A 54,680-nucleotide genomic window follows, 5' to 3' on the forward strand; every position below is an offset into this window, starting at 1 on the left:
CTTGCCCGCCAGCGGCAAGCGATACTTCGCGATCTGACCGATCCCGATGTTCCGGTATTCCGGCCTTGGTTTTTTTAATGCTTCAGCCACATTAGACCCCTTCCCAAACTGATTGACGATTCGCGCGCCGTCGACGATCGACACGGGCGCGACCCGCCCTGCCGATTCGCTTTGACGAGCAACCGGCAACGTATTCGGGGATAGTTCTAGCCCGCGCACTGCGCGATAGCGGTATTTTGTCGCGCGATTGATATACTGTCCAATATCTATCTCGTCTTTCTGAAATAGCTTTTTCATATATCGCATGGAATTGCGACATCTCCGCTACTTTCTGGCCGTCGCCGAGGAACGCAATGTGACGCGCGCTGCCGAGCGGCTCGGCATCGGACAGCCGCCGCTCAGTCAGCAGATTCACGCGCTCGAAGACGAACTCGGCGTGCGGCTCTTTCGCCGCACGGGGCACGGCGTCGTGCTGACGGAAGCCGGCGAGGCGTTCGCCGCCGACGCGAAGCGTCTCGTCGACGACGCGCGTCTCGCCGTCGAGAAAGCGCAGAGCGCGGGGCGCGGCGAGATCGGGCAGCTCAATATCGGCTTCACGGGATCGGCGGCGTTCAATCCGGTCGTGTCGAAGCTCATACGGTCGTATCGGCAGGCTTATCCGAACGTCATGCTGACGCTGACCGAAGGCAATACCGCGCAACTGCTCGCGCATCTCGACGCCGGCCGCGTCGATGTCGCGTTCGTCCGTCTCGGCAGCCAGTCGCCCGCGGGCGTGCAGATCAATCACATCGCGATCGAGCCGATGAAAATCGTGCTGCCCGCCACGCACAAGCTCGCGAAAAAGCGCAAGGTGCCGTTGGCGACGCTGGCGGAGGATCCTTTCGTGATGCTTCCGCGCGAGGCAAGTCCGACATTGCACGACGTCATCATCGGTGCGTGCCGTGAAGCGGGATTCGAGCCGGTCGCCGGCCAGCAGGCGCCGCAGCTATCATCGGTCGTCAATCTGGTCGCGGCGGAATTCGGCGTGTCGCTGGTGCCGGCGTCGGTGTGCCAGATTCAGGTCGATGGCGTCGCCTACACCGATGCGCTCGGCAGCGCGATCACGATTCGTCTGGCGCTTGCATCGCGCATCGATGCGACAGCCGCCAAGACCGCCAACTTTCTCGATATCGCGCGGCAGATCGTTACGTCATCGACCTGACATTGTCATCAGAACAAGCGTGCATTGCATTCGACGATTTTTCGTCCAACACTTCATGTCGCAAAGAGCGTTGAAGAAGGCCGATTCCCGTCAGGTCGAGGAGCAAGGTCATGCGCGAAGATCTGAAGCATCCGCTGCAATGCACGCCCGCGTGCCGCCGGAGCTTTCTCAAATCAGTTGCGTCTGCAACTATCGCCGGGCTCGCGGTTCCGCCGCTCCTCATGACATCCGCTCACGCCGACGCGTTGACGCACGCGCAGCGCGACGCGATGTCGCCCGAGCAGATTCTCGATGCGATGAAGCGCGGCAACGAGCGTTTCCGCAGAGGCGAACGCAAGGCGCGCAACTACCTTGCCGAACAAAAGACGAGCGCAAAGGGACAATATCCCGCGGCCGTGCTGCTCAGTTGCATCGATTCGCGCGCGCCCGCCGAGGTAATCATGGATCTGGGCATCGGCGATATCTTCAACTGCCGCGTCGCGGGGAACATCGAAAACGACGACATTCTCGGCAGCATGGAATTCGCGTGCAAGCTGATGGGCGCGAAAGTCGTGCTGGTGATGGGACATACGTCTTGCGGCGCGATCAAAGGCGCGATCGCCAATGCCGAACTAGGTCATCTCACGGCGTTGCTCGCGCGCATCAAACCCGCCGTGGAAGCCACGAAGTACGACGGCGAGCGCACGGCGACCAATTACACGTTCGTCGACATGGTGGCGCGCAAGAACGTCGAGTCGACCATCGCGCAGATTCGCCAGGAAAGCGCCGTGCTGAGCGACATGGAGAAGCAGCACGCCATCAAGATAGCCGGCGCGATGTACAACCTCGGCACCGGCGCGGTGGACTTCTTCGGCTCTTAACTTTCGACGCGCTCGCGAAGTTCTTCCGTTTGCCTGACGACACCGCGCTTCGCGGACCAATACTCGGTTCGCACGCCGATGTCCTCCGACACGAACGGTCCGCCGCGCGTCGAGCGGTAGTGCGCGAGCGCCTTGTACACGAGACGTTGCCCGATCAGCAGAATCGGCACGTTGAGCAGCACCATCACGATGTTCATCAGATCGGAAAGCGCCCACAGGTTAGGCAATTCGAGTCCCGCAAGCACGGTGAGCGCGCCGAACGGCACGAACACGAGCGAGCCGACGACGCGAATGCCGATGATGAAACCTCTGCTTCGTGAAATGAAGTTGGCCGAGATTTCGGCGAACGAAATCATGCCGAGCAACGTCGTGAACGCAAAGAGGCCGTAGCACACGCACATCACGATCTTGACGACATGCGCGACCGAAACCGGCACGAGCGTTTCGACCGATGCGAGATAGACCGTGATCTTCGATGCCCTGACCGACTCCCACGCCTGACCGTCCACCGTGCCGGTCCATACGTGCGCCATCACGACGATGAAGCCGGTCATCGTGCAGATGACCATCGTGTCGAAGAACACGCCGAGGCTCTGCACGAAGCCCTGTTCGCAAGGGTGATCGTTATCGGCGATCGCCGCGGCCATCGTGATGGTGCCCTGCCCCGCTTCGTTCGACATCAGCCCGCGCTTGACGCCTTGAGCGAGCGCCGTGCCGATCGCGCCGCCGAAGAGCGCATGCGGCGCGAATGCACCGACGATCACCTCATGAAAGAAGTAGGGAATCAGCGGCAGATTGATGACGATGATGACGAGCGACATCAGACAGAAGAGCGTCGCCTTGATCGGCACGAGCACATCGGTATAAGCGGTCACGCGGCGAATGCCGCCCATGATGATGAACGAGCACGCTGCGATGAGCACCGCCGCGATGACGTAATACACCGTCGACTGACGCCCGAGATGCGTGCCGGTCACCGTATCGGCGATGGTGCCGATCGCGGTGAACACGTTGAACGTTTGCGGCGGCACATTGAAAAGCGCATAGACGATGAATACGAGCGACAGCAACGTGCCGACGAAGCGCTTGTCGCCGAGAATGCGCCGCCCATAGAACGGCAAGCCGCCGACGAACTCGTCGTGCTTTTTCTCCTTGAAGAGCTGCGCGAGCGTCGATTCCATGAACGCGGTCGCCATGCCGAAGAACGCGGCCACCCACATCCAGAACAACGCGCCCGGTCCGCCGACGGAAATCGCGCCCGTAATGCCGACGATATTGCCGGGCCCGGCACGCATCGCGAGCCCGAGCATGAACGACGCAAGCGCGCTGACGCCGGTTTTCGACGACTGCCTGCGCAGCATCATGCGAACGATCTTGCCGACGTTCATCGTCTGGATGAAGCGCGTGCGGATCGTGAAGTGAATGCCCACGCCGACAAGCAAAAGGATCGCGAACGAAAACTGCCCGAGCACGGGGATTTGTGAATAAGCCTTGAAATTCGTGGGGAAATCCCACAAGAAATCCGAGACGGGCGCAATGCAGGCAAACAATGCATTCACGGATTGGAAGAGACTTTCCACGCTTGGGCGTTCCTTTCTTGCTTCGGCCTGTCTGAGACAGGGGTTCGGGATGTTGATAAACGAGTCGTCGCGCGTGCCGCAATGGACGCGCAAACGTGTGCGAGGCCGCGATTATACGGGTCGGCGTCGTACATTCATCCGACGATCGTTTCGTGCAGAAAGGCGCTGGCGCAACGAGACAGTTAGTTGCAGCGAGAAATCAAGCTCATCTCATTCTTCTCTTGCACAATCACGTTCCCAACGCTGCTGGAGAATGAAGATGAAGATTGCCGAACGCCTCGCGAAACTTCTCGTCGTGGCTTCGATGGCCCTGCTCGCGTCGCTCGTCAGCTTTGGCAATCTGACGGACTACGGCAGCAACCTGCAGTTCGTCGAGCACGTCATGCGAATGGACACGACGTTTCCCGGCAACGCGAACATGTATCGCGCGATCACGTCGCCGGTGCTTCAGCATCTCGGCTATGACGCGATCATTTTTCTCGAAACGCTCACCGCGCTTCTTTGCTGGACAGGCGTAATCGCGATGGCCCGCGCACTGCGCCAGGAGAGCGCGGCCTTCGCGCGAGCCAAACGCTGGGCGATCGCGGGCCTCACGCTCGGCTATCTCACCTGGCAAGTCTGCTTCATGTCGATCGGCGGCGAATGGTTCGGCATGTGGCAATCGCAGCAATGGAACGGCACCGAAAGCGCGTTTCGCTTCTTCATCACGTTTCTTCTGATATTGATCTTCGTGACGCGTAGCGAATCAGGTTGAACGCCGATCAGTTCAACGCGACCGCAGCCGCCGCGCCAACGGGCGTGCCTTCGATCGCCACCGACTTCTGCCCGTCCGGCCCCACGGGCACATCGCCGACGAGCGTCGTGCGATACAACTGGCGATCGAAGTCGAGATCGAAGATATCCGTCGGCGCGAGATGCGCGGTCGTGCGGTTGTCCCAGAACGCGATGCTGCCCGGCTCCCACTTGAATCTCACCGTGAATTCCGGCCGCGTCACATGCTCCCATAGCAGTTCGAGCAACACCTGACTTTCGCGCGGCGCGAGCCCCGCGATGTGCTTGAGAAAACCCGGACTGACATACAGCGCGCGTTCGCCGGTCTCGGGATGCACGCGCACCAACGGATGCTCGGCGACGAGCGTGTGATCCGTCACGGCCTTCGTGAACGCATCGGTGCCGCTTGCGCCTTGCGGCGGCGCGAAACGATGCACGCCGCGCAGCCCATCGACGAACGCGCGCAGCGGCGCAGACAGCTTCTCGTATGCGATCACGAGATTGGTCCATTGCGTATCGCCGCCATAGGGCGGAATCGTGACGCCGCGCAGGATCGATGCGAACGGCGGATTCACCGCGGCAGTCACATCCGTATGCCAGCCCGTCCACGGACGCAGCACCGATTGCCCTTCGAAGCGCGTGGCCTTGCGAAACTTCGAAATCGAGTAAATCTCCGGATGCCCGTCGACGTGGCCGAACACCGGATGCCCCACCGTGAGCTCGCCGAAGTGCGCCGAGAACGCGATGTGTTGTTCGTGACTCAGGAACTGCTCGCGGAAGAAGACCACGCGCCATTTGAGCAACGCGGCGCGAATTGCTTCGACCTGTGCGGAAGACAAGGGACGCGTAAGGTCGACGCCGCCGATCTCCGCGCCGATATGCGCCGACAGCGGGCTGACAGTCACTTCCGTTTCATTCCCGATGGCCACTGCATTCATTTCGGATTCCTTTCGATAATGGATAAATGAAAGACGTGTCAACTGCCTTGCGCGCTCGAATCGTCAGCGAAGAAATAGTCGCGCCATGATTTCGGCTCGTGACGAATCACGCCGACCTTATGCAGGAATGTGCCCAGTTGGAGCGTGTTTTGCGGCGTCGTCGCGAAGCTCGCTTCCTTGTCGCTGAGAATGCGCTCGACGAACGCAGGCGAGAGCTTCGACCCGTCCTGACGAATATAGATGGCCGCCGCTTGAGCCTTGTCATTCTCGACGAGCTTCGCCGCATCGTCGAGCGCCGCGCGCACGGCGGCGTAGGTCTTCGGATTGTCCTTGCGCCATTTGTCGGAAGTCACGACAACACTGCCCGTCGACGGTCCGCCGAGGATTTCGGTGGAACTCGTGACCTTGTGGATCTTCGGATCTTCGAGTTCCTGATACTGATAGGGCGCGTTGGAGAAATGCAGATTGACGACCGAGTTGCCCGATAACATCGCGGTCGTCGCATCGGCGTGCGGCATGTTGACTTCGAAACGGTCGAGCCGCGCATACTCGGCATCGCCGAACGCCCTGGCCGACGCCATTTGCAGCAGACGTCCCTGCTGCGACACTGCGACGGACACCACCGCGATGCGATCCTTCTCGCCAATATCCCTGATGCTGCGAATGCGCGGATCGTTCGTCACGAGATACACCGGCACCGCGCTTTGCGCCGCAATGGCCCGAAAATCCTGATGCCCGCGCGTGCGATCCCAGATCGTCATCAACGGCCCGATGCCGATAGTCGCGATATCCGCCGCGCCCGAGAGCAGCGCTTCGTTCACGGCCGCGCCGCCGGAAAGCGTGTTCCACTGCACGTCGATATCGAGGCCCGCGCGCGCGCCGGCCTTCTCGATGAGCTTCTGGTCCTTCGCGACCTTGAGCAGCAACGAGCCGATGCCATATTGATCGACGATCTTCACCTTGCCTTCGGCGTGCGCGCGATGCATCGGTAAAGCACATGCCGCCATCAACGCGAGCATGGCGAAGAGGCGATGCAATGAAGTCGTCGGGATCATGCGGGGATATCGTGGATGAGCGGCGAGCGATCAATGTACTAGCCGCTTCCTCACACGCGAACGAAGAAATCCCGATACGGATAGCTTCGTTCGCGATAAGCGCCAGGGCGGCGCTCACGACGATTCGATGCACTGCGCCGTTCGAAAGACGCAGTGCGGTGCAACATGCTTACCAGTGATAGTTCATGCCGGCGAACACCTGACGTCCGTAACCGAACGCACACCAGCTGCCGTAGTAACACGACGCGACGTATTCCTTGTTGAACAGGTTCTGCGCGTTCACATACAGCTCGACGCCCTTGAACTGCGGCATGGCGCGGCCGAGATCGTAGTTCAGCGTGGCATCGACGAGGAAGAAGCTCGACACCTTGAAGCTGTTGTCGCTGCTATACGTCGTGCCGGTGTAGCGTCCGCCCGCGCCCATCGAGAGACCGGCGAGCGGTCCGCGATTGACCGTGTAATACGCCCACAACGAAGCCTGATTCTGCGGAATCGCGGGCAGGAACTTGCCTTCGAGACCGCTGTTGTCCTTCGTGTACTTCGTGCTGAGATACGTGTAGCTCGCCGTGACGTTCAACGAATCCGTGAGGCTCGCCTTCGCTTCGAGTTCGACGCCGAGCGAGCGCGCTTCGCCGACCGCCGACTGGAAGTTCGGGTTGTCCGCATTGACCGTCAGCAGATTCTTGCGCGTCAGGTCGAACAGCGCGGCCGAGAAGAACGCGTTGTAGCCCTTCGGCTGGAACTTCACGCCGACTTCATACTGACGTCCCTTCTCCGGCGAAAACTGCTGACCGTTGATGTCCGTGCCCGCTTGCGGCGTGAACGATTCGGTGTAGCTGACATACGGCGCGATGCCGTTATCGAACACATACGTGAGGCCCGCGCGACCCGTGAACGCGCGATCGAACTGATGCGACACGACGCCGTACGTCGTGTTGTTCGAATCGCTGCTCGCCCAGTCCTCGCGCCCGCCGAGCGTGAGAATCACGTTGCCCCAGCGCGCCTGATCCTGCGCATACACGCCGTATTGCGTGCCGCTCAGGATCTGGTGATAGCGGTCCGGCGGCGTGATCGCCTGGTTGTAGTTCGGCGCGAACATGTCGAGCGACGGCGCGGTGCCGAAGCCCGCATCGAAGTTGCTCGCATAGTGCTGGTAATCGAAGCCGAACAGCAGCGTATGGTCGATCGGGCCGGTCGAGACGTTGCCTTCGAGCTGATTGTCGAGCTGAATCGTGTTCAGGTTGTCCTTCGACGCAGCCGTGCCGCGATCGAGCGTGCGCAAGTCGTCTTCGAGCGCGCTCGCATAGACGCTCTTGTAGTCCTGCGCGAGATGCAGCAGACGTCCGTTCGAGCGGAACGACCACGCGTTGTTGAGCTTGCGGTCGAACTTGTAGCCGATCGCTTCCTGCACGCGATTGAAGCTCTCGAAGTTGTGATCGCCGTCGTAGAAGTCGCTCGGCAGCTTGCCGTTCGGGTTGTAGAGCACCGTGCCTTGCGGCGGCACGCTGCCGTAGGACGTGCTGTCCGGATCGTGCTGATAGAGGCCGTACAGCGTGAGCGAAGTCTTGTTGTCCGGACGCCACGTGAACGACGGCGCGATCGCGATGCGCTTGTTGTACGTCGATTGCACTTGCCCGTCTTCCGAACGCGCGATGCCGGTGATGCGGTACAGATAGCGATCGTCGCCCGCGATCGGCCCGGAGAAATCGAACTTGGCCGACTTGTGCGCGTAGTTGCCGAACTCGATGCCCACTTCATGCAGCGGCACGACCGTCGGCATCTTGCTTTCCTGATCCAGCAGGCCGCCCGCCGCCGCCTGACCGTACAGCACCGAGACCGGGCCCTTCAACACTTCGACGCGCTCCATCAAATACGGATCGATCTGCGGCACCGCGTACCAGCCGTTGTCGAGCAGCTTGAGACCGTTCCAGTACTTGTCGGCGTCGAAGCCGCGCACTTTCAGCATGTCGTAACGCGTCGCGATGCCGCCGCGCGTTTCGGGCGTGACACCCGACACATAGCGCACGGCCGCATTGAGCGTCTGCGCGTTCTGCTGATCCATCTGCTCGCGCGTGACGACCGAGACGGACTGCGGCGTCTCGAGGAGCGACGTGCCCGTCTTGAGCGCCGTCGATTCTTTCGCGACGTAGCCTTTCGTCGGACCATACGGTTCATCGACGTTCTGCGCCGTGACCTTCACCGCGGGCAGCGTGCTTTCGGCCGGCGCGTTCGACGCCGCAGCCGCCGATGCACCCGACGGCGCATCCGCGGACTGTGCGTGGGCGAGCGGCGCTGCCGCGAACAGCAGCAAGGCGGCCAGTTTCAAAGGCCGCATCGCGACCGGGCTCGTCGTTCCTGTCTTCATGCTCATTTCTTTTGGAGGTCCATTGCGTGTGAATGCGAATCGTTATTATTTGCGTCCGCATTGTGACAAGATGTTTTGTCCTTGTAAAGAATCAATTGGAAATCTTTAGTCTAAAAACGACAGTCTCGATCTGCCCGAGCCGCGCCAGGCACGCATGGCCTGGACTGGATTCGTTAATGCGGATGCGGTCGACATCGCCGCCTTCATCGGCGCATGGACGCGCGCAGGTCAACGAGCCGCTTTCTTCTTCGCTTTCGTCTGATTCAACGAGATCGCCGCGCGCACGAGATTCTTAAGCGCGTGTGCATCGATCTTGTCGCCTTCGAAAAAATCGATTGCACGCCGCGCGTTGCCTTCGAGGCTCGCGTTGAAGAGTTTGTCGGGGTCCGGCAGGCTCGCTCCGTGCGCGAAGGTGAGCTTCACTTTGTCCTTGTGCGCGTTGCCCACCGCGATCATGCCGTCGCGATACCAGACCGGGCTGCCCATGTACTTCCACTCCTCGACGATCCCTTCGTCCGCTGCGAGGATGATCTTGCGCACATTGGCGAAGGTCTCGCCGCGCCAATCCGCGATGCCCGCGATCAGTTCGTCGATACGTTCCGATGCATTCATGCATTTCTCCTGTTTTTATTCGTGAGCGACATCAGCGGACGAGGCCCGGACTGCCTATGGTGAATTGCAGCCTTTGCGCCTGATCGAGATGAAAGATGAATGAAGGACGCGAGCGGATCAGCAAGGTTCGCGCGTCCGCGCTGCGCGCCGTGCGGATATAGCCTTCGACGGTACGCACCAGCTTCTGCAACGAGACGATCTCGTGTTCGAGATACGCTTCGTCGAAATCGTAGGTGCTGGTTTCATCGAGCTCGGCAATCTCGCTGTTGCTTTGCTTCGTCAATGCGTCGCTCGTCGCGCTGCGTTGCGGCTCCGTGCCGAAGCGCTGCGTCAGCGTCATGATCTCCTGATTGACCTGCGCGTGTTCCGACACGATCCGTTTCGCGTAGACCTGCAGGCTGTTGGAGCGCGTCTTGCGCAACGCGAGATTGGCCGCCGCGATCTCGGCCTGATTGGCGACGAAGACGACGCCGAGCATCTGTTCATCCGTAAGCGAAGGCTCTTGCGCGTACACACGAGCCGTCCAAAAGAGCAACACGAGCAACGCCGCGACGATGCGCTTGCCGTTCATGCGCGCCTCCCGATCATGTCGACGGCGATGACTTTACCTTGAAACATGTGCTTCACCTGTCCGAAACGGTGGCCTTTCGTGTTCGATATGCGAGCCTTCAGGTCGCCCACTCCTCGCAAAGCAGCGTCCAGTATGGAGTGCAGGCCGATGCGTGGACTAAGATGTAGCCTTTGATCCAAGACAAGCTCCTGCCGCTTCTCACGAAGACGGCGGCACATCAACTTTCCCTTCAACTCTATGAACGCCGAAACGGTTTGGCCCGAGCAATCCTTCGACTGTGAAGGCTGGCGCGGCGAGATGGCTTCGCGCATCGCCAGCTTCGACTGGTCGGACACGGCCATGGGCCCGATCGGTCGATGGTCGAAGAGTCTGCGGGCAGCCGTGCAACTTCTGCTTGCTTCGCCTGTGCCGCTCGTCATGCTCTGGGGCCGGCGCGGCACGATGATCTACAACGACGCCTATGCGGGCTTCGCCGGTGGACGTCATCCGTTTCTGCTCGGCAAGCCTGTCGAAGACGGCTGGCCCGAGATCGCCGCGTTCAATCGCAATGTCGTGGACACCTGTTTGTCCGGCGCAACGCTGTCCTACGCCGACAAGCGTCTCACGCTGCATCGCAATGGCCGGCCCGAAGACGTGTGGATGGATCTGCACTACAGTCCTGTCGCAGAAGACGACGGTCATCCGGCAGGCGTGATTGCCGTCGTCGTCGAAACGACTCGCAAGGTGCTTGCCGAAGACAAGCTGCTCAAGCTCATGCAGACGCTGGAAGAACGCGTCGCGGAAGCGGTCACGGCGCGCGTCGAGGCCGAGGAGCGGTTTCGTCAGGTGCAGAAGCTGGAAGCCATCGGCAATCTGACGGGCGGCGTCGCGCACGACTTCAACAACGTCTTGCAGATCATCTCCGCGAACCTGCAGTTGATCGAACTCGCGACGCGCGACAAACCCGATCTCACACGCAGGCTGCGCGTGATGAGCGAAGCCGTCGCGCGCGGCGGCAAGCTCGCCTCGCAGATGCTCGCCTTCGCGCGACGTCAGCCGCTCAATCCCGCCGTCGTCGATCCGGCGAAGCTCGTCGCGGACATGTGCGAGTTCCTGCAACGCGCGCTGCCCGAATCGATCAAGCTGAAGACCACGGTATCGTGCGATGCCTGGAATCTCTTCGTCGATCGCCATCAACTGGAAAACGCGCTGCTCAATCTCGTCATCAATTCGCGGGACGCGATTCATGAAGGCGGCAACATCCAGCTCGAAGTCTCGAACGCGACTCTCGGCGATCAGATGACGACCGGTCTCGCGTTGCCCGCGGGCGATTACGTGAAGCTCGTTGTTACCGACGACGGCGATGGCATGCCCGACAGCGTAAAAGCACGCATGTTCGAGCCTTTCTATTCGACGAAAGCCGAAGGCCAAGGCACCGGCCTCGGCCTGAGCATGGTGTTCGGCTTCGTGTCGCAAAGCGCGGGCTGCGTGGATGTCGAAACGCAGGTGGGCGAAGGCACATCCGTCGCGTTGTACTTCCCACGCTGCACGCAAGTCGAATCGACGAATGCGCACGGCGCGCGCCCGCGTGCATCGAGCGGCGGCGAAGTGGTGCTCGTCGTCGAGGACGATGCCGACGTGCGCCTCGCGACCATCGACATGGTTGCGCAGCTCGGCTACAAGGTGCTGTCGGCGCCGAGCGCGGAATCGGCGCTTGCCGTCCTGCAGAAGCATGGCCACGTCGATCTTCTTTTCAGCGATGTCGTGATGCCCGGCACGCTGCGCGCGAACGAGCTCGCGAAGATCGCGAGCGCGCCGCCGTATAACGCGACCGTGGTGTTCGCATCGGGCTATACGCGCGACATCATCTTTCACGAAGGGCGGCTCGACAAAGGCGTCGTGCTGCTGAAAAAGCCCTTCACGTTCGATGACCTCGCACGCACGATCCGCCATGCGCTCGATGCGCGGCGCTGAACGTCAACGCGACACGCGCGCCTTCGCCCAGTCGGCCTTCTTCGCAAGCGCGATGAACGCCGCGAGATATTCGACGCTGACATCGGCTTCGCGCGTGCCGAGATAAATCTTCTTCGCAATGCCCTTCCTCCCTAGCTTGAGCACGGCGAGCGGCATGCGGTCCGCGTATTCTTCCGCGAGCCAGCGTGGCAGCGCCGCGACGCCACGCGCACTCGCGACCATCTGCATCATGATGTCGGTCGTCTCGATCGTCTTGTGCCTTCTCGGCACGACATTCGCGGGCGTGAGGAACTGGGTGTAGATATCGAGGCGATCGGTTTCGACCGGATACGTGATCAGCACTTCCTGCGCGACCTGCTCCGGCGTGACATGAGCGGCATCGGCGAGCGTGTGCGCTTCGGGAACGACGAGCACCTGCTCGTAATCGAAGACGGGCGTGAAGCGCAAGCCCGGTTTCTTCAGCGGATCGGGTGTCACGAGCACGTCGATGTCGTAACCGAACAGCGCGCCGATGCCGCCGAACTGAAAGCGCTGCTTCACGTCTACATCGACATCGGGCCAGCGCGCGAGATACGGCGACACGACCTTGAGCAGCCACTGATAGCACGGATGACACTCCATGCCGATGCGCAAGGTGCCGCGCTCGCCTTCGGCATATTGCCTCATGCGCGCTTCGGCGAGTTCGAACTGCGGCAGCATGCGATTGGCGAGGCCAAGCAGATACTGGCCCGCCTGCGTGAGCCGCATGCTGCGCCCTTCGCGCGTCCACACCGCCGTGCCCAACTGCTGCTCCAGCTTCTTCACCGTATGGCTCAGCGCGGATTGCGTGAGGTTGAGCACGGCGGCGGCGGCGGTCAGCGAGCCTTGGCGCTCGACTTCTCGCACGACCATCAGATGCGCGCGTTCGAGCATAGGCGTCTCCATGAACGAATTTAATCGATGCATGAAATTAAACCATTTTTATTCATGCGTAGGAAATTCTATCATCGTCGCCATTCACTCTCTTTCCGACGAGAACACGCAACGATGGCCACGACACACAACCTCGGTTTCCCGCGCATCGGCGCAAACCGCGAGCTGAAGTTCGCGCTCGAAAAGTACTGGAAAAAAGAGTCATCGCGCGACGAGTTGAAGGCGGTCGGCGCTCACTTGCGCGAGCGCCACTGGAAGCATCAGTCGCGTCTCGATCTCGTGGCGGCCGGCGATTTCGCGTTCTACGATCAGGTGCTCGACATGAGCTTCACGCTCGGCAATCTGCCCGAACGCGTGCGCGGCTTTCACGGCGATGCGCTCGACAACGCCTTCCGCGTCGCTCGCGGACGCTCTTCCGAAAGCGCTGAGGAACATGCAGCGTGCTGCGAGGGCGTGGCTGCGGGTGAGATGACGAAATGGTTCGATACCAACTATCACTACATCGTCCCCGAGTTCGATGCGGCGACGCAGTTCACGCTCGATACGTCGCGTCTCGTCGAGCAGCTCGGCGAAGCGCGCGCGCTCGGCGTGAACGCGAAGCCCGTCATCATCGGGCCGGTGACGTATCTCTGGCTCGGCAAGGCGAAGGACGACTCCGACAAGCTCGCGCTTCTCCCGCGCCTGCTGCCCGTCTATGCAGCGCTGCTCGATCACTTCGCGGCGCTCGGTATCGAATGGGTGCAGATCGATGAACCCGCGCTCGTCACCGAACTCGATAAGCAATGGCGCGACGCTTTCGTCACCGCTTACGATGCGCTCTCACAACGACGCGTGCGCCTTCTGCTTGCGACCTACTTCGGCCAGTTGCAGGAGAATCTCGATCTCGCGTGCAAGCTGCCGATCGACGGCCTGCATATCGATGCGATCAACGCGCGCGATGACGTCGGCGCCGCTGCATCGCTGTTGCCGGATTCGTCGGTGCTATCGGTCGGCGCGATCAATGGCCGCAACATCTGGAAAACCGATCTGAACGCCACGCTCGACTGGCTCGAACCGCTGCATGCATCGCTCGGCGACAGGCTGTGGATCGCGCCATCGTGCTCGCTGTTGCATACGCCCGTCGATCTTGCGAGCGAAATGAAGCTCGATGCCGAAATCAGATCGTGGCTCGCATTCGCGCTACAAAAGCTCGATGAACTCGATGTGCTCGCACGCGCCTTGAACGACGGTCGCGCCAGCGTCGCCGATGCGCTCGCGTGCAACGCGGCCGCGATCGCGAGCCGCCGCGCATCATCGCGCGTGCATAACCCGGCGGTGAAAGAAGCGCTCACAAAGATCGACGCGACGCTCGGCCAGCGCGCGAGCGCATACGAAACGCGCGCGCAGAAGCAGGCCGCGATGCTCGCGCTGCCCGCCTATCCGACGACGACCATCGGCTCGTTTCCGCAAACGAACGAAATCCGTCATGCGCGTCGTCAGTTCAGGAGCGGACAGCTCGATGCAACCACCTATCGCGCCGCGATGGAACGCGAAATCACGCGCGCCGTGAAGGAACAGGAGGCGCTCGGGCTCGACGTGCTCGTGCACGGCGAAGCCGAGCGCAACGACATGGTCGAGTACTTCGGCGAGCGGCTCGACGGCTATGCGTTCAGCGAGTTCGGCTGGGTGCAGTCGTATGGATCGCGCTGCGTGAAGCCGCCGATTCTGTTCGGCGATATCAGCCGTCCGAAGCCGATGACCGTCGAATGGACCCGCTATGCGCAAGCGCAAACCCGGAAGCCGATGAAAGGCATGCTGACCGGTCCCGTCACGATCCTGAACTGGTCGTTCGTGCGCGACGATCAACCGCGTTCCGAATCGTGCCGGCAACTCGCGCTCGCGATCCGCGCTGAAGTGCTCGATCTGGAGGAGGCCGGCGTTCGCGTGATCCAGATCGATGAGGCCGCGTTGCGCGAAGGCCTGCCGCTGCGCCGCGCGCAATGGGATGGCTATCTGCGCTGGGCGGTGGAAGCGTTTCGCATCGCCGCGAACGGCGTGCGCGACGAAACGCAGATACACACGCACATGTGCTATTCGGAGTTCAACGACATCATCGCATCGATCGCCGTTATGGATGCCGATGTCATCACCATCGAAACGTCGCGCTCCGACATGGAACTGCTCGAAGCCTTCGACCATTTCAAGTACCCGAATCAGATCGGGCCGGGCGTGTACGACATCCACTCGCCGAATATCCCGAGCGAAGCGCAAATCGTCGCGTTGATGACGAAGGCAGCGGAGCGGATTCCGCGCGAGCGTCTGTGGGTGAATCCCGACTGCGGACTCAAGACGCGTCAATGGGACGAAGTGATTCCCGCGCTGCGCAACATGGTCGCGGCCGCGCATACGCTGCGTGCATCGGCGTAAATCGCTTCCTACGGTCAGCATGTTGCGGCCTGCGAGCTTCGTACGGAATAGCGCGACGTCCGCATGGCGGCATTGCGGCATGGCCCTTGCTCGCCGAATACACATATCCTCGTCCAAAGGAGACGCGCATCATGAAGCTCTATTACGCGCCCGGCGCATGCAGTCTCGCCGATCACATCGCGATGCACGAAGCCGGCCTGACCTTCGACCGCGTGAAGGTCGATCTGAAGACCAAGGTGACGGAAGACGGCACGCCCTTCGGCGAAATCAACCCGAAGAGTTATGTGCCCGTCGTCGAGTTCGACGATGGCAAGCGTCTCACCGAAAACGTCGCGATTCTTTCGTGGGTCGCGCAAAAAGCGCCATCGCTCGCGCCTTCCGGCGACGACGGCCATCTGCGTCTGCTGGAAATGCTTGCGTTCATTTCGACCGAGATCCACAAGCAGTTCGGACGCGTGTTCCGGCCGACATCCGATGCGGAAGCGTCGGCGGCGCGCGAGAAAATCGGCCAGCGCTTTGCGTATGTCGCGAAGACGATGCGCGGCGATTATCTCTTCGGCAACGATGTAAGCGTCGCGGATGCCTATCTCTTCACGATGCTGACGTGGGCGCAGAAAATGGGCGTCGATATGCCCGCCGAGCTCCAGGCGTTCTACAAGCGCATGCGCGAGCGCCCCGCAGTGAAACTTGCGTTCGAGCACGAAGGGCTTGAATGAGGGAAACGCGTTGCTGGCCGCAAAGCCCGGAACGCGCCTTGCGCCATGCTTCGTACCAACATCGACTGATGGAGGCAGGTCATGCAAGCGAACAGAACCATCGCGATTTCGGCTTTACTGATGGCGCTCTCGGGCGGCGCATTCGCCGCAGCCGATCAGACGCAGCCGGGCGCAAGCCACGGACCGTCGAGCGCGAAGAACGCGCAGGATGCGGCCGGCATCACGCCGAACTCCGGCCACAGCAGCGCGCCGTCGACGGGGCCGTCCGGCGTGGGCGGCTCATCGAATGGAACGAGCGGCGCGGGTGCGGGCACACGCCAAGGATCGGGCGGCATGCAGCCGCGTCTGAACGGCAGCGGCGGCACGAACGGCCAAACGAGCCCGTCGACGACCGGCGGCGGCGCGCAAGGCTGGTAATGCGTCAGGGCGTGTCGGGTGTGTCGAACCAGTCGTCGGCGGCGCGAAGTTCGAGCGAGCATTCGTTCGCGTTCGCCTGACCCGAGCGCGACTGGTCGAACGCACTCCGCACGTGCGCGATCACGCGATCCTGCACGATGAGGCGCTGCGCGGTATCCATCGCGCCATATCGCTCGAACTGACGCGCCGCGATGCGCAACACGACGCTGCAACGCGCATCGAGCGTCGTGTCGCGGCCCGTCTCGATGGCCCACGATACGTTGATGACGATGTCGTCGCCTTCGTCCACCACGCCTACGAACGGCGTCTTCCGTGCATCGAACGCACGCGACAACGCCACCTGCAATTCCTCCACGCGCTGATCCTGATCGGTGTATTTCATTCCTCGCTCTCCTGGATGCCTGTTCGATAATCGCCCAGCAAGCCGCGCTCCTGTCTGCAACGCGAACGGGTCCGTTGCTTGCTGCGCCCGATACGAAGGCGCGCGCCGCGTGCCGCATCACGATTCCGGGAGGCCCATCATGACGCCAGACAAGCCCGTGCCGCATGCCACCGCCGACGATATGGACGAACCCGTAGGCGAAGACACGAAGCAGCGTCAACTCGACGAACGCGAAAAGCGCACGCACGACGCATCGGAAAACGAATTGCCGTCGACGCAGGAAAAGAATCCCGTTCCGCCCAATTCCAACGCAACGTAGCCGATGCATCGCGCAGGTCATTCAACGAGGGATCACATCATGTCTACCGAGACTTACGTTCGCAACGGACATCGCGTCGAGATCACGATCGATCACGATCCAACGGGTCAATGCACCTGGTCCTACACGATCGATGCGGACGGCTTCACCGAAATGCGCGATCGGCCGTTGGAAAGCGCGGACGCCGCGAGGGAAGCGGCCACGACGCACGCGAACGCCAAGGCCGACGCACTACCCCCCGGCGACGAGGCCGGGGCCTAAGCGCTCCGGCGGTCTTTGATTCGGCGGATCGCCGATGGGATGCGGCGCGCCATCGGGGGGCACGGGATCGTCATCCGGTACGGAAGGATCGGGATCGACGTCGGGCGGCGGGATTTGCATGCGTTGGTCGGCGTCTGCGGGAAAGCGCGGTGAGTTCATCCTCATCTCCGGAACTTCCGCATTCCCCATGCCGCGGCCCTTGTCATGGCAACAACGTCGATGAATCCAGATCGGCGAGCTTGCCGAGTTCTTCGCGCCGCGTATCGCATGCATCGCGCACGCGCTGCCCAAAGCCGATCCAGATCGCGAACGCGACGACAGACAAACTTCCAAGCGTGATGAACGCCGCCGGGTAGCCATAGTGATGCGCGATCCAGCCGCCGAGCATCGGGCTCAGGCACGCGCCCGCCGCCTGGACGCCAAGCACCGCGCCCTGCCCCAGATTCACCCGTCCGCTTCCGTGCAGCAGATGCACGACGAGCGCGGGCACCGCGACGGTCTGCAAGCCCGCGCCGATGCCATCGAGCACCTGCACCGGCACGATGCCCCATGAAGGCGCGATCCACGCGGCCGTCATCGCGCGCAGCGGGAGCGTCGCGAGCGTGACGAGGATGATCCACCAGAAGCCCCATCGGCGAATCAGGCGGCTCGCATAGGCCGCCGCGACGAGCATCACGATCTGCGAGATCACGATATTGGCGGCCGTCACATGGCTGGGATCGGCAGTATGCGCCGACGCGACCGCGAGACTGTAGAGCGGCAGCATCGCGGAATTGCCGAGGTTGAACGCCGCGAGCGCGGCCGCCAGCACGAGCAGCGAGCGGTTGCGCAGCAGAACCTGTATGGCATCGGCGCGCGTGTCGGAGGGATCGTCGTTGTCGTCCTTTGCAATGCCGCGCGCGAAATGCCGATGCACCGAGCGCGGCGGAATCCACAGCGCCGCGAAGATGCAGCCCGCACCGAACGCCGCGCTCAACGCGAAGATGTACGGCATGCCGAGCCACGCGCCGAGCCAGCCCGAAAGCGCCGCGGCCGCAATATTGCCCGCGTGATTCGCCACCTGATTGCGTCCGAACTGGCGATCGAAATTCTGCCGTCCGACGATGCCGAGCGTGAGGCCCGCGAGCGCGGGTCCCATCGTCGCGCCTGCGATCGCCGTGGCCACTTGCGACAGCGTGACGGGCCAGAAGCCTTGCCACATCCAGATGATGATCGCCGCGACGATGGACAGCGCGCTCGCGACCGCGACGATGGCGCGCCGGTGCGGCGTGGCATCGACGAGCGCGCCGGCGGGCGTCGTCACGAGCATGCCGACGATGCCGCCGATGGTCAGCACCGTGCCGATGCGGTCCGGCGTCCAGCCGTGCGCTTGCAGATAGATACCAAGAAACGGGCCGACGCCCGCCTGGACGTCCGCCGCGAAGAAGCTCACGGCGATGAGCGGACGGGTTGGCTTAACATTGTGTATTGGCATGTTTTGGATTCAGAGCACGATCTGCACGCTAAGTTCGACGACACCTTCGCTTCGAAGTCCGTAGTATTTCGCGCTCGATGCCGAATGGGTCTTAGCGCGCAGCATGAGGTCCGTTAACGCTTGCTTCGGCGCTGGCGTCATTCGACGATCGCTGCCGTCATCGCGCGCGGGGCGCAAGGCGCGATGCTCGCGTGCATCGTTCGATGTGAGTGTCATCCGAGGTATGCGTCTCCTTTATGCCGTGCCGAACGCACAGCAAATCGCATTCCGCGTGCTCGCGAGCAGTGGCGAACTGGGACTGTCGCTTGCTGCCTCTTCAACGTTCTGACCTTTTTCGGGAAATGTTCATGAACAACTTTGAAGAAGCGCGGGAACGCATGGTCGAACGTCAGTTGAAGGGGCGCGGCATCAGGAACGCGCGCGTGCTCGAATGCATGAGCGCCATCGCCCGCGATGCCTTCGTTCCCCCAGCCCTTGCCGAATTCGCCTACGAGGACAGCCCGTTGCCGATCGCCGCGGGTCAGACGATCTCGCAACCGTACATCGTCGCGCTGATGCTCGAAGCCGCCGACCTGCAACCTGGCGATCATGTCCTCGACATCGGCACCGGCTCGGGTTATGCGGCGGCGATCGCGGCGTGTATCGCGGCGCGCGTCGATACCATCGAACGGCATCGCGAACTCGCCGACGATGCCGCCGCCTTGCTCAAGGCGCTCGGGCTCACGAACGTCAGCGTGCATCATGCGGACGGCACGCTCGGCATGCCGCAGCACGCGCCCTTCGACGCGATCATCGCGGCGGCGGGCGGTCCATCCGTGCCCGACGCATGGCGCGCGCAACTCAAGATTGGCGGACGGCTCGTGATGCCCGTCGGCGACGCGCGCGAATCCCAGCGTCTGATGAAATACACGCGCACGGACGACGATGTGTGGCGCGACGAAGACCTCGGCGGCGTGATGTTCGTGCCGTTGATCGGCGCGCAAGGCTGGAGCGACGAACCCGACATTCGCACGGACAAACCCACGCTCGAGGAGCCCGTTGCGCGCACGTTGCCCGATCTGATCCGCGCATCGGCGGTGCGTCTGCCCGCGCTCGATGCGCCCGACTTCGCACATGCGTTCGATCGTTTCGCGGACAAGCGCGTCGTGTTGCTCGGCGAAGCGAGCCACGGCACCGCCGAGTTCTATGTAGCGCGCGCCGCCATCACGCGGCGTCTCATCGAACGGCACGGCTTCAGTTTCGTCGCGGTGGAAGCGGACTGGCCCGATGCCGCGATCATCGACGAGCACGTTCGCGGCCGTCCGCGCGCGCGACCCGAAGCACGACCGTTCACGCGTTTCCCTACGTGGATGTGGCGCAATACCGAGTTCGCCGCGTTCGTCGCGTGGCTGCGGCAGCACAACGCCGCGTTGCCCGACGAGCGCCGCGCCGCGTTCTATGGACTCGACCTGTATAGTCTTTCCGAATCCATCGCCGCCGTGCTCGCGTATCTCGACGCACAGGACCCGGGCGCGGCGCGCATTGCCCGCGTGCGCTATGGATGCCTCACGCCCTGGCAGAAAAACCCCGCTGTCTATGGACGCGCCGGGTGGCAGGCGGGCTTCGGCACATGCGAGGAAGCCGTCGTCGCGCAATTGCGCGATCTGCTGGACAGACGGCTCGCCACGTCCGCGAGCGATCACGGACTGCTCGACGCGACGCATAACGCGCGGCTCGTCGCATCGGCGGAGCAGTACTATCGCGCGATGTACGGGGCATCGGCGGAAAGCTGGAATCTGCGCGACACGCACATGTTCGACACGCTCGACAGCCTGCTCGATGCATGGGGACCGGACGCGCGCGCGGTCGTATGGGCGCACAACTCGCATCTCGGTGATGCATCCGCGACCGAGATGGGCCGCATGCGCGACGAGTTGAACGTCGGTCAGCTATGTCGCGAGCGCTTCGGCGACGACGCCGCGCTCATCGGCTTCGGCACGCACGCGGGCACGGTCGCGGCGGCATCGGACTGGGAGGAGCCGATGCAGATCATGCAGGTTCGGCCATCGCGCGCCGATAGTTACGAGCATCAGTTTCATCTTGCGGGCGTGAGTCCGTGCCTCGTCGATCTTCGTGCGGGCGTGAACGATGCACTGCGCGACGCATTGGGCGAGGAGCGGCTCGAACGCTTCATCGGCGTGGTCTATCGGCCCGATACCGAGTTGTACAGCCATTACGCGCAAGCCGAGCTGTCGGCGCAATTCGATGCGTTCGTGTGGTTCGATACGACGCGCGCGGTCAGCGCGATCGAGCCTTCACAAGTCACGCACGAGACGCCAGAAACCTTTCCGTTCGGCGTCTGACGCGCGTTTGCGCGTAATGGAGCGCGTAATGGAACGTAAGCGTTGCTTACACATGCTCACGTCATTTTCGTTGCCCATTGCGTACAGTCCGGGCATCCAGAACATCCCTTTGCCACTTCGAGAGGAACGAACATGAAGAAGAGTCGAATCGTCGCCGCACTGGTTTGCGCGAGCATCGGACTGACGACGGGCGCCGTTTTCGCACAGCCCGCACCCGGCGGTCCGGACGGCTATCACGATGCGCATCGCGCACCGGGCGGTCCGGGCGGTCCCGCTGCCAAGGGCGGTCCCGGCGCGCCGGGTCATGGTCCGGAGATGAATGGCCGCGACGCGCCCCGCCCGCCGCAGCATGCCAACGATGAGCCGCGTCGCGACTGGCGCAAGGGCGAGCGTCTTGATAACGATTACCGAAGCCGTCAGTACGTCGTCGACGACTGGCGCGGACAAGGCCTGCGTCAGCCGCCGCGCGGTTATCAGTGGGTCGGCGTCGGTGCGGACTATCTGCTGGTTGCGGTCGCGTCGGGCGTCATCGCGCAGGTCGTGTTGTCGCATTGATCTGCGTTGAATGCGCATAAAGAAAAGCCCGCCTGTCGAGGCGGGCAAGATGCGCTTAAACGAGAGGGGGTCGAAGCGCACATCCAACGCGGTACGTTACGAATGATTCGTGCGACTATAGCTTCCTGCGAATCGTGCCGGGCGAATCGGCGCTTTCCGTGGTCCTTGCCGGCGGGTCCGGCACAGCGACCGTCTGATCGAAAACGAAGCCCATTGCGATGTGCTCGGTGTTCGTGGATCCACATGCGGGGCACGTATCGTCTTCGAGAGCATCGTCTGAATATATGAGCTTGTTGCATGCTGCACAGCGTATAAGCATCTGTACTCCCGAAGTTCCAAGAAGATCGTCTCTCATTTATATGTCAAAACGAACGCACAGCCAATTGTTCTTTATGGGTGCCTTATGGGTCGCCTGTTGGGTCCCCTCTTGGGTCGCCTCGAGCACGCTTTAACCACCACGTTAATACGCTGTACACCGTTCAGCGGATGATGCTCCACTCGGACTCGATCGCGCCCGCAGCCATCGCGCACTCGCTGAACGGCGGCACCGGCTGCGCATCGGGCGCGCCGTGCCAGCGCACTTCGAAGCGCTCTTCCATCCGTTCCGGTCCCTTCGCCGCGCCCGCAATCGAGGCGAGCCTGCAACCCGCGGCCTGCATCGATTCAGCCAGCGTGTCCCGCGAAAAGACGCCTCTTTCATAAGTTATCCGGAGCTCCGCATGATTCTCGCGCGGTATGCGTCTTTCGACCTCCTTCAGAAACCAGAGCACGACGATCCCGAGCCCGAGTCCCGCCGCGCCGAGTCCAAGCTGACCGCCGCCGAAGCACAGTCCGACCACGGTCACGAACCATAACGTCGCCGCTGTCGTCACGCCTTTGACGAGGCCATCCTTGCGAAGAATCGCACCCGCGCCGATGAAGCCCACGCCCGACAGTATCCCGAGCGGCAGGCGCATCAGATCGATCTGCACGAACGAACCGGGCGTCTTGCCCGCCTGAGCAAGCAACGCGTTGACTTGCAGCATCGCGAGACACGCCGCGAGGCATACGAGCAGCGTGGTTCTCAATCCGGCGACCTTGCCCGATTCGCCGCGATTCAATCCGATGAGAATGCCGGCAAGCACAGCCAGCGATATTCGAATGCAGACATCCGGCCATTCGAGGGTGAGAGGCATGAGCGCCATCGTATGTGTCCTGAAGCAATCGTCCGCGTAAAGCGCTCTAGCAATCATCACGCCCGCATGGGTTCATCGCACCTTGCAGCGATTGAAAGACAGCGGCATGGCCATTGCGCGCAAGCCAAACAAGGCGTGCATGCAATGCGGCGCATTCTTTCGATCGTGTTTTCCGGAGACTTCAATCATGGCTATTACCGTCGGCGATTTTCTGGTCGATCGCCTGCATGCATGGGGCGTGCGCCGCATTTACGGTTATCCCGGCGACGGCATCAACGGCGTATTCGGCGCGCTCAGTCGCGCGAAAGGCAAGATCGAATTCATTCAGGCGCGTCATGAAGAGATGGCTGCGTTCATGGCATCGGCACATGCGAAGTTCACCGGCGAGTTGGGTGTATGCATCGCGACATCGGGTCCGGGCGCGGCGCATCTCGTCACGGGCCTCTACGATGCGCGCCTCGATCACATGCCCGTTCTCGCCATTGCGGGCCAGCAGGCACGCGCCGCATTGGGCGGACACTATCAGCAGGAAGTCGATCTGCCCGCGATGTTCAAGGACGTCGCCGGCGCCTTCGTTCAACAAGCGAGCGTGCCCTCGCAGATTCGTCATCTCGTCGATCGCGCGGTGCGTATTGCGCTATCGGAGCGCAAGGTGACGGCGCTCGTGCTGCCCAACGATCTGCAGGATCTGGAATACGAGCCGCCGGGCCGCAAGCACGGCACACTGCATTCGGGCGTGGGCTATCGCGCACCGAAGACGGTGCCTTATGCCGACGATCTGCAACGCGCCGCCGATGTGCTCAACGCCGGCAAGAAGGTCGCGATTCTCGTCGGCGCGGGCGCGCTGGAAGCCACGGACGAAGTCATCGCTGTCGCGGACAAACTCGGCGCGGGCGTCGCGAAGGCGCTGCTCGGCAAGGCCGCATTGCCGGACGATCTGCCCTTCGTCACCGGATCGATCGGCCTGCTCGGCACCGAGCCGAGCTACAAGCTGATGACCGAATGCGACACGCTCTTGATGATCGGCTCGGGCTTTCCCTACGCCGAGTTCCTGCCGAAGGAAGGCGAGGCGCGCGGCGTGCAGATCGACCTCAAGGCGGACATGCTTTCTATCCGCTATCCGATGGAAGTGAATCTCGTCGGCGACAGTGCCGAGACCTTGCGCGCGTTGCTGCCGCTTCTGGAACAGAAGACGGATGGTGCGTGGCGCAAGGACATCGAAGGTTGGATGGACGACTGGTGGAAGAAACTCGAAAAGCGCGCGATAGAGCCTGCGAAAGCCGGCGTGAATCCGCAGCGCACGATCTGGGAGCTGTCGCCGCGCGTGCCCGCGAACGCCATCGTCACGAGCGATTCCGGTTCGGTCGCGAACTGGTACGCGCGCGATCTCAAGGTCAAGCGCGGCATGAAGTGCTCGCTCTCGGGCGGTCTCGCCTCGATGGGCGCGGCCGTGCCCTACGCGATCGCGGCGAAATTCGCGTATCCGGAGCGTCCGGTGATCGCGCTCGTCGGCGATGGCGCGATGCAGATGAACAACATGGCCGAGCTCATCACGGTCGCGAAGTACTGGAAGCAATGGTCGGATCCGCGCTGGATCTGCATGGTGCTCAACAACGAAGACTTGAATCAGGTGACGTGGGAACAGCGCGTGATGGAAGGCGATCCGAAGTTCGAGGCATCGCAGGACATTCCTTCCGTGCCTTATCACAAGTTCGCGGAATTGATCGGGCTGAAGGGCTTTTATGTCGACGATGCCGAGCGCATGGCCGCCGTGTGGGACGAAGCGCTCGCGGCGGATCGTCCCGTCGTGATCGAAGTGAAGGCCGATCCGAACGTGCCGCCGCTGCCGCCGCACATCACGATCGCGCAGGCGAAGGCTTTCGCGACCACGCTCATGAAGGGCGATCCGAACCAGAGCCATGTGATCGTCGATACGGCGAAGCAAGTGCTGGGCGCAGTGCTGCCGGGCCACAAGGACAAGTGATCGTCCATGCATCTGAGGATTCACGACGGCTCGGCATATCCGACCGTCGGCGGCGTGAATCCTTCTCTCACCATTCAGGCGATCGCGCGTTGCACGGCGGACGAAATCGAAGCGCTTGCCGCACGCGGGGAGTTATCGCGATGAGAAAGCCTCGGGTCGTGGTCATCACCGGAGCGAGCGCGGGCGTGGGCCGCGCGACGGCGCTCGAATTCGCCCGACGCGGCGTGGACGTCGCGATGATCGCGCGCGATCCGCAAGCGCTCGAAGACGCCGCCGCCGACGTGCGCGCGCTCGGCGTGCGTGCGCTGAGCATCGCGCTCGACGTGAGCGAAAACGGCGCGCTCGACAGTGCCGCCGCGCGCGTCGAAGCCGAGTTCGGCCCCATCGACGTATGGGTCAACAACGCGATGCTGACCTCGTTCGCGCGCTTCGCCGATATGCCCGAACGCGATTTCAGGCGCATCACGGACGTCACGTATCTCGGCTTCGTGTGGGGCACGATGGCCGCGTTGAAACGCATGACGCCGCGCAATCGCGGCGTCATCGTGCAGGTCGGTTCGGCGCTCGCGTATCGATCGATTCCGCTGCAATCAGCCTATTGCGGCGCGAAGCATGCGATACGCGGGTTCACCGATTCGCTGCGTTGCGAGTTGCATCATGCCAAGAGCCGCATCCATCTGACGATGGTGCAGATGCCCGCGCTCAACACGCCGCAATTCGACTGGGCCAGGAGCGCGATGCCGCACGCGCCGCGTCCCGTCGCGCCGATCTACGAACCCGAAGTCGCAGCGCGCGCGATATGGTGGGCGGCCACGCATCGGCGGCGCGAGCTGTGGGTCGGCATGTCGTCGGTCAAGGCGATAGTTGCGAATGCAATCATCCCCGGTTTGCTCGATGTCTATCTCGGACGCACGGGCTTTCGCGCGCAGCAGGACCCCGCTCTCTCCAGCGGCGAACGTCCGGGCAATCTCTCGCAACCGGTCACTGAACTGCATCGGGTGCATGGGCGCTTCACGGACGAGGCGAAGCGCGCGAGCGCGTCGTTTTGGGTGGACACGCATCGCGGCCTGCTGCTTTGCGCGGGGCTCGGGCTGGGCGCCATCATCGCGCGCTTGATGCGTCGGCGCGCGTAATGACGATGACCGGCATTCGCTTCATGCGTTGTGATCGTGCGCGGTGATGCCATGACGCGCGCCATGCTTGCGCAGCGCGTCCTCGAAGAACGCGGGCGGCATCGGCTCCGGCAAGCCGTATTGCGGCTTCAGTTCGGCAAGCGCACGATCGAAGCGCACGAAGGTCGCGAAGTCGCGCGGATAACGCCGTGCATCGACACCGAGAAAGCGCCCTTCGCGTTTCGCCTTGGCGGTCAACGCGCGCCATTCGTCGATGCTCGTCACGCCGACGCCTTCGGTGCCATGCGAGAACAGCATCATGTCGATCTCGTCGAAGGACTCGCGTTCGAGAAAGCGGCGCAGCGTCTCTGCCGAAGGGTCGGTGCAGAAGACGAGCCAGAATGGGATCGCGCGCAATCGCAGCGTCGTGTACGGGTCCATCAGAAGAAATGAATCGACGACGAGCCGCTTCGACTCGATCCCCATCTCGCGATACCACGCGCGATACAACTCGGCCGTCGCGAAGCTGAACGCTTCCGGCTCTTCGAAGCGCCATTCGACGACGCGCCAGTTCTTCTGCTTCGCCAGCGCGACGATGGATTCGGTGAGCGCCACGTCATAGCCCCATTCGGCTTCGGGCGCGCGCAGGGTCGGCGCGGGCGCGTCCCATCGCGTGCGCTTCACGCCATAACGCGCGAGATAGCGCGCGACACGCGGCCCACCTTCGAAGTACTCGCGCTCGGTCGCGCCGCCCAGCGCGCCGAACTGATAGAACGATCGGTCGCCGGTGCGCGTAACGGGCCAGTCGCGCGTGCATCGGACGATATGAAGCGTCGCGTCCGGCGCGAGACTGCGCAGCAGAAACTCGCGATACGCCAGCGGCAGCGCGCGCAGCTTCAACCGGAAGTAGCTCATCGCGGAGAGCATCAGCCGGTCCTGATTCGGATCCTGCATATGATGAACTGCGATGCGCGGATCGGCGCGAAGCAACGCATCGACGGCGGCGAGGCCGTCATCGAAGCCGCTTTGCGCATCGTCGGGATCGCTGAAGGGCGCGCGCACCGGGCACAGAAACGTCTGCGGCAGCCAGGGCACGCCGAGCGCCGCCGCAACGTGCGTGAGCGCGCCATTCGACGAACCGATGAACGCCGCATCGTAGGTGCGCTGCGGGTAAAGCCCCGCGATCCATTCGCCGATGCCTTCCACATCGAGACGCCGCGCCTGCCGCGCCGTGATGCCCTCCGACATGCCGCCCACGGTGTACACCCATTCGCGGGCGCGCTTCGGCAGCAGGTTGATCGGCGGCATCAGGCTATCGAGCAGCGGCGACTGGCTCGGGCTGCTGAAGCGTTCGCCATGCAGACACGCGGCGAGCGCCTGCACCATGCCCGCGGCCGAATCGAAGCGGGCAATGCCGCGCGGTGGCTTCGTCATCTCGATGCGCCGCCCTGGAGAAGAAACGCGCGGATCGCGAGCGCGAAGCTATGCGGATAGACATAGTTGAGCGTGTGCGTGCCGCCGTCTATCGTCAGCAACGCGCCGTTCGGCACGCGCGCCGCCACTTCGCTCGCCCACGCGAGCGGCGCGACGGGATCGCGCGATCCGGCGACGACGAGCGTCGGCGCAACGATGCGCGACAGCTTGCGCTCGATGCGATCGCGCATGAGTTCGCGCATCGTCGCGAGCGCGCGCACCACGCCCGCTTTCGCATAATCGATGCGCCCGATCGGCGCCGACGATCTCGCCTGTTCGAGCCGTCCATTGCGCCAGTCGCGACAAACTTGCGTGAAGAGCGAGCGCGCATCGCGATCGACGGTCGGTCCTTGCAGCACGAGCCGGTCGACCGACTCGGGATAGCGCGCGGCGAAATCCGCGAGAATCTGGCAGCCGAAGGAATTGCCGATGAACATCGCCCGCTCGATGCCGCGCGCGCCGAGCCAGAGGCGCAACGCATCGGCGAGTTCGGGCACCGACAGCGCGCCGCCGCGCAGTTTGCTTTCGCCGAAGCCGGGCAGATCGGGCGCATACACGTCGAAGTCGCTGCGCAACGCGAGCGCGAGCGGCTCCATGTAGCGGCTCGATATCACGAGACCATGCACGAGCACCACGGGCAGGCGCTTCGCGTGGCCACCTTCGCATGCCGCGTGACGCGAGAACATGCGATACGGTCCGGCCTGCGTGTAGCGCGCCGTGATGCCCTTGCGGGCGCTTTCATCGGAAAGTGCGGGCGTGCGCTTGAGGCGCGTCCATTCGATCGCCGCCCAGGCCACGAACGCGCACGCGCCGACGCCCGCGACGATGCGCCATGAAGGCCGCGCGGCCGTCACGCGGCGGGATCGAGCGCGACCTTGATCCATCCCGGTTGCCTTTGATCGAATGCCTTGTATGCGTCGATGACGTTCATCATCGGCTCGCGTGTCGACAGCACGCGCAGCGGATCGAACGATCCGTTCCTCACGCGCTCGACGAGTCCGGGCGTCACCGCGCGATGATTGCAGTTGCCCATCTTGATGGTGAGATTCTTGTTCATCGCCACACCGAGCGGAAAGAAGCGGTCGTTCGGCGGATACACGCCGATCACGCCGAGCGTGCCCGCCTTCGCCAATGCAGCCACGCCCCAGTCGAGCGCCTGCGTGGGCGCATCGCCGGGAATCCAGTTGCCGTCGTGTTCGTTGCGCTGCGCCGTGACGGTCCTGCTTTCCGCTTCGCCCTGCTTGACGGCATCCTGCGATGCAGCCGGCCCGCCCTGCGCGTGCACTGCATCGACGCCCACGGCATCGATCACACGATCCACGCCGATGCCGCCCGTCAACGCGAGAATCGTTGCGACGGGATCCTCCTCGTCGAAGTTCACCGCTTCCGCACCTTGCGCGCGCGCCATCGCGAGACGATCCGTCAGGCGATCCACGACGATCACGCGTCCCGCGCCGAGCATGAACGCACTCGCGACGGCGAACTGGCCGACCGGTCCCGCGCCGAACACCGCGACGGTATCGCCGTCACGCACCTCGGCAAGTTGCGCCCCGAAAAAGCCCGTCGGAAAGATATCGGACAGCAGGATCGCGCGTTCGTCGTCGATATTCTCCGGCAATTTGATGAGGCTCGCATGGGCTAGCGGCGTGCGCGCGTATTCGGCCTGCAATCCGTCGATCGGCCCCGTCGACTTCGGTCCGCCAAAGAACGCCGTGCCTGCCGCCGCGCCATTGGGATTCGCCGAGTCGCACTGCGCCGTGTAGCCCGTGCGGCAATACGAACAGCAGCCACACGAAATCGTCGATGGAATCAGCACGCGGTCTCCCGGCTTCAGGTTGCGCACGCCGCGACCGACCTGCTCGATCACGCCGACGCCCTCGTGGCCGAGTATCGTGCCCGGCACCATCCCTGGCAGCGTGCCGCGCACCATGTGCAGATCGGTGCCGCAGATCGCGCTCGCGGTCAGGCGCACGATCGCGTCCTGATCGTGACGAATCGAAGGGTCGGGCACGTTATCGAGCGAGATATCGCCTATTCCATGAAACACAACCGCTTTCATTGCACACTCCTTGAATGGCCGGGTCCGTGTGCGATTTCAGCAATGGATGCGCCCGCGCACCGCATTAGGGACTTTCGTTTCAGCGAGAAGCAACAGCGGGTCCAGACCGGGTACGGCGCTTGCCCGCATGTTCGACACACATCGAGGAATGCGCCATGAATACGCTGCGCATCGGCGATCTGCATCCGACGCAGGCGACGCACGGAGAACGGCAGGTCCGCCGCAAAGCCGAGGAATATCGCGCGCTGAGCGCACATGAACTGGCAATGTCGATAGCCGCGAAGCCGATTGCCGTCGTGCTCGGGCCGGGCGGCGAGCCGTATGTCATCGACCATCATCATGTGGCTTGCGCGCTGGCCCGCATCGGCGTGCAGGACGTGCCGTTCGTGCTGGTGCGGGACTTGTCGTCGTTATCGCGCGCGGCGTTCTGGCTGACGATGGAGAACGAGGCGTGGGTGCATCCCTACGACGCGGACGGCCGCCGCATCGCTTTCAAGGACATGCCGGTGCATATGCGGGACGCCATCGACGACGATTTTCGCAGCCTTGCGGCCTTCGTGCGCAGCGCGGGCGGCTACGAAAAAACCGACGTGCCGCTTGCCGATTTTCGCTGGGCGGACTTCTTTCGCGCGCACTTCCCGCGACCGCGCGACGATGCGCAATTCGACGCGCTGCTCGAACGCGCCGCCGGTCTGGCCCGCAGCGACGCGGCTCTCGGCCTTCCCGGTTTCATCGGATGATCTTCAACGCGGATTCGCCGCGATGAAATTCTTGAGCGCGGTATAGACGGGTTTCTTCGTCACGCCGTCGTTGAGCATGATGCCGTAAGGGCCCTGACCGGTGGGCGGATCGTCGTAAAGCTCGTAGACCTGTATCGACTGAATGTTGTATTGCGGCGCGATTGCGAGAAGCCTGCCCATCATGTCGTTGGCCATGTAAGTGGCCGCCTGATCGACGGTGCCGGGAAAGTCCGGACGCATGCCCACTTCGTTGATCCAGATCGGCTTGCCGAACGACAGCAGCGTGCCGACTACGTTGTAGCAGCGGATTCCGCATGCGTGCGTGATATCGCCCTGCTCCGAGTACCAGTGCCACGCGGTGATGTCCCACGTCACGATGGGATGTCCGCTCGTGCCGTCGGGTTGCGTGCCGTTGGCGAGCATCGTATCGAGGCCGAGGTGCATCCACGTATTGCCGCCGATGATGATCTTGCCGACAGCATCCACCGACTTGATGCCCGCGATCAATCCGCGAATCACGCCGCGCGCGATCCTATAACAATCGTTGTGGTAATCGGCCGGATTCACGCCGTCGACCGCACCGACGAGACATGTCGGCGCAAGTTCGTTGGTGACTTCGTAATAGGCATATTGCTGCACGCTGACGATTTGCTGAGCGAGCGTGAAGCTCGCCTGATAAGCCGAATTCTCATCGGCGAAGTTGAGGTCTTGCAGGATCACCGGATAAACCATCACGCCGGATTGCGCCATGATCTTCGCGAACTTCGCGAGATTTTTCGCGCCGGCTACGTTGGAAATGTCGTTGCGGTACATCGTCATGTTGAGGTCTTTCAGTTGCGCGGCTTGTTGCTCCGGCGTCGACGTCTGATATGGACCGACCCAGTTGGCATGACCGTTCATGCCATAAAACACGCTGCCCGCAGGCGCAATCACAGGCTTTGCGGTGCTGCTCGTGCCGCCGGGGCTGCTCGCCGCCGACGGCGCCGATGCAACCGCTGGCGCCGATGCAACCGCAGGCGCCGACGCTCCGTCGTCCGAAGGGCTCGACGCCGCTATGGGACTCGATGCACCCGAAGGACTCGATTGCGCGCCACCGGTCGTGCTCGCGCCGCCAGTTTCACCGCCGCCACCGCCGCCGCATGCGGCCAACAGAAGCGCGATCGCGAAACCCGGCCATATCGAAAGCCGCCCCGCTGAAATAATGCGCCGCGATTTGAAGATGTGAGCAACGGATCGAATGAAAGTAATGGCTTTCATGGCGCGTTCGGAATATTCAAAATGAATATCGAGCGGCCGGTTCATTGCCGGAATTGAAACGCCCGCGTCGCGCGGCGAAATGCGAGCGCGAACAGGCACAGCCGCGTTCGACGAATGACGAACGCGGCCCCGCTTCGATACGAGAGATAAGACGACGCCCCACTGACCGATGCGCGCAAACGCGATGGCGCGAGCGTGGCAATCGCCGGACGCAACAAAGGGCCTTCGCGCTGCGTTTCAATCGAGCGCGCGAAGGAGAATCGGAAACCATTGAAAGACACGAACATGCATGGACATGCATGTCGCAAATACGTTAGTACATCATAACGTCGGTGCGCGCTTATTCAAGCATTGCGAGTGAATCGGCGAAGAATACTTATCGAATCGATAAGATCCATTGGACTGATGAAAACGCTTCGCGAAATAAAGCGCATTACATGCGTTGCGCCGTAAGGCTATCGTTGGGATCGTGGATTGCTCGGGGAACGAAGCCCCGCGCGCCCGTCTGGCGTTCCGGAACCTCACTGCGAGCCAATCTTTCAAGGAGATACATGCGGATGCCTGCTACGCACAAAGCGATCCATTGTGCCAGCCGGAGCACCCGCGCCATGATCGCTTTTCTCGCCGCATTCGTTTGTCACGCGAGCGCGCGCGCCGACGCGCCGCTCAATTACTTCCTCCACGCCGACGGTCCCGCCGCCACGCCGACGATGCGTCTCGGCTGGGCGCTCGCGGCACTGGCCGTCGCCGTCGCGCTGATCGTGAGCGTATTGCTCGTCGGCGCGATCATCCGCAAGCGTCCGCCGCCCACGAAGCGCGATGCATCGCACGTGCAGGGCGAAGGCGGCGGCATGCGCTGGGTCTGGATCGGCACGGGCATCTCGTCGGTCGCGCTTTTCGTCGCGCTCGCCTATGTGCTCGTGACGCTCGAATCGGTCGCGTCGCCGAGAAAGGAGCCCGCGCTGACCATCGCGATCACGGCCTACGACTGGTGGTGGAAGATCGACTATGCGGGCGTGACCACGGCCAACGAGATTCACATACCGGTCGGCGAGCCTGTGAAAATCGAATTGCGCAGCGCCGATGTCATTCATGCGTTCTGGGTGCCGCGTCTCGCGGGCAAGACTCAGACGATACCGGGTGTCGTCAACGAGCAATGGATTCAGGCGGATCGCGCGGGCGTGTATCGCGGGCAATGCTCGCAGTTTTGCGGCGCGCAACACGCGCATATGGCCTTCGAAGTGATCGCGGAACCGCGTGCCCAATTCGATGCGTGGTACGCGGCGCAAGCGCGCCCGCATGCCGCCGACGCCACCGCGAGCGCCGGGCAGCGACTCTTTCTCGATCGCTGCGCGGGCTGTCACGCCGTGCGCGGCAGCGATGCGAACGGCACGCAAGCGCCCGATCTCACGCATCTGAATTCGCGCAGGCTCATCGCCGCCGGCACGTTGCCGAACACCGAATCGAATCAACTCGACTGGATACGCCATGCACAGCGCATCAAACCGGATTCGCTGATGCCATCGATCGCGCTCACAGCGGCCGAAGCCGCCGCGCTCTCCGCTTATCTTCGGACACTGCAATGACCGAACACGCCACGTCCCCGCCGCCGCTGCAACGCACGCTCGCGATCGGCCGCATCGAACCCGGCAGCGCCGAAGAACGCAAGCTGCGCGAGACATGGGAAACGCCACCGGGATGGCGCGGCTGGCTTTCGACCGTCGATCATAAAAGCATCGGCTTGCGCTATCTCCTCACCGCGTTTGCGTTTCTGATCGCGGGCGGCATCGAGGCGCTCATCATGCGCGTGCAGCTTGCGCGCCCGGACTCGACGCTGCTCACGCCCGAGCAATACAACCAGCTCTTCACGATGCACGGCGTGACGATGATCTTCCTTTACGCGTTGCCCGTGCTCTCCGGCTTCTCCAACTATCTGTGGCCGCTGATACTCGGCGCGCGCGACATGGCGTTTCCGCGCCTGAATGCGCTGTCGTACTGGATCTTTCTTTTCGCCGGACTCTTTCTGTATGCGAGCTTTCCGTTCGGCGAAGCGCCCAACGCGGGCTGGTTCAACTATGCGCCGCTTGCCGGTCTCACTTACAACACCGGTCCCAACATCGATGTCTATGCGCTCGGCATGGTGCTGCTCGGCATCTCGACGACAGTCGGCTCGATGAACTTCGTGGTCACGTTCCTGCGCATGCGCGCGCCGGGCATGTCGCTCGATCGCGTGCCGGTGCTCGTGTGGGGCACGCTCACCGCATCGGGCGGCAACCTGCTTGCAGTGCCATCGGTGAGTCTCGCGTTCTTTCTGTTGTGGCTTGACCGGCGCATCGGCACGCATTTCTTCGACGTCGTCAACGGCGGCCGCGCGCTGCTCTGGCAGCATCTCTTCTGGATCTTCGCGCATCCGTGGGTGTATGCCGTGGTGCTGCCCGCGATGGGCATCGTCTCCGATGCGCTCCCGGTCTTCTGCCGCAGGCCGCTGGTCGGCTATCTGCCGGTCGCGCTGTCGACCGTCGCGACGATGGTCATCGGCTTCGTCGTATGGATCCATCACATGTTCGCGACGGGCATTCCCGCGCTCGCGCTGTCGTTCTTCGGCGCGGCGAGCATGGTGATCGCGATACCGAGCGCGGTCGCGACGTTCGCATGGATCGCGACGATATGGACGGGACGTCCCGTGTTTCGCGTGCCTTTTCTGTATTTCGCGGGCTTCGTGTTTCTCTTCGTGATCGGCGGATTGTCGGGCGTGCTCACCGCAGCGGTGCCTTTCGACTGGCAACTCACGGATACCTATTTCATCGTCGCGCATCTGCATTACGTGCTGCTCGGCATCAACGTGTTTCCCGTTATCGGCGGCATCTACTTCTGGTTCCCGAAATTCACCGGGCGCATGATGAGCGAGAGGATCGGGCGCATCGGCTTCTGGATTCTGTTCACGGGCTTCAACATCGCGTTCTTTCCGATGCATATCGCGGGCTTGCTCGGCATGCCGCGACGCATCTATACCTACGCGCCCGACATGGGCTGGAACACGGTCAACATGATTACGTCGATCGGCGCGTTCCTGTTCGCGTTCGGCGTGCTGATCTTCATGTGGGACTTCGTGTACAGCCTGCGGCGCGGTCCCGTTGCGGGCGATAACCCCTGGGATGCGCCCACGCTCGAATGGGCGACTTCATCGCCGCCGCCGCCGTATAACTTCGCGATCGCGCCGCGCATCGCGAGCCGTCATCCGCTATGGGAGGAACGCATTTCCGGCAAGATGCGTTCGCGGCTCGACGAAGGGTACATCCTCGACAAGGGACGCGAGGCGCTCGGCACCACCGCGCTCGACGGCGATCCCGACGTGATTCTCAAGATGCCGGAAGACTCGTATGCGCCTTTCTGGCTCGGCGTCGCGTCGCTGGTGTTCTTCTCGGGCCTCGCATTGACCGCATGGTGGCTCGCGGCGCTCGGGTTGATCGGATGCGGCGCGGCCATCGTCGTATGGTTGTGGCCGCGCCGCGAACTCGGCCAGCGCGACGATACGCCCGAGCCGCACGAAACCGGAGCGACACCATGAGCGATTTCGCGGAAGCGTTGCCCGAACGCGCGCGTCTGCCCATCGGCAGTCCGGGCGAACGCTCGGGCGGATGGTGGGGATGTCTCACGCTCGTCGCGACCGAAGCGGCGCTCTTCGGCTATCTGATCTTCTCGTATCTGTATCTCGCTTCGCAGACGACACAACACTGGCCGCCCGAAGGCATGCCGAAGCTCGGCCTCGGCATCGCGAACACCTGCATTCTGTTGTCGAGCAGCGTGTTCGTATGGGCAAGCGAGCGCTTCGTGCGGCGCGGAAAACGCGGCATGGGCGTGCTGATGCTCGCTATCGCGCTCGCGCTCGGGGCGATCTTCGTCGGCATACAACTCAAGGAATGGGCCGATCATCCCTACGGCCTGACGACGCATCTCTACGGCTCGCTCTACTTCACGATCACCGGCTTTCACATGATGCATGTGCTCGTCGGCCTCGTCGTGCTCGCGTTCCTGCTGCTATGGACCGCGCTCGGCTACTTCGACCGGGCGCGTTCGGCGGCGCTGACCATCGGCGGCTTGTATTGGCATTTCGTCGATGTCGTATGGCTCTTCATCTTCGCGACGCTGTATCTGTCGCCCTACGTGCTGGCGAAATGAAATGAACGACGCATCGCCCATCGACGAAAAGCGGCATCCCGTGCGTCCGGGCGGCATGGCGCTCGCGATCGGTCTCCTGCTCGCACCCGCCGCGTGGATGACGCAGACGACGCTCGCGCAGACCATCGCCGCGTGGGGCTGCTTCCCGCATGAGCGTCCGGTGAACGCGCCCGCGATGCCTTGGCTCGAGCACGGCATCGTGCTGCTGGCGCTCGTCGCGTTGCTGCTGGGCGTCGCGGGCGGCGTCGTCGCGTGGCGCAACTGGCGGCGTACGGGCGAGCTTGCATCGACGCTGAAAGGGCATGGAACGATCGACAGACATGCGGCCCGCGATGCGTTCATCGCGCGGGCGGGGGCGCTCGCGAGCGCGCTCTTCGTGTTCGCGCTGATCGCGACGGATCTCGCGTGGCTGCTCGTGTCGCCATGTGGAGGACGCTGATCGTGACGACGTTCCGACGCCGCGCGCTCTTCTGCGCTTTCACGCTGATCGCATCGATGCCGCTCGCTCGCGGACAGACGCCCGATCTCGTCACGCGCGGCGCGTATCTCGCGAAGGCCGCCGATTGCGCCGGCTGTCATACCGCGCCGCCCGCGCCCGGCAAACCGCAGCCGCATCCGTTCGCGGGCGGCCTGCCGATGGGCTCGCCCTTCGGCACGATCTGGTCGAGCAACATCACGCCGGACCCGCAACATGGCATCGGGCGTTATAGCTACGAGGACTTCGCGCGCGCGTTGCGTGAAGGCGTCGCGCCGGGCGGCAAGCATCTTTATCCGGCGATGCCTTATCCATCGTTCTCGAAGATCAGCGACGGCGACATGCGCGCGCTCTATGCCTATTTCATGCACGGCGTGGAACCCGTCGCGCAAGCCGCGCCCGAAACGCATCTGCCGTTTCCGTTCAGCCAGCGCTGGGCGCTCGTCTTCTGGAATCTCGCCTTCAGGCCGACGGAACCGTTCACGCCCGATCCGAAGCGCGAAGCGCAATGGAATCGCGGCGCCTATCTCGTGCAATCGCTCGGGCACTGCGGCGCGTGCCATACGCCGCGCGGACCTGCCTATAACGAACGCGGCTATACCGAATCGTCGCGGACGTATCTCACGGGCGGCACCAACGATCACTGGTACGCGCCGAACCTGACCGGCGTATCGGGCGCGGGACTGGGCCGCATTGCACCCGACGACATCGCCGCGTTTCTCAAGACGGGGCACGGCGCGGGTCTCGCCACCTTCGGCAGCATGGTGCAGGTGGTCGAAGACAGCACGCAATATCTCGACGATCAGGATCTGCTCGCGATCGCGTCGTATCTGAAGAGCCTGCCGGCGAACGGAAACGGCGGCACGTACGATGCGCGCTCGCGCGCGGCGCAACAGAGCGTGGCCGCATTGCGCACCGGCGACGACGAGCGTCCCGGCGCGGGTCTCTATCAAAGCGCATGCGCGCGCTGTCACAAGAGCGACGGCGCGGGTGAAGCGTTCAAGTATCCGCGGCTTGCGGGCAATCCGGCCGTGCTGTCGGAGAAGCCCGATTCGCTCGTGCGGATGGTGCTGCAGGGCGGCAACGCGCCATCCACGGAACATGGGCCGCAGCCGAAGAAGATGCCCGCGTTCGCCGACAAGCTCACCGATACGGAAATCGCCCGCGTGCTGACCTTCGTTCGCTCGGCATGGGGCAACGATGCTTCGCCTGTCACGACGCGTGACGTGCGCAGCATGCGCGATGCGGTCTCGAAGCGCGCGCAACCTTGAATTGACGAAGCGAAAGTGACCGATTCACTGCGCCGCATCGGCGATTCGCGGCGCGTTGTACCATGGTTGACTGGACAAAATTTCCTACTACGCGAACGTCCGCCATGGCCAACACCAAAGCTTTAGAGGAACTCGCACGTCTTGACCTGCATATCGAGAATTGCGGGCGGCGCATCGTCGAGCAGACGGAACGCCTCGAATCGCTCCGACAGTGCGGATGGAACACCGACGACTCGGAAAGCCTGTTGCGCAATCTCATCACCAGCCTGCGCGCGCTCGATCAGCTTCGCAAGACCGTGGTCAAGGAAGTCGACGAAGCGGACCACTGATCGCCATTACCGCTCTTCGCGCGTCGTAAGGCGCGGATTCCGCACGCCGTGTTTCGATTCCTGGAACGCTCGATGCTGACACGACCGCATGACCGCGCATGCGGTCGTCTTTCTAACCAGCACCGGAGTCGTGAATGAAAACACTCGTCAATGAAAGAGCGCGCAGCGCCGCTCGTACAGGCGCCCTCAGGGAAAGCCGGGCCACGGTCGTTCTTGAAGCGGCAGCGTAAGGAGCACGACATGAGCAATACCACCGATAGCGGATACCCACGCCCGCCGATGCCGGCGCAACAGCAGGACAATCGCCCGGGACTCACCGGCCCGATGGACCCGCCGCCCGATCACGGCGAATCGAGCTACAAGGGCAGCAACCGGCTCGCCGGCAAAGTCGCGCTCATCACGGGCGCGGACAGCGGCATCGGCCGCGCGGTGGCGATCGCCTATGCGCGCGAAGGCGCGGACGTCGCCATCTCCTATCTCAACGAGCATGACGACGCCGAGGAAACGAAGTGCTGGGTCGAGAAAGCCGGACGCCGCGCGCTGCTTCTGCCCGGCGATATCACGGATCGCGAGCATTGCAAGCAGATCGTCGCGAAGACGGCCGAAACGTTCGGGCGCATCGACGTGCTCGTGAACAACGCGGCGTATCAGGCGACTTACGACAAGCTCGAAGACATCAGCGACGACGAATGGGACAAGACCTATTCGACGAATATCGGCGCGATGTTCCGCATCACGAAGGCCGCGCTCGCGCATATGAAAGAAGGCAGTTCGATCGTCAACACGACGTCCGTCAATGCCGATGCGCCGAATCCCGGACTGATCGCGTATGCGAGCACGAAGGGCGCGATCCAGAACTTCACGGGCGGGCTTGCGCAACTGCTGGCCGAGCGCGGCATACGCGCGAACTGCGTGGCGCCGGGGCCGATCTGGACGCCGCTGATTCCATCGACGATGCCGCCTTCGAGCGTCGAGAACTTCGGCAAGCAGGTGCCGATGAAGCGCCCCGGACAGCCTGCGGAACTCGCGGCGCCTTATGTGATGCTGGCATCGGACGAGGCGAGCTACATATCAGGCGCGACCATCGCGGTAACGGGCGGCAAGCCGATTATTTAGCGCGGCCGGGGCACAGCGAATGCTGTATTGAAAGCATGAAAGGCTTCGCGCAAACCCGCGCGAAGCCAACGACAAGAGCGGGCGATGAGCCCGAACAATCATGCAATCCGACATGTTGAAGCTGGCCCGTGAATCCGGAATGACCGTTCTGCTCGACGGCAGGATCGGACAGCAGGCGTACATGAGCGTCAGCGGATCGGCGGATGCGCTGCAAAAATTCGCTCACGACGTGCACGCTTCGCTATCCAGGGAGCCGCGACGCAAGGCACGCGCGGCACGCTCGCCCAGCCTCAATTCGCTCGTCATGGCGCGTATGCGCGAGTGCATCGCCGCACGCGCGTGTCGCGGCGTCGGCACGCTGCATCGCCGCCGACAGACCCCGCGCGGAGCACGTCCTACGTTAAGATCCCGCTCTTCCACTGCGCGATGCGAGCCACAATGAGCGAGCGATGCTGCATCATGGCCGTCAGCGTGTCTTCGAGCGTGCTGAGCAGCCTGACCGCATCCGTCGTGTCGTGTCCGCCGGAGCGCAGTTGCTCGATGATCTTGCGCTGACGCTCGATGCGTTCCTTGCCTTCGTTGATATCGCGATCAGCCTGGACAAGCGCCAGGCTCTCCGCTTCGAGATCCATTCGATCCTTTGTTTCCCGTCAGTTCGTCAGTTCGCGGATGAAGATGCTGTCTGCACCGCTTCGCGCAACAATTCGACGAGACGTTCCGCTTCGTCGATGCGCGCCTGCTCGATTTTTATCTGATCTTCATTGCCCGACCGCTCCGCCCAGCGCTGCCGCTCTTTCGCGAAGATGACGCGCTCGTGCACCGCGCGCATGGCCGACCAGATGGCCGTCTCCGAACGCGCTTCGATGCCCTCCTCCAGCGACAGCCCGGTGAACGCATGTCCGGTATGGCAGCGATAGCGCATCGGATGATCGTCCTTGATGCGCCACAGCGCGCCGCCGCAATCGGGACATGTCAGCGCCGACCGCTCGCCGACTTCGTCGAGCGAATCGATATCCGACAGGCGGCTGGCTGCGAGGCGAGCCTCTTTCTCGAACACGTTCTTGTTCATCTGCGCTCCCTCGGAAGCTTCGTCGGACGACATCCCGTGCACCGCCGCCTGAATGCACCGCGAGAGTTCGCGCTCGACACACAGCATGTCGGCGCCGCACGATTCGAGTGCGGCACGCGGCATGCTCGGCGCTTCGCAATCGTCCGGATTCTGCACGATGGCGAAACCGCGTTGGGCGCGGATGTTGGCGAGACCGGCGGCGCCATCGTCGAGATCGCCGCTCATCACGACGCCGACGACACGCGCCCCGTATTCCATCGCGGCACTGCGAAACAGCGGATCGGCGGCGGGCCGCGAGAAGTTTTCCTTCGCACCCTCGCTGAGCCACACGCGCCCTTTCGACAACACGAGATGCCGGTCCGGCGGCGCTACACGGATGGTTCCATGTTCGACCTTTTCGCCATGCGTTGCATAACGCGCGATCAACCGTCCCCAACTCGTGAGCAGGTCCGGCAGCATGCTGGCGTGACGGCCGATATGCAGCACGACGAACACCGCAGCCGGAAGATCGGCGGGAAGCGCGCTAACGAGCGCCCTGAGTCCCTGAAAACCGCCTCTCGATGCACCGATCACCACGATGTCCCGTTCAGCCATAGCGCCTCCTGTCTGATCTGGGAAGCAATCGGCGGACCGGCGCCGGTGCTTCAGCCGCCGCGCTCCTTCTCGGGCCCCGGCTCGAGCAATACATCGAGTGTATGAAGCAGCTCCGAAAAATCAACCGGCTTGGTCAGATGCGCGTCGAAGCCCGCCTGACGGGCCGCGCGCTTATCCTCGTCGCGGCCGAACCCCGTCAGTGCGATCGCCTTCACATCCGCGAGCGTCGTGTCTGCGCGCACGCGCCTGATGAACGTGTAGCCGTCGATGCCGGGCAACTGGATATCCGATATCACCGCATCCACGGAACCCTTGCCGAGCAGTTCGAGACCCTGCTCGGCGCTCGATGCGATCTGCACCGACGCCTGCTCGAGCTCGAGCAGCGCGGCGAACGATGCGGTCGCTTCGACGTCGTTGTCGACGAGCAAAAGGCGCGCGCCGCTGACGGGCCGCGCGCGGTCCTCGCTGCGCGGCGGCACGGCCTGTTGCGTCGCGGCGGCGGGCAGCCAGACCGAGACCGTCGTGCCGCGGCCGAGGCCATCGGAACGCGCCTCGATGCGCCCGCCGTGCATGTCGACGAGCTGCTTCGCGAGTGCAAGGCCGATGCCGAGCCCGGACGATGTCGGATTGCGCCCGCCTTGCCGGTACATGTCGAAGATATGCGGCAGCGCGGACGCCTCGATGCCCTGCCCGGTATCCACGACATCGATACGCACCATGCCGCCGTCGCGCGCGATCCGCAGATCGACGGAACCGCCGCGATCCGTGAACTTCAGCGCATTGGAAACGAGGTTCCAGAGAATCTGCTCGCAACGCACAGAATCGGCGAATGCGTAGATCGGCTCCGCGCGATTGCTCGCGAGCAGCGCGATTCCACGTTGCACGGCTTCCGTTTCGGCGACATCCGCGATGCGCGCGAGTACGCCCGCGACATCCACCGGCGCGATGCTCAGCGCGAGCTTGCCGGTGCGAACGCGCGAAAGATCCAGCAGATCGTCGATGATCTGCGCCTGCCCGCGCACCGCGCGGCGGATCGAATCGGCGGTTTCCTGCACCACTTCGATACCGCGCGTTTCCGGCAGGCGCGGCAGGATTTCCGCCTTCATGCCGATGAGGTTCAGCGGATGCTTGAGTTCGTGCGACAGCATCGCGATGAAGTCGTCCTTCAACTGGTTCGACAGCGACGCCTTCTCGCGCTCGGCGTGCTCGTGCGCGAGCGCTTCGCGGTTGGCGTCCTCGCGCATTTTGCGCTCGGTCAGATCGCGCGCGATCTTCGCGTAACCCGTGAACGACGGATCGGAGATCGGCGTCACCACGCCGCTGCAATACACGCGGCGTTCGTCGCGCGTGATGTGCCAGCGTTCGTCGTCGGCGCGTCCGTCGCGTTCCGCGAGTTCGCGCTCGTTCGCCGGCACGTTCGCCGCGCGGTCTTCGGGCGAGTAGATGAGCGAGATGTTCCTCCCGACGACTTCCTTCTCCGAGAAGCCGAAGATGCGCTCCGCGCCCGCGTTCCAGGTGACGATCGTGCCGTTCGGATCCTGCACGATGATCGCGTAGTCGGCGGTCGATTGCGCGACGAGCCGCAGACGCTCTTCGCCGATGCGCGCCGTCTCTTCGGCCACATGCCGCGCCGTGACGTCGATGAGCGTGAGCACCGCGCCGTCGATGCGGTCATCGGCCGTGCGGTACGGCAAGAGGCGCATCAGATACCATTTGCCGTCGTGGCTCTCGACTTCGCGCTCGATGAGCTTGAGCGTATCGAAAGCCTGCTTCACGTCGTCCGCGAGCGAGGAATAGCGCAGCGAATGCGTGATGTCGAAGAGCGAGCGGCCGATATCGACGTCGATCAGCTTGAACACGCGCGTCGCGCTCGTCGTAAAGCGCTTGACGCGAATCTGCTTGTCGACGAACACCGTGGCGATTTCCGTCGCCGCGATGATGTTCTGCAGGTCGTCGTTCGCCTTCGCCGTGTCCTCGACGCGCGCCTGCAATTCGGCGTTGACCGTGGTCAGTTCCTCGTTCACCGATTGCAGTTCTTCCTTGCTGCTTTCGAGCTCTTCGGTCGCCGAGCGCAGCTCTTCGTTGATCGCCTGCAATTCCTCGTTCGACGCCTTCAGTTCCTCGACGGTCGTCTCATGCTGCTCGATCGTCGTCGCGAGTTGCTCGCGCGTGTGCTGCAGTTCGCGTTCCAGTTGCAACAAGAGCGGATCCTGGCCGCGTTGCTCGGGCAGTCCTTCGTCGGCCATGTGCTCTTGCACCTCGTCGAACAATACGAGGAAAAAGTCGGCGTTCACGCCGGTGTCATGAAATGGACGCACCGTCATGTTGACCCAGACGGCGCGGCCGTCCTGAGTCAGCTTGACGCGCCGCGCCTCGACGCTGCCGCCCGTCTGATGCGCGCGAAAGAGCGTCGTGCGCAGGTCGAGCCGCAACTCGGGCAGCACGAGCGCCATGATGTTTGAGGACAATTCGCCGCCGCCGTGCCGCAGGAATCGCCCGGCCGTCGTGGACAGATGCACGATGTTCGAATCGCGATCGACAACGACGCTAGGCGGCGCATATTCTTCCAGCACGCGCTGATGCAGCGCCGCGAAGGAGAAGCTGCGGCGCTCCGGCGTTTCGGGCCCGGCGGCCATGCTCACCGGCGCGGCGGTCGTCATCAGCTCTTCGCGCGGCCCGATGTTCGTGGGGCCGAGCGAAGGAAACGAGACCGGCGGCTTCACGCGGTTCAGCACGGTGCGCGCGCGATAGATGCGGCTCTTCTTGTCCACGATGGTGAAAAGATCGTCGGCGGTATCGGCGGATTCGGCCGTGCCGAGAAAGAGATAACCGCCCGCCCGCAGCGCGAAGTGAAAGAGCTCGAGCACTTGCCGCTGCACCGCGCGATCGAGATAGATCAGCACGTTGCGGCAGGAGATCAGATCGAGATGCGAAAACGGCGGATCGCGCAGCAGGCTGTGCGCGGCGAACAGAATGCGCTCGCGCACCGATTTGACGATCTGGTAGCGTCCGCCTTCGTGCTTGAAATAGCGGCGCAGAAGCTCAGACGGGATATCGGTCGCGATCGAGCCGAGATAGGAGCCGCTGCGCGCCTGCGCGATGGCGGGCTCGTCGATATCGGTGGCGAAGATCTGATAGGTCGCCTCGAAACCGGCGGTTTCGCGCGCCTGCGCGAGCATGATCGCGAGCGAATAGGCTTCCTCGCCGGTCGAGCAGCCGGGCACCCACACGCGTATCTGCGACTCGCCCTTGGTCGCGTCGAGCAACTGCGGCACGACATCGCGCCGCAGCGCGTCGAACGCCTCGCGATCGCGAAAGAACTGCGTCACGCCGATCAGCATGTCGGCGAGCAGCGACGTGGTCTCGTCCGGATTCGAGCGCAGATGATCGCGGTATGCGCCGATATCGCGCAGCCCGTTCACCTGCATGCGCCGCTCGATGCGCCGCAGGATGGTCGCGCGTTTGTAATGACGGAAATCGTGTCCGGTGCGAACGCGCAGCTGCATGAGGATATCGCCCAGCGCGCGCTCGGCGCTGCCCGCCGTGGGCGGCGTTTCCTTCTCGGCCGCTTCGTTGGCCTCGGCGATCGGCAGGTGGATTTTCTTGGCGTTGTTCCAGAGATCCAGCAGCTTCTCGGGCATCTCCGCCGCCGGCAGGATGAAATCGACCTGGCGCGTGGTGATCGCGTGTTGCGGCATTTCGGCGAAATGCGCGTCTTCCGGTTTCTGCGCGACGGTGATGCCGCCCATCTCCTTGATGCGCGAGAGTCCCGCCGCGCCATCGGAGCCCGAGCCGGACATCACGATGCCGATCGAACGCGTGCCGTGCGCCGAGGCGAGCGTGGCGAAAAAGTGGTCGATGGTCGTGGGCGCGCCGTTGGCCGCGCGATCCACCGCACGAAGATGACCCTCCGACATTTCCAGATGCTTGTCGGGCGCGTTGATATAGATATGATTCTTCTCGATGGCCGTGGTCGCGGAGACCTGCTTGACCGGCATGTCCGTCACGCGTTGCAGGACTTCATCGGCGCGGCTCAGGCGATCCGCCGGCAAATGCACGATGACCACGAACGCCATGTCCATTTCGGCCGGCGCGTTATCGAAGAAATTGAGCAATGCTTCGATGCCGCCCGCGGACGCGCCCATGCCGACTACGGCGAAAGGCAAGGGTTCGAAGTTCTCGGATGCCGCCGCCTTCGATCGACTGCTGGTCATGTCTCCGAATCCTCCGGGTTCATCCCTTGTTTCCGATCACCGCGCATATTGTTTGAGTTCACTCGTGAGCCATGTCGTTGTAATGAAAACGCGGCGCGGGACGCGCGTCGCGCCTCTTGAGGCATCGATTGTAGTGTACGCAACGCGACCATTCGGCGCGCGGGTTCCAATTCGACGCGTTTGGCACGCGTCGTCAGACATGGAAGCATAAAACCGGCCGCTGCGTCAGGACACGCAGGGAGAGAAACGCCGCCCGGAGACGAACCGTGCGTCGCGCTACTTCGCGTCGTTGGCGGCGAGCGGTTCGGGTCCGTCCGGAGCCTCGATGACCGCATGCACCGCGCGCTCTTGCGGCGGAGCAGCGTGCGCGTTGCGCAAGCGCATGATGGTCTGCCGCGACGTGTTGAGCGAGCGGGCGATCTCGGTCACGGTGAGGCCGGCGTCGAGACCGAGCATCGCCTGACGTTGCTGCGCTTCAGAAAGCGAACTCGGGCGGCCCTGCGCGACGCCACGCTCCTTGGCGGCGCTCGCCGCCTCGCGCGCGCGGCTGCGGCGCGTGACGCGTTCGAGCTCTTCCGCGAGCCGCAGCGTCTCGACGAACGCGAGACCTTCCTTCGAGCACAGATCGCTCTTGCCGTACGCGAGACAGATCGTGGCGATGCCGCGCCGCTCCAGCAGGCCGATCGTCGCGACGACGTCCTGCACGCTGTTGCCGAGACACCAGAGTCTCGTCGTGATCATCGTGTCGCCCGCCTGCAGCCGTCGCAACGCGCGCTGGAACGCGGGGCGCGCAGCCGCGGCGATCGTGCAGCTGCAGCGCTCGACGAAGACCGCGCTCATATCGACGAGAAAACCCGCGGAGTCTATCTCCAGCAAGTCGCGCTCGTGGGTCGGTACACCTCTGCTTTCCTCGAAAACGTATACGACGGTTGCCATCGGTTCGGCCTTTTTCCGGTGCAAAGATCGTGCGCGAGCCATAACGGACAGACGCACGGATGCCTGCAGTATGACAGTCCGAAACGCGCGTTCAAGGTACGAAACCCGTTATTTTCGGACTTTCGGACGCAGTCGAAGGAACGAGCGGGATCCCGCTCGACTTGTTTCGAAACGATGCGAACGATCGTTTCAGGCGGCGGCTGCCGAATGCCACAGACGGCGGTCCACCTCGTCCTTGCCCGCGACGAGCGCGAACGCACGGGCTTCCTCGACGGACGCGAAATGTCCAAGCACGCCCGTCGCGCGCTGGAGCCCTCCGGTGTCGGAGATGATCGTCATCGCGGCGTAGAGACCGCCGTCGAATGCGGCCATCGGCATGATGACGAAGCCGCGATAGGTGACCTGAGGCTGGTTCATGGCGTGCCCTCTCTCTTTATCTAATGACCGTCCCTTGCTCTTTCGGGCAGTGTGAATGCCCGTAGGCTGTGCGCAGATTGTCCATCAGAAGAATGAGCCGACGATCAGGGGAAACCATAATCAAATATCGTACGAAAGTAATCCCTTTAGGCGGCACGACCGTACGTTCACAACTCCGGGCGCGCCAGGTCGGCCTTCACGAGCTCGTCGCCTCGGTCGAGCGCGGCGGCGACCGCGGCCGCCTTCGACGGAAACGGACCGATGCTGTCGGCGCCGTCGAATGGAAACAGCAGCTTGCCGTCGGTTTTGCGCACGACCTTGAGCGTGCCGAAAAAACCGCTTGCGCTGCTGCCCCGGTACGAGGCGTAAATTTGAAAGTCGTCCTCGCTGGTTCCGGGCGTAGGCGTCATCGTGCGCGTCGGATACAGGACCAGCTTAGGGCGTCGGCCGCTCGATTGATTCACTGGAATCACCGCTTCTCATGTCGATGATTCATTGTGGGACACCGCACATGCGCTCATCGTGTACTTAACGCATCCCTTCGCGCCGCTGTTGCGAAGGGGGTCGACGGCATGTCCATTGCTGCATGCCAAGACCCGAAAACCGGGCGACTTGCGCATAAACCGCGCGAAGTCCCGATGCCCGAGACCGATAACAAGAACGATGAAGGAAGCGCAAATGCGGGCCACCATCCTCTCTCACGAAGTACCGTCGGAAGTATCGTCCGTGGAGGTGCATCGGTTCAGCTTCAGGATCGACGACGAGCCGTCGCGACCCATGACCGAATTCATATCGCTGCGCACGGCGCGCGTGCTCGTGCAGCACTTCGAGGATGGCAACGCGTTCATCCGGATGCTGCGGGCGATCGTCGCCGCGCGTCGCGACGAATACGACGACCTGCTCGGACGCGTGTATACGGATCAACCCGGCTGAAAGGATCAGCGGCGCGCTTCGGTCGCCATTCTCAACGCGAGGCCGGCGAGCACCGTGCCCATCAGCCAGCGTTGGATCAGCAGCCATGCGGGCTTGCGCGCGAGAAAGAGCGCGATGGTTCCGGCGGTCATCGCGACGATCGAATTGACGGTGATGCTGAGGATGATCTGCACGACGCCGAGCACGAGCGACTGGCCGAGCACGCCGCCGTGCGAAGGATCGATGAACTGCGGCAACAGCGACAGATACAGCACCGCGATCTTCGGATTCAGCAGGTTGGTGACGAAGCCCATCGTGAAGAGCTTGCGCGGGCTGTCGATCGGCAGATCGCGCACCTGAAACGGCGAGCGTCCGCCGGGCTTCACGGCCTGCCACGCGAGATAGAGCAGATAGAGCGCGCCGCCGAAGCGCAACGCGTCATAGGCGAACGGGATTGCGATGAGGAGCGCGGTGATGCCGAACGCCGCGAATAGCATGTAGACCACGAAGCCGAGCGCGACGCCGCCGAGCGAGATGAGTCCTGCGCTACGGCCCTGACAGATCGAGCGCGAGATCAGATAGACCATGTTCGGCCCCGGCGTGAGCGCCATGCCGAGCGCGACCAGGGCGAAAGCGAACAGTTGCGGCGCATGAGGCATCGACGGACTCCGGCGGAAATAATGTCGATGCATTCTGCCGCGCGGTTTTCCACGACGCCAGATACGGAACCGGCGTCGCCCGTCGATACACTTCGTGTTTAACGCATGCCGCCGCTTGCAATGAGACTTTCGCCGGTCATCCAGCGCGCGTCGTCGGATGCGAGGAACACCGCGATTGATGCGATATCGTCCGGCTGACCGAGACGTCCGAGCGGCGTTTGCGCGAGCGCGGCCTTGTCGAAGTCGGAATCGATGATGCCCGCGCTATGCGTGCCTTCGGTCACGACGACACCCGGATTGATCGAGTTCACGCGAATCTTGCGCGCGCCCAGCTCGCGTGCGAGCACGCCCGTGATCGCATCGACGGCGCCTTTGGTGCCGCTGTAGACCGCGCTCGTCGGCGGCGTGATACGCGTCACGACCGAACTCACGTTGATGATGCTCGCGCCTTCGCCGAGGTGTTTCGCGGCGGCTTGCGTCGTCAGCAGCGTGCCGAGGACGTTGATATTGAACTGTCTATGAAAGTGCTCTTCGGTGATCTCTTCGAGCGCGGCGAATTCATAGACGCCCGAGTTGTTCACGAGGATATCGAGGCGTCCGTAGGTCTCGATCGCCGCATTCACGATGCCCTGCGCATCGGCCGCTTTCGACACGTCGCCGCCCACGGCGATCGCCTTGCCGTTCGATGCCGTGATCTCCGCGACGACTGCATCCGCGCCCGCCTTGCTGCTCGCATAATTGACGACGACCGACGCGCCTTCTGCCGCGAGCGCCTTTGCAATCCCGGCTCCGATACCTTTCGATGCGCCCGTGACGACCGCGACCTTGCCTGCGAGTTTGCTCATGATGGAATCCTTGAAGAGGTTATTTAATGCCCGGATGCGCCGTTGCGTTTTGCAAGAGCGGCGCGACAGGATGAAATGTAGCCATCTCCGCCAAGGCGATAAAGCAGCGTAGAGTGAAAAGACTTGAGGCCTCACGCGAATAATCGATCGGAGACGGCGCATGAATACGACTATGCCTCGCACGGACGTTCAGTTCGCCGGTCAGATTCCCGAGCTTTACGAGCGGCTTCTCGTGCCGATGCTCTTTGCGCCCTACGCCGAAGATATTGCAGCGCGCGCGGCGGCGCTCGCTCCATCGCGCGTGCTGGAAACGGCAGCGGGCACCGGCGCCGTCACGCGCGCGATGGCGCTTGCATTGCCCGCTCATGTCGATATCGTCGCGACCGATTTGAATCAGGCGATGCTCGATCGCGCCGCGACGACGCCCATCGGACGCACCGTGACATGGCGGCAGGCGAACGCGTTGCAGTTGCCTTTCGACGATGCAAGCTTCGATATCGTCGTCTGTCAGTTCGGCGCGATGTTCTTTCCCGACAAGCCCGCGGCTTTCGCAGAAGCGCGTCGCGTGCTGCGGCCGGGCGGCGCGCTGCTCTTTAACATATGGGATCGCATCGAAGAGAACGCGTTTGCCAATACGATCACCGATGCACTCGGCCATCTCTTTCCCGATGATCCGCCGCTTTTCATGAAGCGCACGCCGCACGGCTACTTCGATCGCGGAGCGATCTCACGCGATCTCGCATCGGCGGGCTTCGACGCGATGCCGCGTTTCGAAACCGTCACGCGACGCAGCCGCGCATCGTCGGCGCAAGAGGTCGCGCTCGCCTATTGCCAGGGCACACCGTTGCGCAACGAGATCGAATCGCGTGCGGGCGCGAGTCTGGACGAAGCGACATCGATATGCGCGCAAGCCATCGCCGCGCGCGTCGGCTCCGACTATCCGGACGGGAAGATTCAGGCGCACGTCATCGAAATCCGGCGCTAACCGAGCACGCGTCCGAGCCATGCAATCAACGCATCCGGCGAGCAACGCGCGCTTCTATAACCGATATGTCCGTCCGGCCGCACGACCCACGCCATGCCGTTCTTCGCGCCGAAGGCATCGGCGAATTCGCGCGCTTCGTCGCTCAACGTCCGATACGCTTCACACGCAGGCACGAACGACGCCGCCTTCGCAACGTCCGGCGACACGATCAGCACCGCGCTCGCCGCCGTGCCGAGTGCGGCGCGCCATGCTTCGACCGTTGCAGCGAACGCGGCGACGCGTGCGCCATCGGCATCGTCATCGATATAGCCGATGAGCGTGTGACGTCCGCGTCCGAGATGATCGTGCAAGCGCTGCGCATGACCGATGAACGCCTCCACGAGACCGCCGGCTTGCGGTGCACGATCCCCGGGCGCGGGCAATTCGGGCGTCATGTCGATGGTTTCGTCTGCAACTATCGAGCTGCTGCCGCGATAACTCACCAGCAATTGCGTCTCGCGCATCGCAGGCTTGATCTCGCCGTGCGCGAGAACCGTGTTCAGCGCGCGGCTCGTCGATTCGACGACATCGAGCCCGACTGGCCGCCGCTCCGCTTCGTAACTGTCGAGCAGCGTCTGACTCGCGAGACCGCGCGACGCGAGCGTGAGTTTCCACGCGAGATTGTGGACGTCCTGCAAGCCCGTGTTCATGCCCTGCCCGCCGACGGGCGGATGAATATGCGCCGCATCGCCTGCGAGAAACACGCGGCCGCGCGAATACTGCTGCGCGATCCGGTGACTCACGCGATACACCGACGACCAGCGCATCGACGAAAGCCGCGTGCCCTTCGGCAGGACCGGCAGCATGATGCGCTCGATCTCATCGAAAGCGGGCGTGGCGTTCGGCGCGTGTCTGGCGGCATCGTCGGGAAGCAGGACCATCGACAGACGATAGCGACGCACCGAACCGCGCACCGGCAACGCGGCGAGCGTCGTCGATGCGGCCCTGTCCTCACCCGACACATTGAAGCGATACATCCTTCCGCGCGGCAGATTCCAGTCGACATCGACATCGGCGAGCATGAAGGTCTGCGGATACTGATCTCCTTCGAACGCGACGTTCAGGTGACGACGCACCGTGCTGCGCGCGCCGTCGCACCCGACGAGCCAGCGGCATCGAACCGTGCGGCTCTCGCCACATGCGTCCTGTACGCATGCGTCGATGGCATCGGCCGATTCGGTGAAATCGATGAGCGTCGCCCCGTATTCGACGTGCCCGCCGTTGCGCGCGAGCGCCGCTTCGAGAATGCGTTCCGTCTCGAACTGCGCGAGCGAGAGCGCGCCGTACGGCAGCCCGGCGCGCGGCACTTCGGCGCTGAACGCGGGCGCGCCGTCCTGATACGTGTCGGCGCCGGTCAGCCACACGCCCGCATCGATCGCGTCGCGCGCGATGCCGATATCCTCGAAAATCTCAAGCGTGCGCGCCGTAACGCCCAGCGCCTTCACGAAAAACGCGCGCTCGTCGTGTGCATCGATGATGCGCACGTTCACGCCATCGCGGCGCAGTTCGGCAGCCAGCATGAGGCCGACGGGCCCCGCACCGGCGATCAGCACATCGGTCGAATCGAACATGATGCGTGTTTCTCCTGAGGAAACCGGCGAATGTCATCGACTGCCGTCAGGGAGAATAACCGCTGGATGCGCGCTCGTGGCGATGTGCATCAACCGGCGAGCGGCCCGAGACGCATGCCGATCGCGCAGCCCGCCGCGATCACGAGAAGCACGGTCGCGGCGATCGTCGCGTAGAGGAAATCGCGTTGCCGCGCGAACATGGCGAGCATCAGCACGACGCGCAGCACCGGCAGCAAGATGAAGAGCGCGACGCCCGCCGTCAGAAGTTTCGTGCCGGCGAAGAGACCCGCGCCGATCAGCGCGCACGCGGCCCATGTGCCGCACTGCAGAAAACCGGCGAGCAGGCGATCGAGCGTTTTCGGCGTGAGGTCTTTCATCGCAGCAGATCGATACCGATGCCTTGCATGAACATCTGACAGGCGACGAGCAGCAGCATCGACAGAAACAGCAGGCGCAGGCGCTCGCCGCGCACTTTCATCAGCACGCGCGCGCCCGCGATCGCGCCGATCACCGAGCCGAGCGCGACCGGTCCCGCGATCGCGCTCACGATCTCCCCGCGCAGAAAATACGCGCTCGCGCTCGCGGCGGCCGTGACGCCGATCATGAAGTTCGACGTCGCCGTCGATACCTTGATCGGCAGACGCAATGCGTTGTCCATCGCCGGAATCTTCAGGATGCCGCTGCCGATGCCGAGCAGCGCGGAAACGAGTCCTGCCGCGTACATCAACGTGAGGCCGACGGGCACGCGGCGCACTTCGTAAGGGATGTCGCGACGCAAGGTTCTGTCGGGGTAGCTGGAATGAAGGCCGAGCGCGGCGGCGAGTCCGTTCGATGGAATCGGCCTCGACGTGCCCGCCGGATCTTCGCGGCGGATGAACATCTGCCACGCCGACACCAGCAGCACGCCCGCGAAGAGGAAATCGAGCGCGGCCACCGGTACGACGCCCGCGACGAACACGCCCGTCAGCGCGCCGAGCGTCGTGCCGGTTTCGAGTACGACGGCGAGCCGCACGTTCGTCAGACCGCCGCGCAGAAACGCGGCCGCGCCGCCGCAGGAACACGCGATCACCGACACGATGCTCGTGCCGATGGCGGCGTGCATGTCGATATGGAAGAACATCGTCAGGATGGGCACGATGAACAGGCCGCTCGCCATGCCCAGCATGCCGCCCGCCGCGCTCGCGCCAAGGCCCGTGCAAAAGAGCCAGAATGTGGCTTCGAAGCTCATCGTCAAAGCATCGGTGAGGTATCGCCAAGGAATCAATATAACATGTTATGACGAGCGGCAAAAGCCGACGATGCGTGGTCTCGCGCTATGATTGCCCATTGCACGACGACAACGACAGCCAACATGGCCCGACGAAGCAAACAGGAAGACATTCAGGCGGAGACTCTCGACACGACGGATGAGGACGCGTCATCTGGCGGCGGTTCCAGCTATCTCGTGCCGGGCCTCGAACGCGGCTTGCGCATCCTCGCCGAATTCTCGGCGCGCGAGCCGGTGCTGGCCGCGCCGGAGCTCTCGCGGCGCATCGGCATTCCGCGCACGACGACGTTCCGTCTGCTGCAAACGCTCGAAGCGCTGGGCTTTCTCGAACGCGTGAACGGCGATCGTAGTTTCCGGCTCGGCGTCGCCGTGCTGCGGCTTGGGTTTGAGTACGTCAACTCGCTGGAGCTGACCGATTTCGGCACGCCGATTCTCGAACGTCTGCGCGATGCGACCGGACTTTCGACGCATCTGCTGATCCGCGATCAGCGCGATGTCGTGTTCGTCGCGAAAGCGCAGAGTCATGAGCCGCTGTTCAGCTCGGTGAAGGTGCATGTCGGTACGCGTCTTCCTGCACATGCGACCGTGCATGGTCATGTGCTGATGGGCGATTTGTCGATGGCCGCGCTGAAGGCGCTTTATCCCGAGGCTCAACTGGAGAAGTATACGGAGCGGACGCCCGCGACTATCGAGGAGCTTTACGAACGCGTGGAAGAATGTGCTTCGCTCGGGTATGGACTCAGTGAAGCATCGTTCGAGCGGGGGATTTCGGTCGTTACTGCGCCCGTGCGGGATCATTCCGGCGCGATCGTCGCGGCGGTGGCGGCGACCGTGCCGCGGTCGGATATCGGCGCCGATGATGAGAAAGCGCGGCTTATCGCGAAGGTATGTGGCGCTGCGGTCGAGCTTTCCATGCGGCTGAATTATCGGCCTTCTGAGGGGGATCGTACTGTGGGGCGCGCTGCGAGTGCTTGAGGTTTTCTCTCGCCGGATCCCGTTTTCTTTTTGGTCTATTAGCACTGCCCCTGTGCGGGGCGGCGGTCACTTTCTTTGCTGCAAAGAAAGTAAGTTTTCTTGTCTACGAGTTTAATATTAAAAGAATTTCTCGACCGTCGAATACCGCGAGCGTACACATTGCTAGACACTAGGAGTGTCGAGCAAAGACGCCGCATCGACGCTTTCGCGCATTCCGCCAAGTTCGGTCCTGAGACAAGCCGCGCTTGTTACGTCGCGCATTTCATAAAGACTGTCTTCATGGTTGCGCATCGTGTCGACGGTTCTTTTAAGCGTGCGAAACAGCAGTCGCATGGCAGCGATACGTGGATCGAGTGTAGAAGGCTCGGAATACGCTGAGGAAGGTTGTCGCCGTGAGGATGCGTGTGAGACTGCCGATTGTTTTTGATGTAGCACCGGTCTAGCTCCTGTTTTGGACAAACCCGGAGCCGCCCCCTGTCTCCCAGTTGGGGGCGGGCGGGAACAATGACAGGGTTGGAAGACCGGGACGCTACACCATTGCCAACAACCCTCGCGGGTTCTCTGCCACGTCCCGCTCTTAGGCCCGACAAAGCATCGAGCGCCGTTGGTCAGATGGCGCACGTGGTCTAGCTGCGCTCCATGTCGAAAGAGCGCGACGAACGTCAGCCGGCATTGCGCGGGCTCACGGGTGCAGAGTGTCTTCAAAACCGCCGAGTCCTGGCTGGCGCTACCACGCGCCAGCGATGTAATTATGCGTCGCACCTGCGCGAAATCATTTTAAGAGAAATCCGACCTTGTATTGCTGCTTCTTGGCAGTGTCTTTGGCCTAAGGGTTTTTTTTGCTTCCTCTCGAAATAATTCCCGCCTACGTTTCGCCGGTCGTGCGCTGAATCCGTATGCGCCCGATTAGATAGGAATGTTTATCAGGCCATGGCCTGACAGCATCTCGATGCAGGGAATCCCAATGGAAGCACAAGCAAAGCGATCCACCGCCCTCGCGCGCTGGATCACGGGCAGGCAGAACTACTATCTCAAGGTGCGAGGCGCACCGCCGAGAGATGGCCTCTCGATCATCTCCGTCAAGGCGATCGAACGGCTAGGCAGTCCGTATCACATCACGCTTGAACTGACCGCCAATGTGGAACTGGCGCGCGCCGACTATCTCGGGCACAACGCGACGTTCAGCATCGAGCCGTTACCCGGCGACGGCACGCCGCGCGAGTGGAACGGCATCTGCGCTTGTCGTCCTTGATCGAATATCCATCCTCGAAATACTCGATACGCCCGCCGCCGCGCGGCACGTTCGCGAGCATCCCTTTGCCGTTCTCGTCGAGCGT

Annotated in this window: 51 protein-coding genes and 2 pseudogenes; 26 read left to right on the top strand and 27 right to left on the bottom strand. The window is 63.0% G+C overall.

Annotated features, from left to right (window positions below; all coding sequences use genetic code 11):
* Positions 1-297, bottom strand: a pseudogene (locus NCT05_RS28570) (hypothetical protein); the annotation flags it as partial.
* 7 nt (positions 298-304) lie between these two features.
* Here NCT05_RS28570 and NCT05_RS28575 point away from each other — a divergent pair.
* Positions 305-1,201, top strand: coding sequence for a LysR family transcriptional regulator (locus NCT05_RS28575; RefSeq protein WP_008345920.1), 897 nt, complete (start codon positions 305-307; stop codon positions 1,199-1,201).
* A gap of 110 nt (positions 1,202-1,311) precedes the next feature.
* Entirely contained in the window at positions 1,312-2,061 is a 750-nt protein-coding gene (locus tag NCT05_RS28580; RefSeq protein ID WP_250437462.1) for a carbonic anhydrase family protein, read from the top strand.
* Here the strand turns inward: NCT05_RS28580 and NCT05_RS28585 are convergent.
* Positions 2,058-3,641 (bottom strand): alanine/glycine:cation symporter family protein, encoded by a 1,584-nt coding sequence (locus NCT05_RS28585; protein WP_175981901.1) that lies wholly within the window; start codon positions 3,639-3,641, stop codon positions 2,058-2,060. The two genes, NCT05_RS28580 and NCT05_RS28585, sit on opposite strands and share 4 nt — an antisense overlap.
* A 265-nt stretch (positions 3,642-3,906) precedes the next feature.
* Between NCT05_RS28585 and NCT05_RS28590 the strand changes: the two genes are divergently transcribed.
* Positions 3,907-4,395, top strand: a complete 489-nt coding sequence (locus NCT05_RS28590) for a DUF2165 family protein (protein ID WP_250503763.1) — start codon at positions 3,907-3,909, stop codon at positions 4,393-4,395.
* A 7-nt stretch (positions 4,396-4,402) separates the two neighbouring features.
* Here NCT05_RS28590 and NCT05_RS28595 read toward each other — a convergent pair whose 3' ends face one another.
* From NCT05_RS28595 to NCT05_RS28620, 6 genes are all read right to left on the bottom strand, one after another.
* Positions 4,403-5,350: a TauD/TfdA dioxygenase family protein gene (locus NCT05_RS28595; protein ID WP_175981903.1), complete on the bottom strand. Its 948-nt coding sequence runs from the start codon at positions 5,348-5,350 to the stop codon at positions 4,403-4,405.
* 38 nt (positions 5,351-5,388) lie between these two features.
* On the bottom strand, positions 5,389-6,405 hold the full coding sequence (locus NCT05_RS28600; protein ID WP_250503745.1) for an ABC transporter substrate-binding protein: 1,017 nt from the start codon (positions 6,403-6,405) through the stop codon (positions 5,389-5,391).
* A 169-nt stretch (positions 6,406-6,574) separates the two neighbouring features.
* Entirely contained in the window at positions 6,575-8,770 is a 2,196-nt protein-coding gene (locus NCT05_RS28605) for a TonB-dependent siderophore receptor (protein ID WP_250479296.1), read from the bottom strand.
* Positions 8,771-8,998: 228 nt separating this feature from the next.
* Positions 8,999-9,382, bottom strand: a complete 384-nt coding sequence (locus tag NCT05_RS28610) for a DUF1801 domain-containing protein (protein WP_239295450.1) — start codon at positions 9,380-9,382, stop codon at positions 8,999-9,001.
* Between the two features lie 31 nt (positions 9,383-9,413).
* A complete protein-coding gene (locus NCT05_RS28615) occupies positions 9,414-9,953 on the bottom strand; it encodes a DUF4142 domain-containing protein (RefSeq protein WP_250503746.1) in 540 nt (179 codons plus the stop codon).
* A complete protein-coding gene (locus NCT05_RS28620) occupies positions 9,950-10,294 on the bottom strand; it encodes a hypothetical protein (RefSeq protein ID WP_250503747.1) in 345 nt (114 codons plus the stop codon). The genes NCT05_RS28615 and NCT05_RS28620 overlap by 4 nt, the downstream gene beginning before the upstream one ends.
* Between NCT05_RS28620 and NCT05_RS28625 the strand changes: the two genes are divergently transcribed.
* On the top strand, positions 10,191-11,906 hold the full coding sequence (locus tag NCT05_RS28625) for an ATP-binding protein (protein ID WP_409014124.1): 1,716 nt from the start codon (positions 10,191-10,193) through the stop codon (positions 11,904-11,906). The genes NCT05_RS28620 and NCT05_RS28625 overlap by 104 nt on opposite strands.
* 3 nt (positions 11,907-11,909) lie before the next feature.
* On the opposite strand, the gene NCT05_RS28630 is transcribed toward NCT05_RS28625, so the two are convergent.
* A complete protein-coding gene (locus tag NCT05_RS28630; protein WP_250441566.1) occupies positions 11,910-12,818 on the bottom strand; it encodes a LysR family transcriptional regulator in 909 nt (302 codons plus the stop codon).
* A gap of 114 nt (positions 12,819-12,932) precedes the next feature.
* On the opposite strand from NCT05_RS28630, the gene metE reads away from it, so the two are divergent.
* The 3 genes from metE to NCT05_RS28645 all read left to right on the top strand — a co-directional run bounded on the left by metE (position 12,933) and on the right by NCT05_RS28645 (position 16,357).
* Positions 12,933-15,224 (top strand): 5-methyltetrahydropteroyltriglutamate--homocysteine S-methyltransferase, encoded by a 2,292-nt coding sequence (gene metE / locus NCT05_RS28635; RefSeq protein ID WP_250503748.1) that lies wholly within the window; start codon positions 12,933-12,935, stop codon positions 15,222-15,224.
* Between the two features lie 131 nt (positions 15,225-15,355).
* The gene (locus NCT05_RS28640) at positions 15,356-15,940 is read left to right on the top strand and encodes a glutathione binding-like protein (RefSeq protein ID WP_008345933.1); all 585 of its coding nucleotides are present in this window, start codon (positions 15,356-15,358) and stop codon (positions 15,938-15,940) included.
* Positions 15,941-16,021: 81 nt separating this feature from the next.
* Positions 16,022-16,357: a hypothetical protein gene (locus NCT05_RS28645; protein ID WP_250503749.1), complete on the top strand. Its 336-nt coding sequence runs from the start codon at positions 16,022-16,024 to the stop codon at positions 16,355-16,357.
* Positions 16,358-16,361: 4 nt separating this feature from the next.
* On the opposite strand, the gene NCT05_RS28650 is transcribed toward NCT05_RS28645, so the two are convergent.
* The gene (locus NCT05_RS28650; protein WP_175981921.1) at positions 16,362-16,739 is read right to left on the bottom strand and encodes a DUF3022 domain-containing protein; all 378 of its coding nucleotides are present in this window, start codon (positions 16,737-16,739) and stop codon (positions 16,362-16,364) included.
* A 139-nt stretch (positions 16,740-16,878) separates the two neighbouring features.
* Here NCT05_RS28650 and NCT05_RS28655 point away from each other — a divergent pair, with 139 nt between their 5' ends.
* The gene (locus NCT05_RS28655) at positions 16,879-17,058 is read left to right on the top strand and encodes a hypothetical protein (protein WP_250503750.1); all 180 of its coding nucleotides are present in this window, start codon (positions 16,879-16,881) and stop codon (positions 17,056-17,058) included.
* A 39-nt stretch (positions 17,059-17,097) separates the two neighbouring features.
* Positions 17,098-17,319, top strand: a complete 222-nt coding sequence (locus NCT05_RS28660; RefSeq protein WP_008345935.1) for a hypothetical protein — start codon at positions 17,098-17,100, stop codon at positions 17,317-17,319.
* 202 nt (positions 17,320-17,521) lie between these two features.
* Here NCT05_RS28660 and NCT05_RS28665 read toward each other — a convergent pair whose 3' ends face one another.
* Entirely contained in the window at positions 17,522-18,793 is a 1,272-nt protein-coding gene (locus NCT05_RS28665) for an MFS transporter (RefSeq protein WP_250437469.1), read from the bottom strand.
* 347 nt (positions 18,794-19,140) lie between these two features.
* Between NCT05_RS28665 and NCT05_RS28670 the strand changes: the two genes are divergently transcribed.
* Positions 19,141-21,135 (top strand): protein-L-isoaspartate(D-aspartate) O-methyltransferase, encoded by a 1,995-nt coding sequence (locus NCT05_RS28670; RefSeq protein ID WP_250503751.1) that lies wholly within the window; start codon positions 19,141-19,143, stop codon positions 21,133-21,135.
* A gap of 132 nt (positions 21,136-21,267) precedes the next feature.
* Positions 21,268-21,690 carry an RcnB family protein gene (locus tag NCT05_RS28675; RefSeq protein WP_239295448.1) on the top strand — a complete coding sequence of 141 codons (423 nt, stop codon included), beginning with the start codon at positions 21,268-21,270 and terminating at the stop codon, positions 21,688-21,690.
* 479 nt (positions 21,691-22,169) lie between these two features.
* On the opposite strand, the gene NCT05_RS28680 is transcribed toward NCT05_RS28675, so the two are convergent.
* Positions 22,170-22,874, bottom strand: coding sequence for an MgtC/SapB family protein (locus NCT05_RS28680; protein WP_008345940.1), 705 nt, complete (start codon positions 22,872-22,874; stop codon positions 22,170-22,172).
* Positions 22,875-23,052: 178 nt separating this feature from the next.
* Between NCT05_RS28680 and NCT05_RS28685 the strand changes: the two genes are divergently transcribed.
* The 3 genes and pseudogenes from NCT05_RS28685 to NCT05_RS28695 all read left to right on the top strand — a co-directional run bounded on the left by NCT05_RS28685 (position 23,053) and on the right by NCT05_RS28695 (position 25,982).
* On the top strand, positions 23,053-24,849 hold the full coding sequence (locus tag NCT05_RS28685; protein WP_250441572.1) for a thiamine pyrophosphate-requiring protein: 1,797 nt from the start codon (positions 23,053-23,055) through the stop codon (positions 24,847-24,849).
* Positions 24,850-24,858: 9 nt separating this feature from the next.
* Positions 24,859-24,993 (top strand): annotated as a pseudogene (locus NCT05_RS28690) (GMC oxidoreductase); the annotation flags it as partial.
* Positions 24,990-25,982, top strand: a complete 993-nt coding sequence (locus NCT05_RS28695; RefSeq protein ID WP_250503752.1) for an SDR family oxidoreductase — start codon at positions 24,990-24,992, stop codon at positions 25,980-25,982. The pseudogene NCT05_RS28690 and the gene NCT05_RS28695, both read left to right, overlap by 4 nt.
* Positions 25,983-26,003: 21 nt before the next feature.
* Here NCT05_RS28695 and NCT05_RS28700 read toward each other — a convergent pair whose 3' ends face one another.
* Genes NCT05_RS28700 through NCT05_RS28710 form a run of 3 tightly spaced genes read right to left on the bottom strand, consistent with a single transcriptional unit; the run spans position 26,004 to position 29,493 of the window.
* Positions 26,004-27,395, bottom strand: a complete 1,392-nt coding sequence (locus NCT05_RS28700) for a hypothetical protein (RefSeq protein ID WP_250503753.1) — start codon at positions 27,393-27,395, stop codon at positions 26,004-26,006.
* A complete protein-coding gene (locus NCT05_RS28705; RefSeq protein WP_250459955.1) occupies positions 27,392-28,318 on the bottom strand; it encodes an alpha/beta fold hydrolase in 927 nt (308 codons plus the stop codon). The genes NCT05_RS28700 and NCT05_RS28705 overlap by 4 nt, the downstream gene beginning before the upstream one ends.
* Positions 28,285-29,493, bottom strand: coding sequence for a zinc-dependent alcohol dehydrogenase (locus NCT05_RS28710; protein WP_034470047.1), 1,209 nt, complete (start codon positions 29,491-29,493; stop codon positions 28,285-28,287). Before NCT05_RS28710 ends, NCT05_RS28705 begins: the two co-directional genes overlap by 34 nt.
* A 155-nt stretch (positions 29,494-29,648) precedes the next feature.
* On the opposite strand from NCT05_RS28710, the gene NCT05_RS28715 reads away from it, so the two are divergent.
* Complete coding sequence (locus tag NCT05_RS28715) at positions 29,649-30,233, top strand: ParB-like protein (RefSeq protein WP_250441577.1); 585 nt, start codon at positions 29,649-29,651, stop codon at positions 30,231-30,233.
* Between the two features lie 3 nt (positions 30,234-30,236).
* Here NCT05_RS28715 and NCT05_RS28720 read toward each other — a convergent pair whose 3' ends face one another.
* On the bottom strand, positions 30,237-31,490 hold the full coding sequence (locus NCT05_RS28720) for a hypothetical protein (protein ID WP_250503754.1): 1,254 nt from the start codon (positions 31,488-31,490) through the stop codon (positions 30,237-30,239).
* A gap of 608 nt (positions 31,491-32,098) precedes the next feature.
* On the opposite strand from NCT05_RS28720, the gene coxB reads away from it, so the two are divergent.
* The 7 genes from coxB to NCT05_RS28755 all read left to right on the top strand — a co-directional run bounded on the left by coxB (position 32,099) and on the right by NCT05_RS28755 (position 38,860).
* On the top strand, positions 32,099-33,076 hold the full coding sequence (coxB, locus tag NCT05_RS28725; protein ID WP_250503755.1) for a cytochrome c oxidase subunit II: 978 nt from the start codon (positions 32,099-32,101) through the stop codon (positions 33,074-33,076).
* Positions 33,073-35,058 (top strand): cytochrome c oxidase subunit I, encoded by a 1,986-nt coding sequence (gene ctaD, locus NCT05_RS28730; protein WP_250503756.1) that lies wholly within the window; start codon positions 33,073-33,075, stop codon positions 35,056-35,058. Before coxB ends, ctaD begins: the two co-directional genes overlap by 4 nt.
* Positions 35,055-35,669 carry a cytochrome c oxidase subunit 3 gene (locus NCT05_RS28735; protein ID WP_008345952.1) on the top strand — a complete coding sequence of 205 codons (615 nt, stop codon included), beginning with the start codon at positions 35,055-35,057 and terminating at the stop codon, positions 35,667-35,669. The genes ctaD and NCT05_RS28735 overlap by 4 nt, the downstream gene beginning before the upstream one ends.
* 1 nt (position 35,670) lies before the next feature.
* Positions 35,671-36,108, top strand: coding sequence for a hypothetical protein (locus tag NCT05_RS28740; RefSeq protein WP_250503757.1), 438 nt, complete (start codon positions 35,671-35,673; stop codon positions 36,106-36,108).
* Entirely contained in the window at positions 36,093-37,415 is a 1,323-nt protein-coding gene (locus NCT05_RS28745; RefSeq protein ID WP_409014132.1) for a c-type cytochrome, read from the top strand. Before NCT05_RS28740 ends, NCT05_RS28745 begins: the two co-directional genes overlap by 16 nt.
* Before the next feature lie 104 nt (positions 37,416-37,519).
* The gene (locus NCT05_RS28750; RefSeq protein WP_008345955.1) at positions 37,520-37,744 is read left to right on the top strand and encodes a hypothetical protein; all 225 of its coding nucleotides are present in this window, start codon (positions 37,520-37,522) and stop codon (positions 37,742-37,744) included.
* A gap of 240 nt (positions 37,745-37,984) precedes the next feature.
* Positions 37,985-38,860 (top strand): glucose 1-dehydrogenase, encoded by an 876-nt coding sequence (locus tag NCT05_RS28755; protein ID WP_250503758.1) that lies wholly within the window; start codon positions 37,985-37,987, stop codon positions 38,858-38,860.
* Between the two features lie 395 nt (positions 38,861-39,255).
* Here NCT05_RS28755 and NCT05_RS28760 read toward each other — a convergent pair whose 3' ends face one another.
* The 6 genes from NCT05_RS28760 to NCT05_RS28785 form a co-directional block, all read right to left on the bottom strand.
* Complete coding sequence (locus NCT05_RS28760) at positions 39,256-39,492, bottom strand: hypothetical protein (RefSeq protein ID WP_008345957.1); 237 nt, start codon at positions 39,490-39,492, stop codon at positions 39,256-39,258.
* Between the two features lie 26 nt (positions 39,493-39,518).
* Positions 39,519-40,523 (bottom strand): chemotaxis protein CheB, encoded by a 1,005-nt coding sequence (locus NCT05_RS28765; RefSeq protein WP_175981941.1) that lies wholly within the window; start codon positions 40,521-40,523, stop codon positions 39,519-39,521.
* 50 nt (positions 40,524-40,573) lie between these two features.
* Positions 40,574-44,737, bottom strand: coding sequence for a CheR family methyltransferase (locus tag NCT05_RS28770; protein ID WP_250503759.1), 4,164 nt, complete (start codon positions 44,735-44,737; stop codon positions 40,574-40,576).
* A 276-nt stretch (positions 44,738-45,013) separates the two neighbouring features.
* Positions 45,014-45,673, bottom strand: a complete 660-nt coding sequence (locus NCT05_RS28775) for a recombinase family protein (RefSeq protein ID WP_051078960.1) — start codon at positions 45,671-45,673, stop codon at positions 45,014-45,016.
* A 189-nt stretch (positions 45,674-45,862) separates the two neighbouring features.
* Positions 45,863-46,090: a hypothetical protein gene (locus NCT05_RS28780; RefSeq protein WP_034470053.1), complete on the bottom strand. Its 228-nt coding sequence runs from the start codon at positions 46,088-46,090 to the stop codon at positions 45,863-45,865.
* Between the two features lie 167 nt (positions 46,091-46,257).
* A complete protein-coding gene (locus NCT05_RS28785; protein WP_033536913.1) occupies positions 46,258-46,500 on the bottom strand; it encodes a DUF6723 family protein in 243 nt (80 codons plus the stop codon).
* 268 nt (positions 46,501-46,768) lie between these two features.
* Between NCT05_RS28785 and NCT05_RS28790 the strand changes: the two genes are divergently transcribed.
* Positions 46,769-47,023 (top strand): hypothetical protein, encoded by a 255-nt coding sequence (locus tag NCT05_RS28790; RefSeq protein WP_250441584.1) that lies wholly within the window; start codon positions 46,769-46,771, stop codon positions 47,021-47,023.
* 5 nt (positions 47,024-47,028) lie between these two features.
* Here the strand turns inward: NCT05_RS28790 and NCT05_RS28795 are convergent, their stop codons facing one another.
* The gene (locus NCT05_RS28795; protein WP_250503760.1) at positions 47,029-47,661 is read right to left on the bottom strand and encodes a LysE family translocator; all 633 of its coding nucleotides are present in this window, start codon (positions 47,659-47,661) and stop codon (positions 47,029-47,031) included.
* Positions 47,662-47,759: 98 nt separating this feature from the next.
* Complete coding sequence (locus NCT05_RS28800) at positions 47,760-48,506, bottom strand: glucose 1-dehydrogenase (RefSeq protein WP_008345970.1); 747 nt, start codon at positions 48,504-48,506, stop codon at positions 47,760-47,762.
* A 160-nt stretch (positions 48,507-48,666) separates the two neighbouring features.
* Between NCT05_RS28800 and NCT05_RS28805 the strand changes: the two genes are divergently transcribed.
* Positions 48,667-49,491: a class I SAM-dependent methyltransferase gene (locus tag NCT05_RS28805; RefSeq protein WP_175981948.1), complete on the top strand. Its 825-nt coding sequence runs from the start codon at positions 48,667-48,669 to the stop codon at positions 49,489-49,491.
* On the opposite strand, the gene NCT05_RS28810 is transcribed toward NCT05_RS28805, so the two are convergent.
* The 3 genes from NCT05_RS28810 to NCT05_RS28820 form a co-directional block, all read right to left on the bottom strand.
* Positions 49,488-51,101: an FAD-dependent monooxygenase gene (locus tag NCT05_RS28810; RefSeq protein WP_250503761.1), complete on the bottom strand. Its 1,614-nt coding sequence runs from the start codon at positions 51,099-51,101 to the stop codon at positions 49,488-49,490. The two genes, NCT05_RS28805 and NCT05_RS28810, sit on opposite strands and share 4 nt — an antisense overlap.
* Positions 51,102-51,190: 89 nt before the next feature.
* On the bottom strand, positions 51,191-51,478 hold the full coding sequence (locus tag NCT05_RS28815; RefSeq protein WP_175981952.1) for a DUF1634 domain-containing protein: 288 nt from the start codon (positions 51,476-51,478) through the stop codon (positions 51,191-51,193).
* Complete coding sequence (locus tag NCT05_RS28820; protein ID WP_250441587.1) at positions 51,475-52,329, bottom strand: sulfite exporter TauE/SafE family protein; 855 nt, start codon at positions 52,327-52,329, stop codon at positions 51,475-51,477. The genes NCT05_RS28815 and NCT05_RS28820 overlap by 4 nt, the downstream gene beginning before the upstream one ends.
* Positions 52,330-52,452: 123 nt before the next feature.
* Here NCT05_RS28820 and NCT05_RS28825 point away from each other — a divergent pair, with 123 nt between their 5' ends.
* Together NCT05_RS28825 and NCT05_RS28830 are read left to right on the top strand one after the other, a co-directional pair.
* Entirely contained in the window at positions 52,453-53,343 is an 891-nt protein-coding gene (locus NCT05_RS28825) for an IclR family transcriptional regulator (RefSeq protein WP_250479321.1), read from the top strand.
* Positions 53,344-54,307: 964 nt separating this feature from the next.
* Entirely contained in the window at positions 54,308-54,595 is a 288-nt protein-coding gene (locus NCT05_RS28830; protein ID WP_250503762.1) for a hypothetical protein, read from the top strand.
* Positions 54,596-54,680: the final 85 nt, after the last annotated feature.

The sequence above is a fragment of the Caballeronia sp. AZ7_KS35 genome (assembly GCF_023631045.1).
Taxonomy (GTDB): Bacteria; Pseudomonadota; Gammaproteobacteria; order Burkholderiales; family Burkholderiaceae; genus Caballeronia; species Caballeronia zhejiangensis.

What these genes read in the sequence shown, in the direction of transcription:
- NCT05_RS28755 (WP_250503758.1), top strand. Translation starts at nt 37,985, where the DNA reads ATGAGCAATACCACCGATAGCGGATACCCACGCCCGCCGATGCCGGCG.
- NCT05_RS28655 (WP_250503750.1), top strand. Translation starts at nt 16,879, where the DNA reads ATGACGCCAGACAAGCCCGTGCCGCATGCCACCGCCGACGATATGGAC.
- NCT05_RS28580 (WP_250437462.1), top strand. Translation starts at nt 1,312, where the DNA reads ATGCGCGAAGATCTGAAGCATCCGCTGCAATGCACGCCCGCGTGCCGC.
- NCT05_RS28820 (WP_250441587.1), bottom strand. Translation starts at nt 52,329, where the DNA reads ATGAGCTTCGAAGCCACATTCTGGCTCTTTTGCACGGGCCTTGGCGCG.
- NCT05_RS28605 (WP_250479296.1), bottom strand. Translation starts at nt 8,770, where the DNA reads ATGAAGACAGGAACGACGAGCCCGGTCGCGATGCGGCCTTTGAAACTG.
- NCT05_RS28700 (WP_250503753.1), bottom strand. Translation starts at nt 27,395, where the DNA reads ATGACGAAGCCACCGCGCGGCATTGCCCGCTTCGATTCGGCCGCGGGC.
- NCT05_RS28660 (WP_008345935.1), top strand. Translation starts at nt 17,098, where the DNA reads ATGTCTACCGAGACTTACGTTCGCAACGGACATCGCGTCGAGATCACG.
- NCT05_RS28800 (WP_008345970.1), bottom strand. Translation starts at nt 48,506, where the DNA reads ATGAGCAAACTCGCAGGCAAGGTCGCGGTCGTCACGGGCGCATCGAAA.
- NCT05_RS28705 (WP_250459955.1), bottom strand. Translation starts at nt 28,318, where the DNA reads ATGGATCAAGGTCGCGCTCGATCCCGCCGCGTGACGGCCGCGCGGCCT.
- metE (WP_250503748.1), top strand. Translation starts at nt 12,933, where the DNA reads ATGGCCACGACACACAACCTCGGTTTCCCGCGCATCGGCGCAAACCGC.
- NCT05_RS28720 (WP_250503754.1), bottom strand. Translation starts at nt 31,490, where the DNA reads ATGAAAGCCATTACTTTCATTCGATCCGTTGCTCACATCTTCAAATCG.
- NCT05_RS28620 (WP_250503747.1), bottom strand. Translation starts at nt 10,294, where the DNA reads ATGGCCGTGTCCGACCAGTCGAAGCTGGCGATGCGCGAAGCCATCTCG.
- NCT05_RS28610 (WP_239295450.1), bottom strand. Translation starts at nt 9,382, where the DNA reads ATGAATGCATCGGAACGTATCGACGAACTGATCGCGGGCATCGCGGAT.
- NCT05_RS28650 (WP_175981921.1), bottom strand. Translation starts at nt 16,739, where the DNA reads ATGAAATACACCGATCAGGATCAGCGCGTGGAGGAATTGCAGGTGGCG.
- NCT05_RS28595 (WP_175981903.1), bottom strand. Translation starts at nt 5,350, where the DNA reads ATGAATGCAGTGGCCATCGGGAATGAAACGGAAGTGACTGTCAGCCCG.
- NCT05_RS28815 (WP_175981952.1), bottom strand. Translation starts at nt 51,478, where the DNA reads ATGAAAGACCTCACGCCGAAAACGCTCGATCGCCTGCTCGCCGGTTTT.
- ctaD (WP_250503756.1), top strand. Translation starts at nt 33,073, where the DNA reads ATGACCGAACACGCCACGTCCCCGCCGCCGCTGCAACGCACGCTCGCG.
- NCT05_RS28680 (WP_008345940.1), bottom strand. Translation starts at nt 22,874, where the DNA reads ATGGCGCTCATGCCTCTCACCCTCGAATGGCCGGATGTCTGCATTCGA.
- NCT05_RS28575 (WP_008345920.1), top strand. Translation starts at nt 305, where the DNA reads ATGGAATTGCGACATCTCCGCTACTTTCTGGCCGTCGCCGAGGAACGC.
- coxB (WP_250503755.1), top strand. Translation starts at nt 32,099, where the DNA reads ATGATCGCTTTTCTCGCCGCATTCGTTTGTCACGCGAGCGCGCGCGCC.
- NCT05_RS28795 (WP_250503760.1), bottom strand. Translation starts at nt 47,661, where the DNA reads ATGCCTCATGCGCCGCAACTGTTCGCTTTCGCCCTGGTCGCGCTCGGC.
- NCT05_RS28775 (WP_051078960.1), bottom strand. Translation starts at nt 45,673, where the DNA reads ATGGCAACCGTCGTATACGTTTTCGAGGAAAGCAGAGGTGTACCGACC.
- NCT05_RS28735 (WP_008345952.1), top strand. Translation starts at nt 35,055, where the DNA reads ATGAGCGATTTCGCGGAAGCGTTGCCCGAACGCGCGCGTCTGCCCATC.
- NCT05_RS28645 (WP_250503749.1), top strand. Translation starts at nt 16,022, where the DNA reads ATGCAAGCGAACAGAACCATCGCGATTTCGGCTTTACTGATGGCGCTC.
- NCT05_RS28615 (WP_250503746.1), bottom strand. Translation starts at nt 9,953, where the DNA reads ATGAACGGCAAGCGCATCGTCGCGGCGTTGCTCGTGTTGCTCTTTTGG.
- NCT05_RS28780 (WP_034470053.1), bottom strand. Translation starts at nt 46,090, where the DNA reads ATGAACCAGCCTCAGGTCACCTATCGCGGCTTCGTCATCATGCCGATG.
- NCT05_RS28770 (WP_250503759.1), bottom strand. Translation starts at nt 44,737, where the DNA reads ATGACCAGCAGTCGATCGAAGGCGGCGGCATCCGAGAACTTCGAACCC.
- NCT05_RS28750 (WP_008345955.1), top strand. Translation starts at nt 37,520, where the DNA reads ATGGCCAACACCAAAGCTTTAGAGGAACTCGCACGTCTTGACCTGCAT.
- NCT05_RS28765 (WP_175981941.1), bottom strand. Translation starts at nt 40,523, where the DNA reads ATGGCTGAACGGGACATCGTGGTGATCGGTGCATCGAGAGGCGGTTTT.
- NCT05_RS28805 (WP_175981948.1), top strand. Translation starts at nt 48,667, where the DNA reads ATGAATACGACTATGCCTCGCACGGACGTTCAGTTCGCCGGTCAGATT.
- NCT05_RS28675 (WP_239295448.1), top strand. Translation starts at nt 21,268, where the DNA reads ATGAAGAAGAGTCGAATCGTCGCCGCACTGGTTTGCGCGAGCATCGGA.
- NCT05_RS28830 (WP_250503762.1), top strand. Translation starts at nt 54,308, where the DNA reads ATGGAAGCACAAGCAAAGCGATCCACCGCCCTCGCGCGCTGGATCACG.
- NCT05_RS28810 (WP_250503761.1), bottom strand. Translation starts at nt 51,101, where the DNA reads ATGTTCGATTCGACCGATGTGCTGATCGCCGGTGCGGGGCCCGTCGGC.
- NCT05_RS28630 (WP_250441566.1), bottom strand. Translation starts at nt 12,818, where the DNA reads ATGCTCGAACGCGCGCATCTGATGGTCGTGCGAGAAGTCGAGCGCCAA.
- NCT05_RS28740 (WP_250503757.1), top strand. Translation starts at nt 35,671, where the DNA reads ATGAACGACGCATCGCCCATCGACGAAAAGCGGCATCCCGTGCGTCCG.
- NCT05_RS28695 (WP_250503752.1), top strand. Translation starts at nt 24,990, where the DNA reads ATGAGAAAGCCTCGGGTCGTGGTCATCACCGGAGCGAGCGCGGGCGTG.
- NCT05_RS28670 (WP_250503751.1), top strand. Translation starts at nt 19,141, where the DNA reads ATGAACAACTTTGAAGAAGCGCGGGAACGCATGGTCGAACGTCAGTTG.
- NCT05_RS28625 (WP_409014124.1), top strand. Translation starts at nt 10,191, where the DNA reads ATGAACGCCGAAACGGTTTGGCCCGAGCAATCCTTCGACTGTGAAGGC.
- NCT05_RS28825 (WP_250479321.1), top strand. Translation starts at nt 52,453, where the DNA reads ATGGCCCGACGAAGCAAACAGGAAGACATTCAGGCGGAGACTCTCGAC.
- NCT05_RS28600 (WP_250503745.1), bottom strand. Translation starts at nt 6,405, where the DNA reads ATGATCCCGACGACTTCATTGCATCGCCTCTTCGCCATGCTCGCGTTG.
- NCT05_RS28785 (WP_033536913.1), bottom strand. Translation starts at nt 46,500, where the DNA reads ATGACGCCTACGCCCGGAACCAGCGAGGACGACTTTCAAATTTACGCC.
- NCT05_RS28760 (WP_008345957.1), bottom strand. Translation starts at nt 39,492, where the DNA reads ATGGATCTCGAAGCGGAGAGCCTGGCGCTTGTCCAGGCTGATCGCGAT.
- NCT05_RS28685 (WP_250441572.1), top strand. Translation starts at nt 23,053, where the DNA reads ATGGCTATTACCGTCGGCGATTTTCTGGTCGATCGCCTGCATGCATGG.
- NCT05_RS28790 (WP_250441584.1), top strand. Translation starts at nt 46,769, where the DNA reads ATGCGGGCCACCATCCTCTCTCACGAAGTACCGTCGGAAGTATCGTCC.
- NCT05_RS28710 (WP_034470047.1), bottom strand. Translation starts at nt 29,493, where the DNA reads ATGAAAGCGGTTGTGTTTCATGGAATAGGCGATATCTCGCTCGATAAC.
- NCT05_RS28665 (WP_250437469.1), bottom strand. Translation starts at nt 18,793, where the DNA reads ATGCCAATACACAATGTTAAGCCAACCCGTCCGCTCATCGCCGTGAGC.
- NCT05_RS28715 (WP_250441577.1), top strand. Translation starts at nt 29,649, where the DNA reads ATGAATACGCTGCGCATCGGCGATCTGCATCCGACGCAGGCGACGCAC.
- NCT05_RS28745 (WP_409014132.1), top strand. Translation starts at nt 36,093, where the DNA reads ATGTGGAGGACGCTGATCGTGACGACGTTCCGACGCCGCGCGCTCTTC.
- NCT05_RS28640 (WP_008345933.1), top strand. Translation starts at nt 15,356, where the DNA reads ATGAAGCTCTATTACGCGCCCGGCGCATGCAGTCTCGCCGATCACATC.